Here is a 56,168-nt window from a genome sequence, read left to right as displayed (position 1 = left end):
GGGCGAGCAGTTCGGAGACCGTCGCGAAGACATAGCCGCGCTTCTTCAGCTCCTTGACGATCCGGGGGACCGCCTTCACGCTCTCCCGCTTGATGTCGTGCAGCAGGACGATTTCGCCCGGCTGCACCTGCTTGAGCACCTTCGCGGCGACCGCGTCGCGGCCCATCCCGCGCCAGTCCTGCGGGTCGATCGTCCAGGTGACCTCGGGCAGCCCGAGGCCCTCGAGCTCCTTGGCGACCTTCCGGTCGCTCGCCCCGTACGGCGGACGCATCAGCGCGGGCCGTACCCCGGCGACCTTCCGCACGAGGTCGGCGGTCCTGGTGAGCTGCGACCTGACGCCCGCCGCGTCAAGGCCGGTGAGGTCGCGGTGGTCCCAGGTGTGGTTGCCGATCTGGTGGCCGGCCGCGACCGTCGCGCGCAGCACGTCGGGATGCTCGGCGACCTTCTCGCCGAGCACGAAGAACGTCGCCCGCACCTTCTCGGCCGCGAGCGTCTTCAGCAGCTCGGCCGTGTACGGGCCAGGGCCGTCGTCGAACGTCAGCGCGACGCACTTGGCCACCGCGCAGTCGTGCGGGTAGGCGTCGACGGGCAGGCCACGGCGCGCCTCGGCGTCGGCGGCGATCACCGGCACCCACGGCCGCCCCTTGACGCCCGGCGGCGGGCCCTCCGGCAGCAGGTGGACGTCGCCGACGACGGCGACGACGCCGAGCCCCGCCATCCCGATGGCCAGGCCCGACCCGACCGCGAGCACCGTGACCAGCGCGAGCGCGGCCATCAGCGCCACCGCGAGCTTCCTCATCGACCGTCCCCCGAGCGCCCTCATGAAGATCGTTTGCACCCGGACACTGCCCGATGGCCGCCCCGGAAAACCAGGCGGCGCGCGCTCGACGGCCGGGTGTCCGCAAAGCCGGGAAACTGGGATGATCGGCTGATGTCGCAGTGGTGGCGGGGGTACCGCCGGAATTGGCTGCGGGGGGACGCCGCGGCCGGGGTGACCGTCGCCGCCTACCTCGTTCCGCAGGTGATGGCGTACGCCGCGGTCGCCGGGCTGCCGCCCGTCGCGGGCCTGTGGGCGATGCTGCCCGCGCTCGTCGCCTACGCGCTGTTCGGGTCGTCGGAGCGGCTGTCGGTCGGCCCCGAGGCCACGACCGCGCTCATGACCGCCGTCGTCATCGGCCCGCTCGCCGACGGCGACCCCGCGCGCTACGCGGCGCTCGCGGCCGGGCTCGCGTTCTTCACCGGCCTCCTCGCGTTCGGCGCGCGGCTGCTGCGGCTCGGGTTCGTCGCCGACCTGCTGTCCCACCCGATCCTCGTCGGCTACCTCGCGGGCGTCGCCGTCGTCATGGTCTGCGGCCAGCTGTCCCGCGTCACCGGCGTGCCCGTCGAGGGGCGCGGCGTCGTCGCCGAGGTCGCCTCCTTCGCCGAGAACATCGCGCAGGTCCACGCGGGCACGCTCGCGCTGTCCCTCACCTGCCTGGCGTTCCTGTTCGCGGCGCAGCGGTGGCTGCCGCGCTGGCCCGGCCCGCTGCTCGTGGTCCTGCTCGCCACCTGCGCCGTCGCCGTCTTCGCCCTCGACGGCCGGGGCATCGACGTGGTCGGCGCGGTCCCGGCCGGGCTGCCCGCGCCCGCCCTGCCCGACCTCTCCGACGCCGCGGTGCTGCTGCCCGCCGCGCTCGGCGTCCTGCTCGTGTCGTTCACCGACACCATGCTCACCGCGCGCGCCTTCGAGACGCGCGAGGGCGCGCGCGCCGACGGCAACGCGGAACTCGTCGCGCTCGGCGCGGCCAACGTCGGCGCTGGGCTGTTCCAGGGCTTCCCGGTGAGCAGCAGCGGCAGCCGCACCGCGCTCGCGGCCGCCGCCGGGGCGCGCACCCAGGCGTTCTCGGTGGTCGCGCTCGGCTGCGTCGTCGCCGTCCTGCTCGTGCTGAGCCCGCTGCTCGCGGCGTTCCCGAGCGCCGCGCTCGGCGCGCTCGTCGTCTACGCGGCCGTCCGGCTCGTGGACCTCGCCGGGTTCCGCAAGCTCGCGGAGTTCCGGCGCAGCGAACTCGTCCTCGCGCTCTCAGCTGTCGCGGGCGTGCTCTTCCTCGACGTGCTCTACGGCATCCTCTTCGCGATCGGCCTGTCGGTCCTCGACCTGCTGCGCCGCGTCGCGCGGCCGCGTGACGCCGTCCTCGGGCTCGTCCCCGGGCTCGCCGGGATGCACGACGTGGACGACTACCCCGAGGCCGCGACGGTCCCCGGCCTCGTCGTCTACCGGTACGACTCGCCGCTGTTCTTCGCCAACGCCGAGGACTTCCGCCGCCGCGCGCTGGCCGCCGCCGAAGCGCCCGAGGAGCCGCCGGAATGGTTCCTGCTCAACGCCGAGGCGATCATCGAGGTCGACAGCACCGCGCTGACCGCGCTCGGCGAGCTCAACGCCGAGCTCGGGCGGCGCGGGATCGCCCTCGCGCTCGCCCACGTCAAACAGGACCTCCTGGCCGACCTGCGCGGGTTCGGCCTGCTGGCGGACATCCCCGAGGAGCGGATCTTCCCGACCCTGCCGACGGCCGTCGCCGCCTTCACCCTCCGCAAGCAGAGCGCCTGACGGCTAGGCCATCTTGCCCGTGACGTCCGGAATCACCGTGGTCTCCCGGGGCGGCCGGACGTACCCGCTCGGCGCGGGCCGCTTGGGCAGCTCGAGGGTGGGCTGCGGCACCTCGTAGTAGGGGATCGTGGACAGCAGATGCGCGATCATGTTGATCCGCGCCCGCCGCTTGTCATCGCTCTCCACCTCGAACCAGGGCGCCTCGGGAATGTCGGTGTAGACCATCATCTGGTCCTTGGCCTGGGAGTAGTCCTCCCACCTGGTGATCGACTCGAGGTCCATCGGCGACAGCTTCCAGCGCCGCATCGGGTCGTCGAGCCGCTTCTCGAACCGCTTCTGCTGCTCGGCGTCGCTCACCGAGAACCAGTACTTGCGCAGCAGGATTCCGTCCTCGACCAGCAGCCGCTCGAAGATCGGGCACTGGTGCAGGAACCGCGAGTACTCCTCGTGCGTGCAGAACCCCATGACGTGCTCGACGCCCGCCCGGTTGTACCAGCTCCGGTCGAACAGGACGATCTCCCCGGCGGCGGGCAGCTCGGCCGCGTAACGCTGGAAGTACCACTCGGTCCGCTGCCGGTCGGTCGGCTTCGGCAGCGCCGCGATCCGCGCGACGCGCGGGCTCAGGTACTCCGTGACGCGTTTGATCGCGCCGCCCTTGCCCGCGGCGTCACGGCCCTCGAAGACGACGACGACACGCTGCCCCTCGGCCTTCACCCACTCCTGGAGCTTCACCAGCTCGGCCTGGAGCCGGAGGATCTCGCGTTCGTAGGTCTCGCGCTGGAGCTTCTTCGCCATGATCCTCACACTATCCGGGCGGACGCCGATGAAACGGGCGTGCGGCAGCCCGTTTCCCGGGGCCTTTGTGGCGCTTTGGTGGATCATCGCGCCACATTTGGTGTTCGCCTGACTACGCTTTGCTGAACGGCGGTCGGGGGGAGGACCATGCGCGGCATACGGTTGGCGGGGAGCCTCGCCGCCCTCGCCGGGGGCCTCGAGGTGCTCATCTACTGCATCGGCTTCGTCGTCGTGCCCATGGAGGAGGTCACCCGCCAGCCGATCCCGGGCTACGGCCTCGACCTCGGGTCCGCCGTGCTCGCCTACCTCCTGCTGATCACCTGGGGCACGCTCAACGCCGCGGTCCTCGTCCTGGCCGCCGCGCGCGGCCTCCTGGTGCACCGCGACCTCGAACGGTGGCGGCACGCCCAACGGCGCGTCCTACAGGCGTGCGCGGGCGGGTTCGTCATCTGCGTCCTCGCGGCCATCGCCGCCTACACGGACTCGACGGCGATCCCCGGCGACGCCGTCAGGCCGTCGCTCATCCACTTCCTCGTCTACTGCGCGGTCGCCCTCGTCGTCGTCCTGTGCCTGCTGCCCAACGGCGGCGTCCGCGACCTCGCCGCCCCGCGCGGCGGCCGCCCCTGACCCGTCCCGCGCGCCCTTTCCGACAGACGGTTTGACGGCCCGGTGAATGTGAAGTGCGTCATACCTGCCATCATCGGCACGCTGGAGCGATCCAGTCAGGGGGCCGCGATCAACCGCCCGGTAAGGTCGGTTCAGGAGGTGGGACGTCTTGGTAGAGACGAGGGACCGGATTCTCACGGTGCCGAACGCGCTGAGTCTCACCCGCCTTCTCGGAGTTCCGCTCTTCTTCTGGCTCGTCCTCGCAGAGCACGACGGGTGGGCCATCGGCCTGCTCGTGCTGGCGGGCCTCTCGGACTGGGCGGACGGCAAACTCGCCAGGGCACTCAACCAGACGAGCCGGATCGGGACCCTGCTCGACCCCGCCGCCGACCGGCTCTACATCCTCGCCACGCTCGTCGGCCTCACCGTCCGGGAGATCATCCCCTGGTGGCTGACCGCCGGGCTCGCCGCACGTGAGGTCTACATGGCCCTCGTCCTCGCCGTCGTCAAACGGCACGGCTGGACGGGCCTGCCGGTGCACCTCGTCGGCAAGGCCGCGACCATGTGCCTCCTGTACGCCTTCCCCCTGCTCCTGTGGGGGGCCCATGACGGATCCGCCGCGTCCGCCGCCCGCGTCGTCGGGTGGGCGTTCGCCCTCTGGGGCACCGCCCTGTACTGGTGGGCCGCGGTCCTCTACACCCGACAGGCACGACAACTCATCCGAGCGCTGCCCCCCCGAGCGGGCGCCGAGAACGAGGGAGTCGCACCAGCGCCATGAAGGCCGTAGTGATGGCCGGAGGCGAGGGGACGCGTCTGCGTCCCATGACCGCCAACCAGCCCAAGCCTCTGCTGCCCGTCATCAACCGACCGATCATGGAGCACGTGCTCCGGCTGCTCAAGAGACACGGCTTCACCGAGACGGTCGTCACCGTCCAGTTCCTCGCCGCGCTGATCCGCAACTACTTCGGCGACGGTGAAGAACTTGGCATGAGCCTCCAGTACGCGACCGAGGAGGTGCCGCTGGGCACCGCCGGGAGCGTCAAGAACGCCGAGGACGCCCTCAAGGACGACCGCTTCCTGGTCATCTCCGGCGACGCCCTCACCGACATCGACCTCACCGACATGGTGAAGTTCCACAAGGAGAACGGCGCGCTGGTGACCATCGGGCTCAAGCGGGTGCCCAACCCGCTGGAGTTCGGCATCATCATCGTGGACGACGAGGGCCGCATCCAGCGGTTCCTGGAGAAGCCCACGTGGGGCCAGGTGTTCTCCGACACCGTCAACACCGGCATCTACGTCATGGAACCCGAGGTCCTGGAACGCGTCGCCCCCGGCGAGAGCGTCGACTGGTCCTCCGACGTGTTCCCCCAGCTCCTCGCCGAAGGCGCGCCCCTGTTCGGGTACGTCGCCGACTGCTACTGGGAGGACGTCGGCACCCACGAGAGCTACCTCAAGGCCCAGGCCGACATGCTCTCGGGCAAGGTCGACGTCGAGATCCCCGGCTTCGAGGTGTCTCCCGGCGTCTGGGTCGCCGAAGGCGCGGAGGTCGATCCCGGCGCGATCCTCAAGGGCCCCCTGTACGTCGGGGACTACGCCAAGGTCGAGGCGGGCGCGGAGCTGCGCGAGTACACCGTGCTCGGCAGCAACGTCGTGGTCAAGGAGGGCGCGTTCCTGCACCGCGCCGTCGTCCACGACAACGTGTTCGTCGGCCCGTCCACGAACCTGCGCGGCTGCGTCATCGGCAAGAACACCGACGTCATGGCCGGGGCGCGGGTCGAGGAGAACGGGATCGTCGGCGACGAGTGCGTCATCGAGTCCGAGGCTTATCTCGCGCACGGCGTGAAGGTCTACCCGTTCAAGACCGTCGAGGCGGGGGCCGTGGTGAACACCTCGGTCATCTGGGAGTCGCGCGGCCAGCGCAACCTGTTCGGGCCGCGCGGCGTCTCCGGCCTCATCAACGTCGAGATCACGCCCGAGCTCGCCGTCCGCCTCACCAGCGCCTACGCCACGACCCTCAAGAAGGGCGCCACGGTCATCACCGCGCGTGACGCCTCACGTGCCGCGCGGACCCTGAAGCGGGCCGTCATCGCCGCGCTGACGGCCGGCGCGATCAACGTCGAGGACCTCGAGGCGTGCGCGCTGCCCCTCGCCCGCTTCGAGACCGCGCGCGAGGACTGCGCGGGCGGCATCGTCATCCGCACCACGCCCGGCGACCCGCAGAGCGTGGACATCCTGTTCCTTGACGACACCGGCGCCGACCTGTCCCAGGGCGCGCAGCGCAAGCTCGAGCGCGTCTTCGGCCGCCAGGAGTTCCGCCGCGCCTTCCCCGGCGAGATCGCCGAGCTCAGCTACCCGACCCGCACAGTCGAGAGCTACAGCCGCGACCTCGTCCGCCAGATGGACATGGCGGGCATCGACGAGGCGGGGCTCAAGATCGTCGTGGACTGCGCGGGCGGCGTCACCTCCAACGTCCTGCCGATCCTGCTCACCAAGGTCGGCGTCGACGTCCTCACCCTCAACAACCGCCTTGACGAGGTCCACCCGACCGAGACCCCGCAGACCCGCGAGAAGGGCCTCGCGGCGATGGGCGCGATCGTGTCGTCGTCGGGGGCGGCGTTCGGCGTCAGGTTCGACCCCGTCGGCGAACGGATCTCCCTGGTGGACGAGAAGGGCGACCCGATCTCCGACGACCGCGCCCTGCTCGTCCTGCTCGACCTCGTGGCGGCCGAGCGGCGCGGCGGGGTCGTCGCCCTGCCCGTCACCACCACGCGGGTCGCCGAACGCGTCTGCCAGGCGCACGGCGTCGCGGTGCGGTGGACCTCCACCCACCAGGACGTCCTCACCAAGGCCGCCGCCGACCCCGAGGTGATCTTCGCGGGCGACGGCCGCGGCGGGTTCGTCTTCCCCGAGTTCAGCCACACCGTCGACGGCGTCGCGGCGTTCGTCAGGCTCGTCGGGCTCGTCGCGCGCACCCGCATGACGCTGTCCCAGATAGACGAGCGCATCCCCGACGCGCACCTGCTGCGCGCCTCGGTGCCCACCCCATGGGCCGCCAAGGGCAGCGTCATGCGCCACGTCGTGGAGGCCGCGGGCGACCGCACGGTGGACACCACCGACGGCGTGCGCGTGGTCGAGAAGGACGGCAGGTGGGCGCTCGTGCTGCCCGACCCGGCAGAAGCCGTCACCCATCTGTGGGCCGAAGGACCCGACGACGCCGCCGCGCGCGACCTCCTCCAGGAGTGGGTCGCGGTCGTGGAGGCCGCCGGAACCTGAAATTCGCGCCCCCGGGACCGGTAATTCGATCACCGGGGGCTCCGCGACCGCCGTCCGCGCGGTACGGTCTTCCTGACAGGCTTTTCCGGAGGGGCCCTACCGCGCGGCGGCGTAGACCGCCGATCATGGCGGCGGGTAGCGTTCGCCGGTAAGTGTTCTTGGTAAGGCGGTGTCCAGGGGGACCCGCCGCGGGTAGGAGGCCGAGCCGATAGATGCCGAGCGTCTACTGCACCCAGTGCGGTCACGCCAATCCCGATGGCGCCCGCTTCTGCTCCAACTGCGGCACCCCGCTGGTGCGCAGCGTGCACCCGGCTCCGGAGACCCCCGGCGAGTCGACCTCGACGATCTCGATCAGCGGGCTGACCGACGGGCTTGAGATCCCCGAGGCCCCTGCCAGCGAGGAAAGCGGCTCCGACCAGCTCAACGTCGACGCCCTGCCCTTCGGCACGGCGCTGCTCGTGGTGCGGCGCGGCCCGAACGCCGGCAGCCGCTTCCTGCTGGACAAGGAGCGCACCTCAGCCGGACGCCACCCCGAGAGCGACATCTTCCTTGACGACGTGACGGTCTCGCGCCGCCACGCGGAGTTCAGCCGGCACGGCGGGGGCTTCTCCGTCCGCGACGTCGGCAGCCTGAACGGCACGTACGTCAACCGCGAGCGGATCGACAGCGTGGCGCTGCACGGCGGGGACGAGGTGCAGATCGGCAAGTTCCGGCTCGTGTTCCTCACCAACCCCCAGCACGGGTGAGCAGCAGCGCCGCCAGGGCGTACATGACCATCGGGGACGTCCTGGCGCGCCTTCAGGGCGAGTTCCCCGACATCACCCCCTCGAAGATCCGCTTTCTGGAGTCCGAGGGGCTGATCGAGCCGGACCGGACCCCCGCGGGGTACCGCAAGTTCACCCACGCCGACGTGGAGCGGCTGCGGTTCATCCTCGCCGCCCAGCGCGACAGTTATCTGCCGCTGCGGGTGATCAAGGAGCAGCTGGAGTCACGGCCGCCGCGCACGCTCGTGGCGGCCGACTCCCAGCCGTCGGCCGAGGTCGCGCTGACCCGCCGCCAGCTGCTCGACGCCGCGGGGATCACCGAGGCCCTGCTGGAGGAGCTCGAGGCTTACGGGCTGATCCGGCGCGCGGGCGGCCACTTCGGCTCCGAGGCGCTGCTGGTGGCCCGTACCGCGGCCCGGCTCGCGCCCTTCGGTCTTGAGGCAAGGCACCTGCGGGTGATCAAGGCGGCCGCCGAACGCGAGCTCGACCTCGTCGAGCAGATGATCGCCCCGCTGCTGAAACGCCGTGCGCCGGGCGCGCACGAGGAGGCGGGCAGGACCGCCGACGAGCTGTCCGCGCTCGTGCTCGAGCTGCACACCGCCCTCGTCACCGCGGGCCTGCGCGACAGCCTCGGCAGGTGACGGCGGGCCGGAGCCGCTGACGCGGTTCCGGAAGGTGTAGTTTGTGACTAGGACCGCCTGACGCAGGGAGCCGCCGTGAAGCAGATGGAGGTCGTCGGCGTACGGGTCGAAGTGCCCACCAACCAGCCGATCGTTCTGCTCAAGGAGGTCGGCGGGGACCGCTACCTCCCCATCTGGATCGGGGCTGTGGAGGCCACCGCCATCGCCGTCGCGCAGGCCGAGGGTCAGCCGCCGCCCCGGCCGCTCACGCACGACCTGTTCAAGAACGTGATCGAGGCGCTGGGCGTCGCCCTGACCACGGTCAACATCACTGCCCTGCGGGACGGGATCTTCTTCGCCGACCTCGTGTTCTCCAACGGCACCGAGGTCAGCGCCCGTCCGTCCGACTCCATCGCGCTCGCGCTGCGCACCGGATCGGCGATCTTCGCCAGCGAGGACGTGCTGGAGAGCGCGGGTGTGTCCATGCCCGACGAGCAGGAGGACGAGGTGGAGAAGTTCCGGGAGTTCCTGGACAACATCTCTCCCGAGGACTTCGAGAAGGGCGACGCCTAGGCGCCGCCCGAGCTCCGTGACCTTTCACCGGACGTGACAGGAGTCATGGCCGTTTCCCACACCCGCGCGCGAGGGTAGGGGAGGAGAGGGAGCGGAGACCGAGCCGTTTGTGCACGTGAAGGCGATACATCCGCCTTGCGACGCGCCGACGGCGAACGTTGACCATGCCCTGACCGGCACCTACCGTGCTGGTGGAGCACCCTTGGTGAATTTCCGGCAAACCCCCTTGCCGGGACTACCGAGGGATGACAGAAGCCGGAGGTCCGCGTGGCGGTGAGCAGCGGCGAGGACAAGGTGGACCGCGAACGTCAGCTCGCCTCCCGGGAGGCCGGGGAGCAGGGTTTGCTGTTCGATGGAGGCGCACCGATGCCTTCCCGGCTCTCCGACGACGTGGGTTTCCGCGGCCCCGCGGCCTGCGCGGCGGCCGGGATCACCTACCGCCAGCTCGACTACTGGGCCCGCACCGGCCTTGTCGAGCCGAGCGTTCGGCCCGCGCACGGCTCGGGCAGCCAGCGGCTGTACGGCTTCCGCGACATCCTCGTGCTGAAGGTCGTCAAGCGGCTCCTGGACACCGGTGTGTCACTCCAGCAGATCCGCGCGGCCGTCGGCCACCTGCGCGATCGCGGGGTCGAGCACCTCGCCCAGATCACGCTCATGAGCGACGGCGTCAGCGTGTACGAGTGCACGAGCCCGGACGAGGTCGTGGATCTGCTCCAGGGCGGCCAGGGCGTCTTCGGGATCGCGCTCGGCAGGGTCTGGCAGGAGGTCGAGGGCAGCCTCGCCGCGCTGCCCGCCGAGAACGCGGCCCCCGGATCGGCGGCCGACGAGCTGTCTCGGCGCAGGGCCCGCAAGACCGGCTGAGCACCCACCGGGCACACCCACGGGCCACCCACCGGGCACACCCACCGGGCAAGGCCCTGAGCGGCCGTCTGGCGGCTACAGCGAGTCGTTGCGTTGCAGGTGGTGGAAGGCGGCCCAGCCGGGCAGCACGGGCAGCCAGAACGTCAGCAGCCGGTACAGCAGCACCGCCGAGGTCGCGGTCTCCACCGGAAGGCCGGCGACCGTCAGACCGAAGATCAGGGCGGTCTCGACCGCGCCAAGGCCGCCGGGGGTCGGCGCGGCCGAGCCGAGCGCGTTGCCGGTGAGGAAGACCACCGCGACGGCCGTCCAGCTCAGCGAGCCGCCGAACGCCCTGATCGAGGCGTCGAGGCAGACCACGAACGCGACGGTGAGCAGCAGCGTGCCGCCGAGGGCCGTGGCGACCTTGCCCGGGTCCTGGAGCACGTCGACCAGGCGCGGCACGACCCCGGAGAACATCCGGCGCATCCGGCGCGCGACGAGCCTGCGCACCGGCCCCACGGCCGCGCCGAGGCCGAGGAAGGCCGCGACGGCGAGCAGCACGAGCATCAGAGTCTTGGACGGCGCGAACTCCGCGTCGGGGCGGCTTGAGCCGGTGAGGAAGCCCATCAGCAGCAGCAGCATGATGTGGATCACCAGGCCGACGAGCTGGGACGCCCCGACGCTCGCCACCGCGGGCCCGGGCCGGACGCCCATCTTCTGCAGATACCTGGTGTTGATCGCGATGCCGCTGACGGCGGCGGGCGCGACCAGCTTCACGAACGAGGCGGCGAACTGGACGGCGACGGTCCGCCACAGCGGCAGCCGCTCGGGCACGAACCCCATGACCATCATCGCCGCCGCGACGAACGACACCCCGGCGGCGACGAGCCCGAGCAGCGCCCAGCGCCAGTCGGCCGAGGCGAACAGCTTGCCCAGGTCCTGCCCGCCGAGCTGGGACAGCAGCACGTACGCGGCGATCGCCGCGCCGACGATGCTGAAGATCGTGCGCGGCCGGAACCGCTCGAGCTTGACCTGCTCGACCTCGATCTCCGGGTAGGAGCGCAGGATCTCCTCGCGCAGCGCGGCGAGCAGCTTGCCGTCGCGGCGCAGCGCCGCGCGGGTCTCCCGGGTGAGCGCGACCTTCTGCAGCAGGGGGACGAGGCCGCCCAGCGCGTCGGCCCCGAGCATCGCCGACGCCGTGCGCACCGCGCGCTCGGCCCCGACCCGCAGGCCGAGGGTGGCGAGCAGCTGGGCCTGGTCGATGCGCAGCAGGAGGTCGCCCGCGGCGATCTCGCCGCCGCCCAGCCCGACGAGCCACGGCCGCCCCTCGGTGACGAGGATCGCCGAGCCGTCGAGGCCCCGGTGCGCGACGCGCTGGCGGTGCAGCAGGTTCAGCTGCCGCCAGATGCCCATGAGGAGGTCGTCGGTGAGGCCCTCGTCGGGCAGGTCCGGCAGCGGGACGCCCTCGACGTGCGGGTAGGCGAGCAGGGCGGCTTCGGTGCCCACCTCGGAGGTCGCCACCAGCCTCGGCGTGCGCACGCCCGCCGCCGTCGCCGCGTAGGACAGCAGCGACTCCTGCTCAAGGGACCTGCGCAGTGAGCGGACCGCGCGGCGCGGCTGGTTCGCGCGCAGCCGCAGGCCACGCCAGGCCCGGTAGAACAGGCCGGAGGTCTGCTGGTCGCGGTCGAGGACGTACACGTCGAGGTCGCGGGCCCGGGTGCGGACCAGGTAGCTGCGCCGCGCGGGGGTGCCGTCGTCGGTGCGGGTGAGCTTGAGCGGGTGCAGGCCGAGCCGGTCGAGCGCGGCGAGGACCGCGGTGCCCGGCGGGCGCGGGTTCGGCGTGCCGAGCGCGTAGAGGGTGAGGTAGCCGGCGAGGCGGCCGATCAGGTAGGTCGCGACGAGGCCGAGCGCCGTGGTGTTGCCCGCGACGAGCGAGGCGAGCCCGCCCAGCGCGATCGCGCCCCACATGACGGCCTGCCAGCGGGGACGTCCGGCGAGCCGGATCGCGGTCACATAGGCGATCACCGGCGTCAGGTCGGCGGGGACCGGGGTCTGCCCGGTCTTGGTCCAGCCGAGCGCGTTGGTGATGATCGCGGGGGAGGCGCTCTCGATCCAGGAGTCCAGTGCCACGACCGCGCCGAGCGCGGCGATCGCCGCCGCCAGGCCGACCACGATCCGCATGCCGTCGCGGCGGACCACCCGGTCGGCGGCGAAGACCAGCGGGACGAGCAGGACGCCGAAGCCCGCGGTGAGCCCGGCGAGGGTGAGCAGGAAGTGCGGTGCCTGCTCGGTGCCGCGGGTGACGTCGCTTTCCAGGCCCGTCGTCGTCTGGGTGGCGAAGGAGGGGAGCAGCAGGAGCAGCCCGAGGCCGACGAGGCACGCGACCGCGCGGAAGAGGTCGGCCTGGTTGCGGATACGCGACGGAAAGGGAGGTTCGTCCACCTCTGTACCTTCGGGAAGGCTGAGGGGCGGCTCCAGGGCTGTCGCGCCCTGCGTTCTCACCACGTCGCCACCGTCCTCCCGTTTCCCCGCACCGCCCAAGGTTAGTGGGCCCTCCGTCCACGAGTGATCACACCTTCGGGTGAGTTCGCCCGGCTCGTCGCCGCCGGTTCTCCTACCCGCGCACGCTGATCTTCCGCGCCGGGCCGCCGACGAGGACGAGATCGTGGACAAGGTACACTGGCCGCGCTGTCGACCCCTGGCGGGAGAGACTTCGCGCAAGCCGGCGCGGAGCGCCGAAGGAGCAACGTCCCCGGAACCTCTCAGGCAAACGGACCGTTCGGGTGAGGCGCCTCTGGAAAGCGGGCATGTGCCCCACCGAAGGTGAAAACCGAGCACGAAAGTGTGAGGTGAAACTCTCAGGTTCCAAAACAGAGGGGGAGCGCGGGTCCCGCCGACTCAACTTTTCCAAGGCGTGGCCCGATCACCTCTGTACCGCGCCTTCGGGAGGCCCCGGGATGACCGCCCAGACGAACTTCGCAGACCGCCACATCGGGCCGTCGCCCGCCGACCAGGCCAAGATGCTGGCCGCCGTCGGGTTCGCCGACCTCGGGGCGCTCGCCGACGCCGCCGTCCCGGCCTCGATCCGCACCACGCGCGCGCTCGACCTTCCCGCGCCGCTCGGCGAGACCGAGGCCCTGGCGCGGCTGCGCGAGATCGCGTCGCGCAACCGGGTCCTCACCTCCTACATCGGCCTCGGCTACTACGGGACCACCACCCCCGGCGTCATCCTGCGCAACGTCCTGGAGAACCCGGGCTGGTACACCGCCTACACCCCGTACCAGCCGGAGATCTCCCAGGGACGCCTTGAGGCCCTGCTGAACTTCCAGACCGTGGTGTCCGATCTCACCGGCGTGGCCGTCGCGAACGCGTCGATGCTCGACGAGGGCACCGCGGCCGCCGAGGCGATGGCGCTGGCGCTGCGCGCGACCCGGCGCAAGGAGGCCGGCGCCTTCGTGGTGGACGCCGACGCGCTGCCCCAGACCGTCGAGGTGATCCGGGCGCGGGCACTGCCGCTCGGCATCCCCGTCGTGGCCGCCGACCTTTCCCAGCCGCTGCCCGAGGGCGAGATCTTCGGCGTCCTCGCGCAGTACCCGGGGGCGTCGGGGGAGATCCGCGACCTCGGACCGCTCGCCGAGGCCGTCCATGCGCGCGGCGCGCAGCTCGTCGTGGCCGCCGACCTCCTCGCGCTGACCCTGCTGAAGTCGCCGGGCTCACTCGGCGCGGACATCGTCGTCGGCTCGGCGCAGCGGTTCGGCGTCCCGTTCGGGTTCGGCGGACCGCACGCGGGCTACATGGCGGTCCGCGAGGAGCTCCAGCGGCAGCTGCCGGGACGGCTCGTCGGCGTGTCCGTCGACTCAGGGGGGCGCTCGGCCTACCGGCTCGCGCTCCAGACGCGCGAGCAGCACATCCGGCGCGAGAAGGCCACCTCGAACATCTGCACCGCGCAGGTGCTGCTGGCCGTCATGGCCTCCATGTACGCCGTCTACCACGGGCCCGAGGGGCTTACGGAGATCGCCAAGCGGGTGCACCGGCGTGCGGCGACGTTCGCCGCGTCGATCACCGCGCAGAAGGTCGACGGGTTCGAGGTCGTCACCGGGGACTACTTCGACACCCTCACGATCCGCGTCCCGTCGCCCGCCGACCTCACCGTCGCCGCCGCCAGGCGCGCGGGCTACAACATCCGCCAGGTCGACGCGCACACCATCGCCGTCTCCTTCGACGAGACCACCACCGAGAACGACCTCCAGAACCTGCTCGAGGCGATCGAGCAGCGCGGGTTCCGGCGCGCGGTCGCGCTGGTCGACCCGTCCGGCGACGCGCTGCCCGCGCACCTGCGCCGCGACGACGAGTTCCTCACCCACCCGGTCTTCCACAGCCACCGCTCCGAGACGGCCATGCTGCGCTACCTGCGCCGCCTCCAGGACAAGGACATCGCCCTCGACAGGTCGATGATCCCGCTCGGCTCCTGCACGATGAAGCTGAACGCCACCACGGAGATGGAGCCCATCACCTGGCCGGAGTTCGCGAACCTCCACCCGTTCGCGCCGATCGAGCAGGCCGCCGGGTATGTCGAGCTGATCGGTGAGCTCGAGGAGTGGCTGGCGGAGATCACCGGGTACGCCAAGGTGTCGGTCCAGCCGAACGCGGGGTCGCAGGGCGAGCTGGCCGGGCTGCTCGCGGTCCGGGCCTACCACGCCTCGCGCGGCGAGGGCCACCGGGACGTGTGCCTGATCCCGTCGTCGGCGCATGGGACGAACGCGGCCAGCGCCGTCATGGCGGGGATGCGCGTGGTCGTCGTCAGGTGCGACGACGCGGGCAACGTCGACCTCGACGACCTGCGCGGCAAGCTCGACAAGCACGCCGAGAACCTCTCGGTGATCATGGTGACGTACCCGTCGACGCACGGCGTCTACGAGGAGGGCATCACCGAGATCTGCGCGGCCGTGCACGCCGCGGGGGGCCAGGTCTACGTGGACGGGGCCAACCTGAACGCGCTGGTCGGCCTCGCCCGCCCCGGCGAGTTCGGCGCGGACGTCTCGCACCTGAACCTGCACAAGACCTTCTGCATCCCGCACGGCGGCGGCGGCCCCGGCGTCGGCCCGGTCGCGGTCGGCGCGCACCTCGCGCCGTTCCTGCCCAGCCACCCGCTGCGGCCCGAGGCCGGCCCGGAGACCGGCGTCGGCCCGATCTCGGCGGCCCCGTGGGGGTCGGCGGGCATCCTGCCGATCCCGTGGACCTACATCGCGATGATGGGGCCCGAGGGCCTGCGCCGCGCGACCGAGGTCGCCGTGCTCGCCGCGAACTACGTCGCGCGCCGCCTCGCCCCGCACTACCCGATCCTCTACACCGGCCAGGGCGGGCTCGTCGCGCACGAGTGCATCGCCGACCTGCGCAGGATCACCAAGGAGACGGGCGTCACCGCCGAGGACGTCGCCAAGCGGCTCATCGACTACGGCTTCCACGCGCCGACCCTGTCGTTCCCCGTCGCCGGGACCCTCATGATCGAGCCGACGGAATCCGAGGACCTCGCCGAGCTCGACCGCTTCTGCGACGCGATGATCGCGATCCGCGCCGAGATCGACAAGGTCGGCTCCGGCGAATGGGACGCCGCCGACAACCCGCTGCGCAACGCCCCCCACACCGCCGACACCCTCCTCACCGACGAGTGGAAGCACTCCTACACCCGCGCCGAAGCCGCCTACCCCCTCCCCTCCCTCCGCACCCACAAGTACTGGCCCCCCGTCGGCCGCATCGACCAGGCATACGGCGACCGCAACCTCATCTGCTCCTGCCCACCCCCCGAAGCCTTCGAAGACTGAGTTTTATTGCCGGGTGCGTGCCTCGTCCGCCTGGCGGCTCCCGAGGCGCGCACGCGGCTGGTTCGGGCGCTTCGCGATCCTGGCGCCCCTACAGGCTTTATGGCCGCATGCGCGCCTCGTCCGCCTGGCGGCTCCCGAGGCGCGCATGCGGCTGGTTCGGGCGCTTTGCGATCCTGGCGCCCCTCCCTCCGGCCCTGGGGGCCTACGGGAGGGACACCAGGGCGCCCTCATAAACCCGCGGTGGGCTGGGGTGAAACCCGCCGTGGGGCTGAGGCCGAATTCGCGGTGGGTGGGGCTGAAAGGTGCGGGGGTTGGCGCGGGGGAAAGGCGGGTGTGGAGGGCGTTGAAGCACTAGGGTTTTTGCGTCGATGCCGCGTGAGGAGGCCCGGGTTGAGCTTGGCGCAGGCACATCGCATGGCGGAGACCGGTGATCTGACCGGGGCGGCGACGCTGTTCACCGCGGCGCTCGAGGGGTCTCCCGCCGTCGCCGACCGGGCGCAGGCCGCGCTGGGGCTCGCCGTGGTGCTCGACGACCTCGGCGACACCGAGGGGGCGAGGCGCGCTGACTGGGCGGCGATCGAGACCGGCGACCCGGACTACGCGCCGCGCGCCGCCTACCACCTCGCGCTGTCGCACGAGCGCGCGGGCGATCCCGGCGGCGCGGCCGAGGCGTGGCGGATCGTCGTGGCGTCCGAGCACCCCGCCTACCTGCCCGCCGCGTGCCTCGCGCTCGCGCAGCTCGCCGACGACGCGGGCGACGCCGACACCGCCGTCGGCTGGTGGGAGCGGGTCATCGACACCGGCGACGCCGAATACGCGCCCGTCGCCGCGCACGACCTCGCCCAGCGGCTCCTTGAGGACGGCAAGCCGGCCCGCGCCCAGCGCGTCCTCGCCGACGCCCTGCGCGGCGTCGACCCCGGCGGCTACGCCTACGCCAGGCTCGCCGTCCTCATCGGCCTGACCCACCTAGACCAGGCGATCGGCGCGTTCACCGCCGCCGTCGAGTCCACCGACGCGCCCGACGTCGCGCCGCTGGCCGTCGAGCTCCTCGCCCGCACGCTGCGGCTGCGCGCCCGCGACGCCGAGGCCGACTCCGTCTGGCGCGCGGGCCTCGCCGACCCCGCGCTCGCCGACCAGGTCGCCGCCCGCCTCCAGCGCGACACCCCGCCCGCCTGACCCGCGCGCCCGGCGGGGCGGGGGAGGGGCAGCCCGTTGATCATGGGAGCATGGGCGGGTGCGGATCGAGACAGTGGCGGGCACCGCCGAGATCGCGCTGGAGGGCCCTGAGGACGCCAGGCTGCTCGTGCTGCTGACCCACGGGTCCAACGGGACGGTCGACGCGCCCGACCTCACCGCCGTGCGCGAGGCCGCCCTCGCCCTCGACGCGGCGGTCGCGCGGATCACCCAGCCGTTCCGGCTCGCGGGCAGAAGGGCCCCGGGAAGCCCGGCCAAACAGGACGCCGCGTGGCTTGAGGCGGTGGCCGAGGTCCGTGCGCGGGTCCCGTCGGCCCCGCTCGTCCAGTGCGGCCGCAGCAACGGCGCGCGGGTCGCGTGCCGGACGGCGGCGGAGGCCGGAGCCGTGGGAGTGCTGGCGCTCGCCTTCCCGCTGCATCCGCCCGGTAAGCCGGAAAAGAGCAGGGCCGGGGAACTACGCGAGGCGGGAGTACCCGTGGTGGTCGTCAACGGCGACCGCGACCCGTTCGGCGTGCCCGACCCCGTGGACGCCGCCGAGGTCGTCGTCCTGGCGGGCGAGCGGCACGATCTGAACAGGGACCCCGCCCGGGTGGGCGCGGCCGTCGCTCCGTGGCTCCGGCGCTGGAGGAGCCGATGACGGCCGCTGGCGGGGTCGGAAGGCTGCGCTTCGAGGGACGCTCCCCCCGAAGCCGGTGATCACCCGATAGGACTAGTCCCCTGCGGCTAGGCCGCGGTGGGGGCGTGCAGGTCGGTGGGCCGGTGCGGCGCCACGATCCCCCCGTCGGGCAGCAGCTCACCGGTGTCTTCGAACAGCACGACGCCGTTGCACAGCAGGCTCCACCCCTGTTCTGGGTGGCTGGCCAGGGTCCGCGCGGCGTCGCGGGTCGGTCCGTCGGAAGAGGGACAAGGCGGCTGGTGCGGGCACATCGGCGTGCCTCCGGTTCTCACTCTCGAATGGGTGTGTGTGATCTGTCACGTTGGACGCGTACCAGTCTGCAACGGTTCGCGTTCCCCGGGACATAGCCCAATGGGACTGTTGTGGCATCGACACCTCGACCGTCGCCCCGTCGCGACGGCCCCAGCTGATCGACGTGGCCGAATACTTCCCCCACCTATCCCGGAGGAAACGGGCAGCTCCCCACCGTGGCCAGAAGATCATCCCCTCTTGGCAACACCCAGGCCGAGAACCCCGGCAGCCCATCGCGAACGGGGTCCCTCAGCCATGCGAAGCCGGGGCGAGGAGCGCGGTCAGCACCGCGGCGAACGCCCGCTCGACGACGTCGGCCGTGACGGTCTCGGGATCGGCGAGGTGCTCGTTGACCAGGCCGTTGGTCAGGCAGTGCAAGATCAGCCCGGCGAGCTCCGCGGGAACCGCCGGGCCCGCGCCGGTCCGCTCGGCCACCTCGGCGACGGCCCGGGCCGCGGCGTCGCGCTGCGCGCGGCGCATCGGGGCGAGCACCGCCCTGGTCTGCTCATCACGGGCGGCGCGGGCGGCGAACTCGAGGCCCAGCTGGCCGTGCCCGGTGTCGGTGGCGATCCGGGCGGCCATCAGCCCGGCCACCCGTTCGATCACGGCCCCGGCGTCGTCGGCGCCGTCCATCCCGGCGGTCACGGCGGCCAACTCGTCCTGTGCCCCCTGGCCGAGTACCGCGCCGAACAGCTCATGCTTGCCGCCGAAGTTGGAGTAGACGGCGCCCTTGGTGAATCCGGCGGCGTGGGCGATGTCCTCGATCCGGGCGTCGGCGTAGCCGCGTTCGGTGAACACCCGCACCGCCTCGGCCAACAGCCGCCGCCGCACCTCCGCGCGGGGGACCCGCCTCGACGGTCCTGGGTTGTCGGTCATGGCCCGACCGTAGCATACTCAAAGTATTCAATACTTTCGGTATCGAACGGGGAGCTCCCTTGACCGCCTCACTTCGCAGCCCACTGTCGTCGGCCATGGGAGGTCTGCTTCTGCTCGCGCTCCTCACCGGCTGCGGCGCGTCGGCCGACAGCGCGTCACCCGAGCGGCGTGACTTCGGGGCCGTCGGCGCACGCCTCGCCATCAGCAAGGACCAGGGCGACCTGGACGTCCGGCCCGCCGATGTCGAGAGTGTGCGGGTGACCCGCAGGTTCGACCGGTGGGCGCTGATCGGCGGTGAGCCGACCGCGACCTGGGCGCTCGCCGGCGGCCGGCTCACCCTGGCCACGGACTGCGGCGGGGTGATCGCGGGATGCGCGGTGCGTTACGAGGTCGTGGTCCCGCGCGACGTCGCGGTCGACATCGAGGGGGAGAACGGGACGATCTCGGCCACCGGGTTCAGTGCGGCGCTGCGCGTCCGCAGCAGCAACGGTGCGATCGCGGTCAGCGGCGCGACGGGTCCGCTCGACCTGCGCAGCGAGAACGGTGAGCTGCGCTCCGCCGAGACCGGGTCGGCCCAGGTCTCGGCGACCTCCCAGAGCGGGGACGTCGATCTGGCGTTCACCGCGGTGCCGCGACAGGTCGCCGTGACCACGGAGAACGGCGAGGTGAGGGTGACGGTCCCGCGCGCCGCCTACGACGTCACCACCACGACCGACAGCGGGGACGTCAGCACCGACCTCGCCGCGGACGCCTCCGCGCCGCGCTCGATCACCGCCCGCACCGGCAGCGGAGCGATCACCTTGACGGGCCGCTGACGACGGCGGCCCCGACCACCTCCGGGCAGGGCTCAGGCGAGGGTCACAGGAGGGCGGTGAGCATTCCCGACAGGAGGACTTCGAGGCTTTCTTCGAACTGGCGGTCCCAGTCGACGGGTTCGGGGGTGGGGAGTTCGCGGCCGCGGACCTCGAGGGCGGCGTGGCCGATGAGGAAGGCCAGGAGGGTGCGGGCGGCGGTGTGGGCGGCGGACTCGAGGAATCCGGCGAGGCGCAGCACCTCGGCGACCGAGCGGGTGGTGGACGCCAGCGCGGCGGGGTTGCGGCGGGTCACCAGCAGCGGCAGGACGCCCGCGTGGTCGACGAGCAGGGCGCGGTACGCCTCGGCCCATGACCTGATGCGGTCGCGCCAGTCGTCCTGGCCCAGGGGGCGGGTGTCGGCGTGCAGGACGCCGACGTGGGAGACGAGCCCGTCGAGGAGTTCTTCCTTGCCGCGCGGCAGATGGTGGTAGATCGCCATCGCCTCGACCTCGAGGGCGTCGCCGAGGCGGCGCATCGTGAGGCGGCCGAGCCCCTGCCCGTCGACGATGTGCAGGGCCGCCTCGATGATGCGGTCGCGGGTCAGCGGCTCACGCGGGCTCAACTGTGCTCCTCGGCGGATCAGCGTGGGCGACGGGAAGTCGATCACGGCGGGACGATCACCAGTGACCTTACTGCGTAAAGGCCCCCGCCGGGGCGCATGACGTGGAAAATCGACGCGGGAGGTTGTGCCGGTCGTCACGCGGCGGCGTAGGCTGCCGCGAGTACCTGTGCGGAAAGGAACGACCCATGGTCTTCAGACGTCGCTACAGCGCCGACGACGCGGCCCACTACGCCGACGACAAGCAGCTCGCCAAGGAGCACGCCTCGCGTCTGGCGAAGGTCGAGGAGGCGCGTGCGGCACTGGCCGCGGGCGCGCCCGATACCGCCGGACGCCGTGAGCTCGCCGGGGCCCTCGAGGCCGCCTACGTCGACGCGATCGCCTCGGCGGCCGCCGCCGAGCGCGTCGCGATGGGCCTCAAGACCTACGGGACGACCAGGCCCGCCGAGATCGCCCGCCGCAAGGCGAGGGCGAAGGCGTCGGTCCGCCCCTACAGTGAGGAGCTGGACCGGCTGCGGACCGCCCGAGAGGCGCACAAGCTCTCCTACCGGGCCCTGGAAAGGGTCTAACGGGAGAATGGCGGGGTTTTCCGGCGCGCTGGTCACTCAAGGTGGCACAGCGGCCGGAACTCTGAGAACCTTGCCTGCGCATTCGCGGCGGGGGCGCCGCGAGTCGGGAAGGAACCGGGCAGGATGACGGGCGCCCTGGCGGAGCCGGGCTCGCCGAGCGCCCGCGTTTCGGCCAATGAGTACGGGCCGTGGCAGGTCCGGCGGGGGAATCGTGGGGGTTGTGAGTTGGATCGCAGGCCGCCTGACCGGCACCGCTTGCTTGAGTCCTACCGCGCGGGAGTGGCCGCCATACGGCAGTTCGCGGCACGCTGTGACGACTGGGACGCGCCGACTCCGTGTTCGGAGTGGCTGGCGATCGACCTTGCCGGGCACCTGCGCTGCGTGGCGGAGAACCACCTCGAATACCTCCAGGACGCGCCCGACAGCCGGCTGGCGAAGCTGTTCGCCCAGGACATCGCGACGGCGGTGCTGATCCGTCAGCAGGCCAGGCAGAACGCGGCCGAGCTCGCGGTGCTGCCGCCGGAGTCGGGGCGCGAGCGGATCATGTCGTTCACGGTGTCGGCCGACGCCTACCTCGACCTGATGGCCGACGCGTGGGAGAAGACCCACCTGATCCACCGGGGGACCAAGTACACGGTCGGCGACCACGTCGGCTCGGCCTGTGTGGAATGGCACCTGCACGCCTGGGACCTCGCCCGCGCGATCGGCGAGGACTACCGGCCCGCCGACCCCGAGCTGCTCGTCGCGGCCTGGGCGTGGGGGGTGCCGCATCTGCCGCTGAGCCGGGAGTCCGACCCGTGGATCAGGGTGCTGCGCTCGTCGGGCCGCTCCCAGGACTGGCGGCGCGACAGGCCCGTCAGAGCCCGCCGACGCCGTTGACGGCATACCCGGCGGCATGCCGGGTAGGTCAAGGTTCGTCCGGTCTCGGGGGAGGCCGCGCTCGGATCCCGGGGGAGATCACGATGGCCAAGTGCGAGGTTTGCGGCAACGACTACGATCTTGCGTTCGAAGTCCACACGCAGGGCGCGGTGCACGTGTTCGACAGCTTCGAGTGCGCGATCAGCAAACTCGCCCCCATCTGCGAACACTGCAAGTGCCGCGTCATCGGCCACGGCGTAGAGGTCGACCGCCACTGGTACTGCTGCGCCCACTGCGCCCGCGCCTCCCAGGGCGCCGCCGCCAGCCAAATCCGAGACCGAACCCCCGCCTAACCCCTGCTCCGCGCAGCCCCTCCGGGACCGCGCGGTCCGCCTCCTGCGGGCTACACGGCACTCCTTGCGCTAGGACGCGGTGCGCGCCCTTGTTTGAGCGGGCCCGAGGAAGCTCTGTGGTCCGGCTCCTGGGGCGCGGACCCGCTCCTCTCGCGCAGCCCCAAAGGGACCGCGCGGCTCGCCTCCTGGGGGTTGCCAGGGAGGCGCGGTGGCCGCTGCTCTTCCGTGTAGAGCGCGGTGACGCTCTTGTTCGTGCAGTTCCAAGGGGCTGCGCGGTCCGCCTCCCGCAGGCTGCTGGGGCGCGGGGACCGCTGCTCTCGTGCAGTCCCGAAGGGACCGCGCGGCTCGCCTCCTGGGGGTTGCCAGGGAGGCGCGGTGGCCGCTGCTCTTCCGTGCAGTCCCGAAGGGACTGCACGGCTTCCTTGCGCAGCCCGGTAGGGCGCGGTGACGCTCTTGTTCGTGCAGTCCTGGGGGCTGTGCGGTCCGCCCTCTGCGGCTGCTGGGGCGGGACCGCTTTCTCCTCGCGCAGTCCCGAAGGGACTGCGCGGGGTTTTGTGGTTAGCGGGGGTGGGGGGTTAGGGGGGTGGCGTGGGCTTCGGGGGGGACGCCGGCTTCGAGGTAGACGGGGTGGCCGGAGGCGGCGACGATGCCGGCTATGCGGCGGGCGATGTGTGGTGGGGTGAAGTCGCCGACCTCGTCGGGGGCGGCGAGGACGTGGTCGGAGAGTTCGTCGGGGGGGAGTTCGATGCGGGCGATCTCGTCGGGGGCGAGGCGTCCGGCGAAGACCCAGACGTTGGTCGCGTCGATCTCGCCTTCGGGCGGGACCCAGTCGTAGCAGACGAGGCCGTCGAGACGCGGTCGCAGCCCGAGTTCCTCCTGGCATTCGCGCAGGCACGCGGCGAGCGGCGACTCGCCCGCCTCGATGACGCCGCCGGGCAGCAGCCAGCCGGGACGGTAGGTCGGCTTCACCAGCAGGATGCGGCCGCCGTCGTCGGTGAGCAGCGCGGAGGCCGCTCCCCGGGTGCGCGGCAGCGTGGCGAGGTATGCGGCGTCGGCCATGCTTCGAGACTAAGCCCGGGAGCGGCGGAAGCGCCGTTTGTCGCGCGGAAAGCGCACCCTGCGCGCCGCGCGGAGTGAGCGCGTATTAACACCGGGGACACGCATGGGACGCGCACGCGAAACCGCGCCCGAACACGATCGGGACATGGCCGCAAGCGATGGGGGAGCCATGGCTCCCCGCTGCCCGTGCCGCTCGCCGCGGTGCGGTCTGGCAGGCGGACCGGACAGCACCCGAGTGATCCCCGACGGTTCCGCCGGAGTGTGCGGGCCGGGTCAGAAGGGCTGGTCGGCCGGCGAGATGCGCAGCGTACCGGACCGTGTGACGACTCCTCTCCTGCGGGTGCATCCCGGGGCCCCGCTGGAACCCGTGTCCTGGGACGCGGCGCTCGACGTGGTCGCCGCGCGGCTGCGCGCGGCGCGCGGCGGCTCGGCCGCGGTGTTCGGCGGGTGCGGGATGACCAACGAGCAGGCTTACCAGCTCGGCAAGTTCGCGCGGGTCGCGCTGCGGACTCCGCGGGTGGCCTTCGGCGACGGCCCCGGCCTGCCCGCGCCCGCCGCGGCTGCGTTGACCAGGGCGTTCGGGCTCGACCGCGCCTTTCCCGGTCCGCTCACCGACGTCGGTGAGGCCGACGCGCTGCTGCTGGTCGGCGGGGACTCGGCGGTGGCCGCGCCGTCGTTCCTGCGGCAGGTGCGGCGGATGCGCGAGGGCGGCGGCGCGCTCGTCGTGGTCGATCCGCGCGCGACGGAGCCGGCGCGCTCGGCCGACCTGCATCTCCAGCTCACGCCCGGCACGGAGTCCATCCTGGCGAACGGCCTGCTGTTCCTGGCGATAGCCGACGGCCTCATCGACGCCGCCTACGTCGCGGCGCGCACGTCGGGGTTCGACAGGCTGCGCACCGCGATCGGCGGCTACTGGCCGGAGCGCGTGGAGCGGCTGACCGGCGTGCCCGTCGCGCGGATGCGCGAGGCGGTGCGGCTGCTGGCGGCCGGGCGGCGCTCCCTCGTGGTGACCGAGCGGGAGCGCGGCGCGCAGACCGTCGCGGCGTATCTCAACCTCGCGCTCGCGCTCGGCCTGCCCGGCGTGGAGGGCTCGGGTTTCGGCTGTGTGGCCGACCCCGACGACGGACGCGGCCACGGCCAGAAGGCCGACCGGCTGCCCGGCGACCGCTCCCCGGACGACGTCGCGGCCCGCGAGCACGTCGCGCGGGTGTGGGGCGTGGCCCCCGCCGACCTTCCGGTGGGCGGCCCCCCGGTCGACGGTCTCCTCGGCGGCCCCGACGCGCCGCGCGCCCTGCTGGTGTTCGGCTCCGACCCGGTGGCGGCGTCGGCGCGCGCGAGCGTGGTCGAGCAGCGGCTGAGCGCGCTGGACCTGCTCGTGGTGGCCGACCACGAGCTGTCGCAGACCGCGCTGCGCGCCGACGTCGTGCTGCCGGTCGCGCGCTGGGCCGAGGTGTCGGGGACGGCGACGAACCTCGAAGGGCTCGTGCTGCGCCGACGGCGTGCCGTCGCGCCGCCCGAGGGGGTGCGCACCGGCCTCGAGGTGCTGCGCGACCTCGCGGCGCGGCTCGGCGCGCCGGGGGAGTGGAGCGCCGACCCCGCCGAGGTGTTCGCGGAGCTCGGCCGTGCTTCCGCGGGCGGTCCCGCCGACTGCGCCGGCATGTCGTACGCGCGGCTCGACGCCGAGGACGGCGTCTGCTGGCCGTGCCCGTCGCCGGAGCATCCGGGGACTCCGCGCGCGTTCCTCGAGTCCTTCGCCACCCGTGACGGGCGCGCCAGGTTCGTCGCGGTCGACCCGCAGGGCCCGGCCGAGGACGTCGACGCCCGCTACCCGCTGTACCTCACGACGAGCCGGAACACCGGCACCCCGAGGCCGTTCCGCAGGGCCCGGGGCGCGGAGGGCCGCGTCGGGGATCTCCGGCGCCCGGATTCCGGACCCCTCGACGCGTCCAGCGCACAGGCCATGGACACGGGCTGGACGGCGGAGGACGCCCCCGTCGTGGAGCTGCATCCGGATCTCGCCGAGCGGCTCGGCGTCACGCAGGGCGCGATCGTCCGGGTGTCGGGGCGGCGCGGTGTGGTGATCGGGCGCGTGCGGTTCTGCGCGGCGCTGCGCGAGGACACCGTGGCGATGTCGGCCCCGTGGGGCGGCGAGGGCGGCCAGCGGCCCGCTCCCGGCGCGGAGGGCGCGCCTTGGTCGGCGGTGTGGGCGGTGCGGATCGAGCCCGTCGGGCTGCCCGATCCCGTCGCGCCGCTGATGCTCGACGGCCCCTGAAACGGTTCAACGCCCGGAACCCGCTGTGACGACCGATCACAGCGGGTTCTGGCGTTTTGTTAATAAAGTAGAAAAAAGTCCGATTCTTGGTCACGCCATGACAACGACGATGTCTCGACGTGAGCGTGTTTTAACACAGGGGTGACAATGGGGACCCTGACGCGAAACGCGCCCTTCCGAATATCTCTGCATGGATCACGGAGGAGTCGTTTCCCCAAAGAGGCTTGTGGTCGTCGGGTACGGCCCCGCGGCGCACCGGCTCATCGACGCGCTGCGCGAACGGGACGGCGCCGGAACCTGGAAGATCACCGTCATCGGTGAGGAGACCAGGACCGCCTACGACCGGGTCGCGCTCACCACCTATCTGGAAGGCGCCGACCTCTCTTATCCCGGGCACGGCGACGGCGTCGAGGTGGTCTGCGGCGACCGCGTCAGCGCGCTGGACCGCGCGGCCAAGGAGGCGGTCACCGACTCCGGCCGGCGCTTCGGCTACGACGTGCTCGTCCTGGCGACCGGCTCCGCCCCCTTCGTCCCCCCGGTCGAGGGCAAGGACCTGCCCGGCGTCTTCGTCTACCGGACCATTGACGACCTCGACGCGATCCGCGACTACGCCGCGGGCCGCGCGTCCGGCGCGGTCATCGGCGGCGGCCTGCTCGGCCTCGAGGCGGCCCGCGCGCTCCAGGGACTCGGCCTCGCCAGCGGCGTCGTGGAGGTCGCGTCATGGCTGATGCCCCGTCAGCTGGACGAGGGCGGCGGTGCGATGCTGCGCCGCCACATCGAGGGGCTCGGCATGGCCGTGCACGCGGGCACCCCCATGGCCCGTCTCAGCCCCGGCCCCGACGGCTCGGTCGACCGCGTCGTCCTCCAGGACGGCGCGGAGATCCCCGCCGAGGTCGTCGTGTTCTCCGCGGGCATCAGACCGCGCGACGAACTCGCCAGGGCGGCCGGCCTGGCCGTCGGCGAGCGCGGCGGCATCGTCGTGGACTCCGCGTGCCGCACCGACGACCCCGCGATCTACGCGATCGGCGAGTGCGCCCTCATCGGCGGCATGGTCTACGGCCTCGTCGGGCCGTGCTTCTCCATGGCCGAGGTCGTCGCCGACCGCCTGGTCAACCCCGAGAGCACCGCGGCCTTCGAGGGCGCTGACCTGTCGACCAAGCTCAAGCTGATGGGCGTGGACGTCGCCAGCTTCGGCGACCCGTTCGCCGTCGACAACCAGCCGGGAGCCCTCGGCGTCACATACACCGACCCGGTAGCGGGCGTGTACAAGCGGCTGCTCGTCAGCGACGACGCCCAGACGCTGCTCGGCGGCGTCCTGGTCGGCGACGCCGAGTCGTACTCGACGCTGCGCGCCTACGTCGGCGCGAAGCTGCCAGGCGCACCCGAGCAGATGCTGTTCGGCGGCACCGAGGCCGCGGGCGGCGACCTGCCCGAGGGCACCGTCATCTGCTCGTGCAACAACGTGACGGCCGGGGACATCCGCTGCGACATCCGCGACCACGAACTGCGCGACGTGGCGGCCGTCAAGAGCTGCACCCGCGCCGGGACCAGCTGCGGAAGCTGCGTCCCGCTGGTCAAGAAGCTGCTCGACGCCGAGCTCGCGGCCGCCGGCATCGAGGTCAGCAGGGCGCTGTGCGAGCACTTCGCCTACTCGCGCGCCGAGCTGTTCGACATCATCCGGGTCCGTCAGATCAGCACGTTCAGCAGGCTCATCGCCGAGCACGGCACGGGGCGCGGCTGCGACATCTGCAAGCCGACGGTCGCCTCGATCCTCGCCTCGCTGGGCAACGGCCACATCCTCGACGGCGAGCAGGCCGCCCTGCAGGACACGAACGACCACTTCCTCGCCAACATGCAGAAGAACGGCACGTACTCGGTCGTTCCGCGCATCCCTGGCGGGGAGATCACCCCGGACAAGCTCATCGTGATCGGCGAGGTCGCCCGCGACTTCGGCCTCTACACCAAGATCACCGGCGGCCAGCGGATCGACCTGTTCGGCGCGCGCGTCGAACAGCTCCCGCAGATCTGGAAGCGCCTCGTCGACGCCGGATTCGAGTCCGGCCACGCCTACGGCAAGTCGCTGCGGACGGTGAAGTCCTGCGTCGGCTCGACCTGGTGCCGCTACGGCGTCCAGGACTCGGTCGGCATGGCCATCAAGCTCGAGCTGCGCTACCGGGGCCTGCGCGCCCCGCACAAGCTGAAGTCGGCGGTGTCGGGCTGCGCCCGCGAGTGCGCCGAGGCACAGTCCAAGGACTTCGGGATCATCGCCACCGAGAAGGGCTGGAACCTCTACCTGTCCGGCAATGGTGGCATGCGGCCCCGGCACGCCGACCTGTTCGCCAGCGACCTCACCGATGAGCAGCTGCTCACCTACATCGACCGCTTCCTGATGTTCTACATCAGGACCGCGGACCGGCTCCAGCGCACCTCGGTGTGGATGGAGTCCCTGGAAGGCGGCCTCGACTATCTGCGCGAGGTCATCATCGACGACCGCCTCGGCATCTGCGCCGAGCTCGACGCCGCGATGGCGCGGCACGTGGCGGCCTACGGCGACGAGTGGCGCGAGACGCTCGAGGACCCCGAGCGGCTCGCCAGGTTCGTCTCCTTCGTCAACGCCCCCGAGACGCCCGACCCGAGCATCTCCTTCGAGGTCGAGCGCGACCAGATCAAGCCGGTCCTGGTGACCGGCCCCCGCCTGGAGGTGATCAGCCAGTGACCGTGACCGCCCTCGCGACCTGGACGGACGTGTGCTCCGTCGACCGGCTCACCCCCGAGCGGGGCGTGTGCGCGCTGGTGAACGGCCTTCAGGTGGCCGTCTTCCGCACGTTCGAGGGCGACCTTTACGCCCTGTCCAACTACGACCCCTTCAGCAACGCGTACGTGCTGTCGAGGGGGATTCTCGGGAGCCGCGGCGGCGTGCCGACCGTGGCGTCCCCGATGTACAAGCAGGTCTTCGACCTGACCAGCGGAAGGTGCCTGGACGATCCGGACACCTCCGTGCCCACCTTTTCCATCAGGCTCAACGGCGACCGAGTGGAAGTGATGACGTGACTATTCAGGCGGGTGTGCTGACCAGTGAACCCCTATCGGGGTTCGCCGTCGGGGTGACGGCGGCCCGCCGCCATGAGGAACTCGCGGCGCTCCTGGAAAGAAGGGGCGCCAGGGTGGTCCACGCCCCGGCCATCCGGCTCGTGCCGCTCCAGGACGACGCCGAACTGCTCCAGGCCACCGAGGAGTGCATCAGCCGCCCGCTCGACTACGTGGTGGTCACCACCGGCATCGGCTTCCGCGCCTGGCTGGAGACCGCCGACGGCTGGGGGCTGCGCGACAGCCTGCTCGACCGGCTCGGCAGGGTGCCGATCCTCGCGCGCGGCCCCAAGGCGCGCGGCGCGATCCGGTCGGCGGGCATCACCGAGGCGTGGTCGCCGGAGTCCGAGAGCTGCGAGGAGGTGCTGAAGCACCTCCTCGAAGGCGATCTGCGCGGCACGCGTATAGCGGTGCAGCTGTACGGCGAGCCGCTTCCGGAGTTCACCGACGCGCTGCGCTCGCACGGCGCGGAGGTGATCGAGGTCCCGGTGTACCGCTGGTCGCGGACCGACGACTCCACGCCGCTGCGCCGCCTCGTCGGCCAGGCCGTCGCCGGGACCGTCGACGCGATCACCTTCACCAGCGCGCCCGCCGTCTCGGCGACCCTCGCGGTCGCCGCGGAGGACGGGCTCGAGGACGCGCTCATCGAGGCGCTGCGCACCCACGTGGTCGCCGCGTGCGTCGGGCCGGTGACCGCGTTCGCGCTCACCGAGCGCGGCGTGCCGACGATCCAGCCCGAGCGGGCGCGGATCGGGGCGCTGGTCCGCGCGATCGTCGAGGACCTGCCCGCGCGGCGGGCGCGGCGGCTCCAGGTGCGGGGCCACGCGCTCGAACTGCGCGGGCACGCCGTCGTCCTTGACGGCCAGCTCAGGCCGATCGCGCCCGCGCCGATGGCGATCCTGCGGGCGCTCGCGCGGCGGCCGGGACACGTCGTCTCGCGGGCCGAGCTGTGCGGGGTGCTGCCCTCCCGGGTCGTGGCCGCCGGGTCGAGCTGGACCAACCCGCGTGACGGACGGCCGCAGGCCGACGAGCACGCCGTGGAGATGGCCGTCGCACGGCTGCGCCGCGGCCTCGGCCGCACCGGGATCGTGGAGACCGTCGTCAAGCGCGGCTACCGGCTCGCGTGCGAGCCGGGGCGTGAGGCCCTCGCCTGATGGCGGTGCTGCTCGGCGTCGCGCACGGCACCCGCGACCCGTCCGGGGCCGCGACGGTCCGCGCGCTGCTCGCGCTGGTGCGGGCGGCGCGGCCGGAGCTCGCGGTCGCCGAGGCGTACGCCGAGAACGCGCGGCCCTCGGTGGCCGCCGCGGTCGGCGCGCTCGCGCCGGGCCCGCTCGTCGCCGTGCCCCTGCTGCTGGGGCGCGGCTTCCACGTCCACGTCGACATCCCCGCCCAGCTGACGGGGGCGGGCGCGCACGCCGTGGTCTCGCGGCCGCTCGGCCCGCACGCGGAACTCACCCGGGCGCTGGTCGACCGGCTCGGTGAGGGGGCGCGGGCCGACGCGGTGGTGCTCGGCGCAGCGGGGTCGACCGATCCGCGCGGCGTCGCCGACGTGCGCACCGCCGCCCGGATGCTGGGGCGGCGGCTGGGGCGTGAGGTGCCGTTCGGCTTTGTGGGCGGGCCGGGTCCGCGCCTTGACGACGTCGTCGCGGCGGCAAGAGCCGGAGGCGCCCGCAACGTCGCGGTCGCCTCCTACCTTCTCGCGCCCGGCTTCTTCCAGGGCCGCCTCGTGGCGACGGGGGCGGATCTCGTCGGGCCGCCTCTGGGCGCGCACCCGGCGATCGCGTCCCTGATCCTCCGCAGGTACGACGAGGCCCTCATCGCCTCCCAGGCCCTGACCCCCCGCTAGAACCCCGGACGGCCCGTTCGGTTCTCCTAGACCGCGAAGTCCAGGAGGGGCTGGGCGTTGCTCGGGTGGCGGAGCTTGGACAGGGACTCCTTCTCCAGCTGGCGGATGCGCTCCCGGGTGAGGCCGAGGTGCTTGCCGATCTCGTCGAGGGTGCGCGGGGTGCCGTCGTAGAGGCCGAAGCGCATGGACATGATCTTGGCCTCGCGCGGCGACAGCACGGACAGGGCCCGCCGCAGCTGGTCCGCCATGAGCTGCCGGTCGACCAGCTCGGACGCCTCGACGCTGTCGGTGTCCTCGATGAGGTCGCCGATGCGGGTCTCGCCGTCCTCGCCGATCGTGGAGTCGAGGCTGATCGGCTGGCGGCTCGTGCGCAGCAGCTCGCGGACCTGCTCGGGGCTCTTGCCCATCTCGACCGCGAGTTCCTCGGCGGTGGGCTCCCGGCCGAGCCGCTGGTGCATGTCGCGTTCGATGCGGCTGAGCTTGCTCAGTAGTTCAAGGACGTGGACGGGCAGCCGGATCGTGCGGGCGGAGTCGGCGAAGCCGCGCTGGATCGCCTGACGGATCCACCACATCGCGTAGGTCGAGAACTTGTAGCCCTTGGAGTAGTCGAACTTCTCCACCGCGCGGATCAGCCCGAGGTTGCCCTCCTGGACGACGTCGAGCAGCGACAGGCCGCGGTCGGAGTACTTCTTGGCGACCGACACCACGAGCCTGAGGTTGGCCTCAAGCATGTGCGCCTTGGCGCGGTTGCCGTCCTCGGCGATCCACTCGAGTTCGGCGCGCTCGGCCGACGACATGCGCGGCGGCGCGTTCTCCAGCTTGTACTCGGCGTACAAGCCGGCCTCGATCCGCTTGGCGAGGTCGACCTCCTGGTCGGCGGTGAGGAGCTGACGGCGGCCGATGGCCTTCAGGTACGTGTGGACGGAGTCGCCCATCACCGAGGTGTTGTCGTCGAGGTCGCGGGTGCCGACCTCCTCGGCCTCCTCCTCTTCGGCCGCGGCGGGGTCGAACTCCGAGTCGTCGTCGCCGAGTTCCGCCGCGCGCGTCGTGGTGGTCTCCTCGGCGCGGGCCGGCTCCGGCTTGCCGGTCTCGGTCTTCTTGGCGGCGCGCGCGGTCCGTCCGCCGGACGCCGACCTGCGGGTAGTCTTCGTCGTGGACCTGTTCGTCGTGGACCTTGTGGCGTCGCCGCCGCCGTCGTCACCGAGGCGCACACCGCTCTCGGTGAGCTCCTTCAGCAGGGAGCGCCCGCGCGTCGCGGAGACTCCGGCCTCCTCGAACGCCTGGCGGACCTCGGTGAGCGACAGATGTCCCCGAGACCTGCCCAGCGCGAGCAGATCCGCCAGGTGGGCGGCCGCGCCGTTCCCAGTCGCCGCCCCGTTGTCCGTGGTCGGGGCCGCTGTAGCCTTTCGAGGCATGGGGTCCGACCCTCCCTTCTCGAGGTCCGAATTCGGCCTTTTGGGCACGTATCCGAAACGAAGGACCGTGTCCAGGATGTTCCCGACCAGCGAAAACCTTGACTGAAGCGGCTTGTGGCCGGTGATAGTGCGGATCGCACGGATCTGGTCGGGTGCCCGGCTGTGTCAGGTGGAACGCACCGGTAATACGTATGATTCCTCGACCCCGCGCGGGGTTGGCCGTTGTGGCGGAATTCTCACCCGGCGGTGAGACCGCCCTCTCCCGACGGCCCCGCCCGCAGCGCCTCACGGTCGGGCTTCCCGGACGGCAGCAGCGGCAGTTCCGCCCGGATCTCAAGCTCGCGCGGCGCGGCGTGCGCGGGCAGCTCGGCCCTGACGAGATCGCGCAGCTCCGCCAGCGTGACGGGCCCGTCGGCGACGACCACGGCCGTCACCCGCGCCCCCCACTCGGGATCAGCCCTGCCGACCACGACGGCCTCGCGCACGGCCGGATGCCGCGAGACGATCTCCGCGACGGCCCCCGCGACGACCTTCTCGCCCCCGGTGTTGATCACGTCGTCCACCCTGCCGAGGACGCGCAGGCGGCCGTCCTCGAGCACGCCGAGGTCCTGGGTGGTGAACCACGGCCCGCTCCGGCGCGGCCCGAACCGGTACCCGGCGAACAGGACGGGCCCGGCGAGCGCGATCCGCCCGTCGGCGTCAAGGGCGACCTCGACGCCTTCCAGCGGGACGCCGTCGTAGACGCACCCTCCGCTCGTCTCGCTCATCCCGTAGGTGGTGAAGATCCTTGCGCCCCGCTCCTTGGCCTCCGCCAGCAGCGCCGAGGGGGCGGCGGCCCCGCCGAGCAGGATCGAGGCGTAGGACGACAGGTCGGCTCCGACGTCGAGCAGCCGCCGCAGCTGGGTCGGCACGAGTGAGACGTGCACCTCACCGGCCTTGGCGACCTCCATCAGGTCGAACCCCGGATGGATCACCGGGGGAGTGCCCGCGAGCAGCGCCCGCACGAGCACCTGGACGCCCGCGATGTGCGAGGTCGGCAGGCAGCACAGCCACGGCGCGTCCTGCGCCCCCACCCTGGCCAGCGTCGCGCGCGCCGACGACTCGAGCGCCCCGGCCGTCAGCTCCACGACCTTCGGCCGCCCGGTGGACCCCGAGGTGGCGATGAGCACCGCGGCCTCGGTCGGCTCCCCGCCGTCCAGCGGATGGACCCCCGACTCGTCCACCAGGGCCGCGGGTCGCGCGGCCTCCAGCAGGCCGCTCAACGCCGGTGCGGGCGTCCCCGGGGCCACCGGCAGCAGCGCGGGCCCGCTCCCGTCGAGCGCCGCCGTCAGCGCCTCGAGGAGGCGGGGCCCCGGCGGCAGTGCGACGGCGTGGAGAGCTCTCATGATGCGATCAGGCTACCTGTGGCCTGATACGCCTTGGAAAGGCGATGTAATAGGGGCCATGGTCTCCGAGATATTCGACGCCACAGCCTGGAAGGAAGTCGACGGGTTCGACTTCACGGACATCACCTACCACCGCGCGGTGGACCAGGGGACGGTACGGATCGCGTTCAACCGGCCCGAGGTGCGCAACGCGTTCCGGCCGCACACCGTTGACGAGCTGTACCGGGCGTTCGACCATGCCCGTCTGTCGCCCGACGTCGGCGTGATCCTGCTGACCGGCAACGGGCCGTCGCCCAAGGACGGCGTCTGGTCGTTCTGCTCGGGCGGCGACCAGCGCATCCGGGGCAAGGACGGCTACAAGTACTCCGAGAGCGAGACCGCCGCGGGCATCGACCCCGCGCGCGCGGGCCGGCTGCACATCCTCGAGGTGCAGCGCCTCATCCGCTTCATGGGCAAGGTCGTCATCTGCGTGGTGCCGGGCTGGGCGGCGGGCGGCGGCCACAGCCTGCACGTGGTGTCCGACCTCACCCTCGCCTCCCGCGAGCACGCGCGGTTCAAGCAGACCGACGCCGACGTGGCGAGCTTCGACGGCGGGTTCGGCTCGGCGTACCTGGCCCGTCAGGTCGGCCAGAAGTTCGCGCGGGAGATCTTCTTCCTCGGCGACACCTACTCGGCCGAGGACGCCCACCGCATGGGCATGGTCAACGCGGTCGTCCCGCACGCCGAGCTGGAGAAGACGGCGCTGGAGTGGGCCGCCAAGATCAACGCCAAGTCCCCCACGGCGCAGCGGATGCTGAAGTTCGCCTTCAACCTCATCGACGACGGCCTGGTCGGCCAGCAGGTCTTCGCGGGCGAGGCCACCCGCCTCGCCTACGGCACGAATGAGGCGGCCGAGGGGCGCGACTCCTTCCTTGAGAAGCGCGACCCGGACTGGTCGCCCTACCCCTGGCACGGCTGATGCGGGCCTTCTCCATCCCGATGCGCACCCGGTTCCGGGGTCTGACGCGCAGGGAAGGCGCGCTGATCCACGGTCCGGCGGGATGGGGGGAGTTCTCCCCGTTCGCCGAGTACGGCCCCGCCGAGTCGGCCCGCTGGCTCGCGGCCGCGCGCGAGGCGGCCTTCACCGGGTTCCCCGCGCCGCTGCGCGCCAGGATTCCGGTGAACGTGACGGTCCCGGCCGTCGCTCCTGAGGACGCCTGGAAGATCACCGCAGAGGGCGGGTGCCGCACGGCCAAGGTGAAGGTCGCCGAGCGCGGCCAGACCGACGCCGACGACCTCGCCCGCGTTGAGGCCGTCCGCGACGCCATCGGCCCGCAAGGCAAGGTCCGCATCGACGTGAACGGCGGCTGGGACGTCGACCGCGCGGTGCGGATGATCGGGCTGCTCGACAGGTTCGGCCTTGAATACGTCGAACAGCCCTGTATGACCGTCGAGGAGCTGGCCGAGGTGCGCAGGCGGGTCGAGGTGCCCGTCGCCGCCGACGAGTCGATCCGCCGCGCCGACGACCCGTTCCGCGTCGTGGCGGCCGAGGCCGCCGACATCGCGGTGCTCAAGGTCCAGCCGCTCGGCGGCGTCGCGCCCGCGCTGGAGATCGCCGAGGCGATCGGCCTGCCCGTCGTGGTGTCGAGCGCGGTCGAGACCTCGATCGGGCTCGCCGCTGGTCTCGCGCTGGCGGCCGCGCTGCCCGAGCTGCCGTACGCGTGCGGCCTGGCGACGCTGAGCCTCCTTGAAGGTGACGTGACCGGCGATCCGCTGGTCGTCGAGGACGGGTGCATCGCCGTCCGCAGGCCCGAGGTCGACCTGGCGGCGCTCACGCGCCACGCCGTCGACCCGGCGGCCTGGCGGCGGCGCGCGGAGGAAGCGGAGAGAGCATGAACCCGGCGACGGCGCTGGCCACTGTCCTGGTGGACGAGCTGGTCCGGGGCGGGATGACCGACGCGGTCCTCGCCCCCGGCTCCCGCTCGGCCCCCCTGGCCCTCGCCCTTGACGCCGCCGAGCGCGCTGGAAGGCTGCGCCTGCACGTCAGGGTGGACGAGCGGTCGGCGTCGTTCCTTGCGCTCGGCCTCGCCAAGCGGACGTCGCGGCCCGTCATCCTGGTGTGCACCTCGGGGACGGCCGCGGCGAACTTCCACCCCGCGGTCATCGAGGCGTCGGAGTCGGCGGTCCCGCTGCTCGTCGTCACCGCCGACCGGCCGCCCGAGCTGCGCGGCACCGGCGCGAACCAGACGATCGACCAGGTCAAGCTGTACGGCTCGGCCGTGCGCTGGTCGTGCGAGGTGGGGGTGCCCGAGGAGCGGCCGGGGATGGTCGGCTACTGGCGGTCGATGGCCAGCCGTGCCTACGCCGCCGCCCTGTACCCCGACGCCGGGCCCGTCCACCTGAACGTCTCCTTCCGCGAGCCGCTCATCCCCAACGGGGACGACACGTGGTGCGAGCCGCTGGACGGCGGCGGCTCCGGCGTGTGGACGCGGGTCCGCGAGAGCGCGCCCGGGTCGGTGCTGCACGTGCCGCCGACGCGCAGGGGAGTCCTCGTCGTCGGCGACGGGGCCACCAACGTCAAGCGTTACGTCGCGGCCGCCTCGATGGCCGGATGGCCCGTCCTGTCCGAGCCGATAGGCAACGGACGGTACGGCGACCACGCGATGTCGTCGTACCACTTCCTGCTGGGGACGCCGGAGTTCGTGGAGGCGCACCAGCCCGAGGTCGTGGTGACGCTCGGCAAGCCCGGCCTGTCCAAGCCGCTGCTGGCGATGCTGCGCCGCGCCCAGGAGCACATCGTGGTCACCCCGTCGCTGACGCGCTGGCCTGACCCGGTGCGCTCGGCCACCCAGGTCGCCCAGGAGGTGGAGATCCCCGTGGTCTCCGGCGACGACGGCTGGCTGAAGTCGTGGCGCGCGGTCGACCAGGCGGCGGCCGCGGCCGTCGACAAGGTGCTCGACGAGGACGAGGAGGTCACCGAGCCGCGCCTCGCCCGCGACCTCGTCGCCACGATCCCCGGCGGCTCGCTGCTGCTGACGTCGGCGAGCATGCCGGTGCGCGACCTCGACCAGACGATGCGGCCGCGCCGCGGCCTGCGGATCATGGCGAACCGTGGCGCGTCGGGCATCGACGGGCTCGTCTCGACCGCACTCGGCATGGCGCTCGGCCACAGCGGCCGCTCCTACGCGCTGCTGGGCGACCTCGCGTTCCTGCACGACCAGAACGGCCTCATCATCGGCCCCCGGGAGCAGCGCCCCGACCTCGCGCTCGTCGTGGTGAACAACGACGGCGGCGGGATCTTCTCGCTGCTGCCGCAGGCGTCGCTGCGCGACCCGTTCGAGCGGGTCTTCGGCACCCCCCACGGCGTCGACCTGGAGCGGATCGCCGCCGCCCACGGCATCCCGTACACGCGGCTGGACTCGGCGGGGCAGCTGTCGCGCGCGCTGGCGGGCGACGGCCTGCGCATCGTGGAGGCCAAGACCGACCGGGAGAAGAACGCGCTGCTGCACGCGCGGATGCGCCAGGCGGCCCACGAGGCGATCAAGACCGCGCTGTAAGACCGCGCTGTGACCGTGCGGTCGCCTTACTGTGTAAAAACGCGGGATCGCGCTGTGCCGTAAGGGTTTGCGGAGAATCAGCGAGGCCGGATCGGGCGAATCCCCGGAAACGCCCGGTGTTTCTTTACAGTCACCGTGCGTTATGGGCGAGCGGCCTGCGGTCGTCGTCGCGGTCATCGCGGCAGCGGCGTCCCGCGACGTACAGGGCGACCTCGCTTCCCGGGGTCCACTCCTGGCCGCCGGTGGGCTGCTGGTACAGGACGCGCTCGTCGCGGCCGCGCACGCACACCCGGGCGTAGCCGAACCCGGCCTGCGCGAGCGCCGCGGCCGCCTCGTCAAGGGACATGCCGACGACGTCGGGGACGGGCCGCGCGGTCGGGGGAGGCGGCGGCTCCTGCGTCGCCGGAGGCTGGGTCCCGGGCGGCTGCGGGTGAGGCTGCGACGGCGGCGCGGCGGGCGTGCTCTGCTGTGGCTTGGGGGCCGTGGAGGTCGGCGTGGCCGACGGGCTCGTCGGCGCGGAGACCGGCGAGGGCCGCGCGACGTGCGGGGTCGTGCTCGGCGTCACGCTCGAGCTCGCGGTGGCGGCGGTGGGCCGCTCTGGGACGAGGGCGAGGTCATCGGAGTCGTCGCCGAGCGCGGCCACCGCGACGCCCGCCACGACGGCGACGGCGGCGACGGGTACGGCGATCCGCCACAGCATCCGGCTCCGCGGATTGCGGGTGTGCGCTCCGATGGTGAATCCCCCCTTTCGCGGCGAGATCTTACGGCATTACGGATTAATCAAGACGGTGTATCGCCGAATCACCCGTCGCTCCCGCACCTCGATTCCCACCGGTTGATTACACAACGGGTGATGTTGGGTACATGCCGTAATTGAACCGGTGCATCGGGAGGCGGGGGCAATGACGACGGAACCGGCTGTGGCCGACGACGCCTTCGCGCCCCTACGCGCGCTAGCCGACGCGATCCTTTACGAGGGCTACCTCCTGTACCCCTACCGGCGTTCCTCGGCGAAGAACCGGGTCCGCTGGCAGTTCGGCGTGCTCACGCCGCGCGCGTGGACGCGGGCGCGCGGCCCCGACGACACCGGCGTCGCGGGCTCGGCCGAGGCTTGGTGGCAGCGGACCGAGTGCCTGGTGCGCCCGCGCGAGGGGACGCCGGACGGGCCAGTGGAGGTCGCGGGCGTCGTCCGTTTTCTGCAGCTGCAGCGCAAGACGGTCGAGGTGCTGCGGGACGGGCGCTGGCATCAGGCGGAGTCCCTTGAGGCGGGCGACCGGCACGAACTGCCCTTTGACGAGGCGGTCCCGCACGAGTTCGGCTTCCGCGCGCGCCTCGGCGCTGCCCGGAGCCTTGAGTTCACCGCTCGGGGTGGCCGTGAGGTTGAGGACGTCGCGGACGCGTCCGGGCGTGTCGTCGGGCGGGTCGTGCGTGAGCGGCTTCCGGTCACCGTCGCGGTGCGGGTCGACGGCGAGGCCGTCGGGGAGTCGCCGCGGCTGTACCGGCTCGGCGTCCGGGTGGAGAACACCGCGGAGGACGTCGACCCCATGGAGCCGCGTGACGCCGTCCTCAGGGTGTCGCCGCTGGCCTGTCATCTGCTGCTCGCCGTCTCGGAAGGCTCCTTCGTCTCGATGCTCGACCCGCCGGAGTGGGCCGAGGCCGCCGTGCGCGGCTGCGCGAACGTCCATGTCTTCCCGGTGCTCGCCTCGGACGACGGCACGCTCGTGCTGGCGTCGCCGATCCTGCTCTACGACAACCCGCGCGTCGCGCCCGAAAGCCCGGGAGATCTGCACGATTCCGGCGAGATAGACGAAATCCTCTCGCTGCGCACCCTCACCCTGACCGAGGCGGAGAAGCGCGAGGCCCGCGCCACCGACGCGCGCGCCGCCGCGATCCTCGACCGGGTCGAGACGATGCCGCCCGAGGTGTTCGAGCGGCTGCACGGGGCGGTCCGCTCGCTCGCGCCCGCCGACCCCGCCGACGCCTCAGTCGTGGTCGCGGGGGTGCGGCTGAGCGCGGGCAGCAGGGTCAGGCTGCGGCCGCGCAAGCACGGCACCGACCCGCAGGACCGCTTCCTTGAGGGGCGCACCGCGCGCGTCGAGAAGGTGCTCGCCGACATGGACGACGCCACGCACCTCGCCGTCACCGTCGAGGACGACCCGGCCGCCGAGCTCGACCGCTGGTACGGCAGGTTCCGGTACTTCGCGCCCGACGAGGTCGAGCCGTGTGAGTCCGCCGAGCCCCGCGAGCCGGGGGACGGCGGGTGAGCGCGCGCGTGCTCGTCGCGGGCATCGGCAACGTCTTCCTGGGCGACGACGGCTTCGGCGTCGAGGTGCTGCGGCGGCTCGACCCGGCCCTGCTGCCCGACGGCGTCCGCGCCGCCGACTACGGCATCCGCGGAGTCCACCTCGCCTACGAACTGCTGGACGGGACGGTCGACACGCTCGTCATGGTCGACGCCGTCCCGCTGGACGGCCGGCCCGGCGCGCTCGCCGTGCTCGAGGTGGGCCCCGACGACCTGGGCGACGACGACGGGACGACCGTCGACGCGCACGGCCTGCACCCGCTCGCCGTGCTGCACCTGCTGCGGCGGCTCGGCGGGTCGGTGGACCGCGTCTTTGTCGTCGGCTGCCGCCCCGAGTCCCTCGAGGAGGGCATGCGGCTCACCCCGGCCGTCGAGGCGGCCGTTGACGAGGCAGTGGGCCTCGTCGTGGACCTGGTGCGTGATCTCGTCGGCGTCCCGGGGGCGTCGACGGAACGAGAGGAGACGGCCGATGCATGAACTCGGACTCTGCGACGGGATCGTCGCCGCCGCGCTCAAGCGCGCGGGCGACCGGCGCATCCGTGCCGTGAAGGTGCGCGTCACCGGCCATCCGGTCGATCCCGCGGTCATCGAGCAGGGCTTCCGGCTCGCCGCCGCAGGCACCCTCGCCGCGGACGCGACTGTCGAGCTCGTGCAGGACCAGGCCGAGGTGCGCTGCCGCACCTGCGGCGCCGAGGAGCGGGCCGACGGGGCGCTCGGCCTCGCCGCGTGCGTCCGCTGCGGCGGCCTCGACGTCGAGGTGACCGGACGTGAGGAGGCGTTCCTGGAGGCCATCACCGTCGACCAGACCGACGGCCATGACGAGCCCGCCGCCACGGGCGGGTGAGGGGAGGCGTGCGATGAGCACCACGACAACGCGCAAGGGCGTCGAGGAGGTCCACATCCTCTGGATCTCCGAGGGCATGAGCTGCGACGGCGACACGGTGTCGATCACCGCGGCGTCGCAGCCCGCGATCGAGGACGTCGTCAGCGGCCTCATCCCTGGGCTGCCGAAGGTGCACCTGCACAACAAGGTGCTGTCGGCGACGCTCGGCGGTGAGGAGTTCCTCGGCCCGTTCCGTGCCGCCGCGACCGGCGAGCTCGACGCGCCGTTCGTCTTCGTCCTCGAGGGCTCGGTGCCCAACGAGAAGATCAACGGCGACGGCTACTGGACGTCGTTCGGCAACGACCTCATCACCGGCGAGCCGCTCACCCTCGACCGCTGGATCGACGCGCTCGCGCCGCGCGCGTTCGCCGTCGTCACGGCGGGGACGTGCGCGGCGTTCGGCGGCATCCACGCGATGGAGGGCAACCCGACCGGCTCGATGGGCCTCGCCGACTACCTCGGCGCGGACTTCCGCTCGGCGGGCGGGCTGCCGATCGTGAACATCCCGGGCTGCCCGGTCCAGCCGGACAACTTCATGGAGGCGCTGACCTGGCTGCTGTACTACGCGGCCGGCACCTCGCCCGCGCCCCCGCTTGACGACCTGGGCCGTCCGACGTGGCTGTTCGAGAAGACCGTCCACGACGGGTGCGACAGGGCGGCCGGGTACGAACAGGGCGACTTCGCGCACGACTACAACTCGCAGAAGTGCCTGGTGAAGGCCGGATGCTGGGGTCCCGTCGTCAACTGCAACGTGCCCAAGCGCGGCTGGATGGGCGGGATCGGCGGCTGCCCGAACGTCGGCGGCATCTGCATCGCCTGCACCATGCCGGGCTTCCCGGACAAGTTCATGCCCTTCATGGACATGCCTCCGGGCGCTGCCCTGTCATCGGCGATGATCAAGCCCTACGGGGCGTTCGTGCGGCGCATGCGCGGCATCACCATGCACACCGCGAACCGCGAGCCGAAGTGGCGGCACAACCGGGACAAGATCACCACGGGCTACAAGGCCCGGCGGCGCTGAGGCGCGCCGTCCGCGAGGCAGGGGGAGAAGCACCGATGGCCATCACCGATCCGAGAACGTCCGGGAAGACCAAGCCCAGCCAGCTTGTGGAGATGTCCTGGGACCCGATCACCCGCATCGTGGGCAACCTCGGCGTCTACACCAAGATCGACTTCGCGAACCGGAAGGTCGCCGAGTGCCACGCGACGTCGTCGATGTTCCGGGGCTACTCGGTCTTCATGAAGGGCAAGGACCCGCGCGACGCCGGATTCATCACGAGCCGGATCTGCGGGATCTGCGGCGACAACCACACGACGTGCTCGGTGTACGCGCAGAACATGGCCTACGGGATCAAGAACCCGCCGCTCGCGGAGTGGATCATCAACCTCGGCGAGGCCGCCGAGTACATGTTCGACCACACGATCTTCCAGGACAACCTCGTCTTCGTGGACTACTGCGAGGCGATGGTCAAGGACACCAACCCGAGCGTGCTGCGCAGGGCACGTGACACGCCGGCGCCCAACGCCGACATCCACGGGTTCCGTACCATCGCCGACATCATGGCCGCCTTCAACCCGTTCGAGGGCGAGGTCTACAAGGAGTCGCTGAAGATCTCCCGCGTGACGCGTGAGATGTTCTGCCTGATGGAGGGCAGGCACGTCCACCCGTCGACGGTCTATCCGGGCGGCGTCGGCACGGTGCCCGACCCGAACGTCTTCACCGACTACCTGACGCGGCTGATGCACTGCGTCGACTTCTTCAAGCGGTCCGTCGCGATGAACGACGACGTCTTCGACTTCTTCTACGAGGCGCTGCCGGGCTACGAGGAGGTCGGCCGCCGCCGCGTCATGCTGGGCTGCTGGGGCTCCTTCCAGGACCCGAACATCGTGGACTACCGCTACGAGAACATGGACGCCTGGGGCAAGGCCATGTACGTCACGCCGGGCGTCGTCGTAGACGGGCAGTTGCTCACGACCAACCTCGTGGACATCAACCTCGGCATTCGCATCCTGCTGGGCAGCTCGTATTACGACGACTGGACGAACTCGGAGAAGTTCGTGGACCGCGACCCGCTCGGCAACCCCGTCGACATGCGGCACCCGTGGAACCAGACGACGATGCCCGCACCGCAGAAACGCGACTTCGAGGACAAGTACAGCTGGGTGATGAGCCCGCGCTGGTTCGACAAGGCGAGCGGGCAGCACCTCGCGCTCGACACCGGCGGCGGCGCGTTCGCCAGGCTGTACACCACGGCCCTGGCCAACATGGTCGACACGCCGTACGTGCGGGCCACCGGCGACGGCGTCCAGATCAACCTGCCGCGCGGCCCCGAACTGCCCGAGACGACCCTTGAGTGGCGCATCCCGCGCTGGTCGAACGCGATCGAGCGCAACCGGGCCCGCACCTACTTCGTCGCCTACTCCGCCGCGATGGCGCTGTACTTCGTGGAAGAGGCGATGAAGCTGGTCGGCGCGGGCGAGACCAAGGTGTTCGAGCCGTTCGAGGTGCCCGACGACGCGATCGGCTGCGGGTTCCACGAGGCGGTGCGCGGGGTCCTGTCCCACCACCTCGTCGTCCGCGACGGCAAGATCGCCAACTACCACCCGTACCCGCCGACGCCGTGGAACGGCAGCCCGCGCGACAGCTACGGCACGCCTGGCCCGTACGAGGACGCCGTCCAGGACATGCCGATCTTCGAGGAGAACGGACAGGACGACTTCCGCGGCGTCGACATCATGCGCGCCGTGCGCAGCTTCGACCCTTGTCTGCCGTGCGGCGTCCACATGTACCTCGGCAAGGGCAAGACGCTGCAGAAGATGCACTCGCCGATGTTCGGGGCCACCCATGGATGAGCCCGCGCCACGCCTCGATGACGCCGCCGTCGGCGAGCGGATCGGCAGGATCGAGGCCGAGCTCGGCGCGCTGGAGAGCATGCCGGGCGCGACCGCCGCCCGCGCGCTTGACGCCGTCGCCCTCCTCACCCAGGTTTACGGGGAGGCGCTGGCCCGGGTGGTCGACCGGGTGGATGGGCCCGTCGCCGAGGCGCTGGCCGCCGACGAGCTCGTCGGGCACCTCCTCGTGCTGCACGGGGTGCATCCCGAGCCGCTGCCGCGCCGGATCGAGCTGGCCCTTGAGCGGCTGCGTCCGGTGCTCGGCGGGGGCGAGGCGCGGCTTGAGTCCGTCGCGGACGGGGTCGCGCGGGTGCGGCTGAGCGGCGCGCGCGGGCAGGGGTGCGGCGGGACGCGCCGGCTTGAGGACGCGGTGCGCGACGCCGTCGGGGCCATCGCGCCCGAACTCGACACCGTCGAGGTGCGCTCCGGCGATCCGGCGTTCGTCCCGGTGGACGCGCTGCTGACCAAGCCCGGTGTCACGCGATGAGGCCGCTGGAACGCCTGGTGAGACGCGCCGCGGCCCCGTCCGACGAGGCGTGCGGGCTGTGCGCGGCTCCGCTGGGCGAGCGGCACGACCATGTGCTGGATGACCGGGACGAGAGCCTGCTGTGCGCGTGCCGCGCGTGCGTGCTGCTGTTCGGCGAGGGCACCGGGCACTTCAGGCCGGTCCCGTCGCGCAGGCTCAGGCTCGACGGGGTGCGGCCGCAGGACCTCGGCGCGCCCGTCGGGCTCGCGTTCTTCACCGTCGCCGCAGACGGGACTGTCTCAGCGCGCTATCCGAGCCCGGCGGGCGCGGCCGGATGGACGGTCGATCCCGACGCGTGGGCGGGGGCAGTCGCCGCGTGCCCGCCGCTGGGCGAGCTGCGGCCGCACGTCGAGGCGCTGCTGGTCAACACGTTGAACGGCGCGGACGAACGCTGGCTCGTGCCCGTCACCGACTGCCACAGGCTCGTCGCGGCGGTCCGGATGTCGTGGAAGGGCCTGTCCGGGGGGACCCGGGTCAGGCCGGAGATCGAGGCGTTCTTCGCGCGCCTCGCCGAAGGGGGACAACCGTGAGGGGACCGTGGGTCTTCGCGCTGGCACTGATCGGACTTCTTGGGCTTTTTGTCTTTTGGAAGGAACTACCCGACCTGAAGCGCTACCTCCGCATGAGGCGGATGTGACCGGCGAGAGAGGCGGAAAAGCGGATGTGCCTGGGCATCCCCGGAGAGATCGTGGAAATACTGCCGGACCGGGACGACCTCGCGATGGTCGAGGTCGCCGGAGTGCGGCGGCCCATCAGCGTCGGCCTCGTCGGCGAGGTCACGCCCGGCGACTGGGTGCTCGTGCACGTCGGCTTCGCCATGTCGAAGATCGACCAGGCCGAGGCCGCGGCCACGCTCGCCCTGCTGGAGGGCCTCGGCCAAGCCTACGCCGACGAGCTCGAAGCGCTCGCCGCATCGGACATCACCTGAGGGAGGGCGGCCGGGCATGAGGTTCGTGGACGAGTACCGCGACGCGGAGAAGGCACGCGCGCTGTCGGCGCGGATAGCCGCGCTGTGCGAGCCGGGCAGGCACTACAAGTTCATGGAGGTCTGCGGCGGCCACACCCACACCATCTACAAGCACGGGCTCGAGGACCATCTGCCCGAGACCGTCGAGCTGGTGCACGGCCCGGGATGTCCGGTGTGCGTCATCCCGATGGGCAGGGTGGACGACGCCATCGCCGTAGCGCGCGAGCCGGACGTCATCCTCACCTCGTTCGGCGACATGCTGCGCGTGCCCGGAGGCACCGGCTCGTTCCTCGACGCCAAGGCCGAGGGCGCGGACATCCGCATGGTGTACTCGCCGTTGGACGCGCTCAAGATCGCCCGCGCGAACCCGGACCGGCGTGTGGTCTTCATGGCCATCGGGTTCGAGACGACCGCCCCGTCGACGGCGGTGACGGTGCTGCGTGCCGCGTCGGAGGGGATCGCCAACTTCTCCGTCTTCTGCAACCACGTCACCATCATTCCGGCGATCAAGGCGATTCTCGACTCGCCCGACCTGCGCCTCGACGGCTTCCTCGGGCCTGGCCACGTCTCGACCGTCATCGGGTGCCGGCCGTATGAGTTCATCGCGAGCGAGTATCAAAAACCGCTGGTCTGCGCGGGTTTTGAACCGCTCGACCTGCTCCAGTCCGTCGCGATGCTGCTGCGGCAGTACGACGAGGGGCGCTGCGAGGTCGAGAACCAGTACACCCGCGTCGTCCCGTGGGACGGCAACGTACGCGCGCTTGAAGCCATCGGTAAGACGATGGAGCTCCGGCCGCACTTCGAGTGGCGCGGCCTCGGGTTCATCTCGCACTCGGCGCTCGCCCTGCGCGAGGAGTACGCCGCGCATGACGCGGAGAAGGTCTTCGACATGCCGGGCGTGCGCGTCGCCGACCCGAAGGCGTGCCAGTGCGGCGAGGTGCTGAAGGGCGTCATCAAGCCGTGGGAGTGCAAGGTGTTCGGCACCGCGTGCACCCCGGAGACCCCGATCGGGACCTGCATGGTCTCCTCCGAGGGGGCCTGCGCGGCCTACTACAACTACGGAAGGTTCACCCGGGAGCGGGTGCGGGAGGCGACGCGCGCATGACCACCGAACAGCAGGTGCTCGACCGGATCGAACGTGCCCGTAGACGCGCTCCGAAGGTCCGTGAGGAGCGCGTCACCCTCGCGCACGGGGCGGGCGGCAAAGCGAGCCAGACCCTCATTGACGATGTGTTCGTCACGGCGTTCCGCAATCCGGCGCTTGAGGCCCTCGGGGACGGGGCGGTCGTCGGGGTCGGCGTCGACGGGCCCCGGGTGGTGATGACGACCGACTCGTTCGTCGTCTCGCCCGTCTTCTTTCCGGGCGGGGACATCGGGGACCTCGCGGTCAATGGGACGGTGAACGACCTCGCGGTGTCCGGGGCCAGGCCGCTGCATCTTTCCGCGGCGTTCATCCTTGAGGAGGGGTTCCCCGTCGCCGACCTGCGGCGGATCGCCGGGTCCATGGCCGCCGCCGCCGAGCGCGCTGGAGTCGCGGTCGTTACGGGGGACACCAAGGTCGTGCAGCGGGGAAAGGGCGACGGCTGCTACATCACCACGGCCGGGGTGGGCGTGCTGGAACGTCAGGACGCGCTCGGGCCCGCCGAGGTGCGGCCGGGGGACGCGGTGCTGGTGTCCGGGCCGATCGGGGAGCACGGCGTCACCGTCATGCTCGCGCGCGGTGAACTCGACCTGGCCGCCGACCTCGAATCCGACACCGCGCCCCTGCACGAGCCCATCGCGGGGCTGCTCGACGCGGTACCGGGCGGCGTACGGATGATGCGTGACGCGACGCGCGGGGGCGTCGCAACCGTGCTCAATGAGATCGCGGTGGGTGCGGGCGTCTCGATCGTCGTGGACGAGGCAGCGGTGCCGGTGCGCGGGCCCGTCGCGGGGGCGTGCGAGCTGCTGGGGATCGACCCGCTTTACGTGGCGTGTGAGGGGCGATTTGTCGCCGTCGTCGCCGGGGACCGCGCCGACGCCGCGCTCGCCGCGCTGCGCGCCCACCCGTCGGGCGCGGAGGCCGCGCTGGTCGGCCGGGTCGTCGCGGACCCGCCGGGCCTCGTCCTGCTGAAGACGGCGTTCGGCGGCACGCGGATCGTTGACCTGCTGGTGGGCGACCCGCTTCCGCGCATCTGTTGAGCCCGGGGGTGCCGCGCGGGCGCGGGCTTGCTTCAATCGGGAACATGGACGATCCCCTTGCCGAGGCGAACGACGCGGTCGCGCCGCTTGAGCTTGTGCTCGCGGCGGCGCGGCCCTATCTCGCCGGGCTTTCCGACCGCAAGGTGCACGACGGCTCGGCCGACGCGCTGCTCGCCAGGCTCGACGGGCCCCTTCCCGAACGGGGCGAGGGCGCGGCGGGCAGCGTCGAGCGGCTCCTCGACGTCGCGACGCGGGCCGCCACGCACTCGTCGGGGCCGCGGTTCTTCCACCTCGTCGTCGGCGGCTCCACCCCGGCCGCGATGGCCGGCGACTGGACCGCCTCGCTCATCGACCAGGTCGCCGGGCTGTGGGTCGCCTCGCCGCTCGCGGCGAAGGTCGAGACGATCGCGCTGCGCTGGCTCAAGGACCTCTTCGGCATCCCCGCCTCCTACGGCGGCGTCATCACCCCGAGCGCGACCCTCGCGCACGTGACCGGCCTCGCCTGCGCCCGCACCTGGTGGGCGGCGCGGCACGGCGTCGACGTCGCCGCACAGGGCCTCGCGGGGCTGCCGCCGATGCCGGTGTTCAGCAGCGGCCTCGTCCACCCCAGCACCCGCAAGGCGCTCCAGATCCTCGGCCACGGCCGCGACACCCTGCGCACGTTCTCCGGCGACGACACGGGCCGCGTCGACCTTGTCGCCCTCGAGTCGGCCCTCGCCGGGCTGGGCGGCGCGCCCGCGATCATCGTCGGCAACCTCGGCGAGGTCCACACCGGCGACAGCGACCCCCTCGACGCCATGGCCGACCTCGCCGAACGGTACGGCTCCTGGCTGCACGTGGACGGCGCATTCGGCATGTTCGCCGCCCTTTCCCCACGAACCGCGCACTACGCGGCGGGCGTCGAGCGCGCTGACTCGATCACCGCAGACGGGCACAAATGGCTGAACGTGCCCTATGACTGCGGTTTCTCCTTCGTCCGCGACCCCGCGCTCCAGACCCGCGCGTTCGGCGCGTGGGGCGTGTCCTACCTGCCCGAGGCCGACGCCGACCAGACCGACTACAACACCCTCGGCCCCGAGTCCTCCCGCCGCGCCCGCGCCCTCCCCGTCTGGGCGACCCTCGCCGCCTACGGCCGCGCCGGCCACCGCGCGATGGTCGAACGCCACCTCGACGTCGCCGCCCACCTTGGCGCGCTCGTCGAGCAGCACCCCGACCTCGAGCTGATGGCCCCCGTGCGCCTGTGCATCGTCTGCTTCCGCTACCGCCCCGCAGACGTCCCCGAACACCTCCTCGATGACCTCAACGCCCGCCTCGGCGAAGCCCTCCTCGCCGACGGCCGCGTCTACGCGGGCACCTCCCGCTACCGCGGCCACACCGTCTTCCGCCCCGCCCTCCTCAACTGGCGCACCACCCCCGCCGACGCCACCCACCTCATCAAAACCCTCACCACCCTCACCACCCTCCCACCCACCAACCAAACACCCCCCTAACAACACACCCATACCGTCCCCCAGCACCCTCCCTCCCACCCCACCAACCCCACCCCCGCCCTGCCCACCTCACGCCTCCACCCACGCCCCCTCCAGCCCTCCCCGACAGCACATCCGGCCAGACAGCCCCCCACGGCACCTACACGTCACAACCACTTCGCGTCCGCCCCAGTCCGCCACAAGGCCGGCCCCCGGGCGGTCCCCACAAGCCGCGAAGCCGAGCACGACAAGACACTTCGTCGCGCACGCAAAGAACATGCGCGGAAGACCACGCCGACGCGGCCCCGTCATCACGGCGCGCGTCCGCGCGCTGCCACGGCGCCGCGGCCCCGGCATCGTGGCGCAGGTTCGCGCGTTGTCACGGCGCCGCGGGCTTGGTATCGCGGCGCGGGTTCGCGCGCTGACGTGGGGACGCTGGTCCGTCATCGCGGCACGGGGCCGCGCGCTGTCACGGGCGCGGTCGGGTGGTTCGGGCGGCGGCGATGTGGGCCTGGCCCAGGGTGAGGCCGCCGTCGTTGGGTGGGAGGCGGGTGTGGCGGAGAGGGTTCGCACGCTGTCGCGGGGACGCTGGTCTGGCATCGCGGCGCGGGTCCGGGCGCTGTCGCGGCGAGGCGGGCCTGGTGTCACGGCGTGGGTCCGGGCGCTGTCGCGGGGACGCGAGCCTGACATCGCGGCACGGGGCCGGGCGCTGTCGCGGGCGGGGTCAGGTGGTTTGGGTGGTGGCGATGTGGGCTTGGCCGAGGGAGAGGCCGCCGTCGTTGGGTGGGACGCGGGTGTGGCGGAGGACGCGGAAGCGGGCGGCCTCCAGGGCGGCGGTGGTCTTCTCCAGGAGGAGGACGTTCTGGAAGACGCCGCCGGACAGGGCAGCGGTAGCGATGCCCGTACGCGCGCGCACGAGCGCGGCCGCGTCAACGACCGCGTAGGCGAGCGTGTTGTGGAAGCGGGCGGAGACCAGCGGAGGGGGCGTTCCGGCGCGGACGTCGTCGGCCACCGCGCGGACGAGATCGGGACAGGACATGACCAAAGGGTCGCCGTCGAGGATCGGAAAGGGGTAGCGGCCCAGCTCACCGGGGTCGGCGGCGCGTTCCAGCAGGATCGCCGCCTCGCCCTCGTAGCGGGCCGTGCCGCGCAGGCCGGTGAGTGCGGCGACCGCGTCGAAGAGCCTCCCGGCGCTCGACGTCAGCGGGGAGGCGAGCCCGGAGCGGGAGAGCGCGGTGACGGCGTCCCAACGGTCCGCGTAACGCTCCCGCAAGGGAAGGTCGGGAGGGGAGCCGTCGTAAGCGGCGTCAAGGTGCGCGGCCGCCATCCGCCACGGTTCACGGATCGCGGCGGCCCCTCCCGGCATCGGCACCGGCGACAGATGGGCGACGCGTTGATAGCGCGCTAGATCGGCCACCAAGACTTCGCCGCCCCAGAAGGTCCCGTCGGGTCCCTGGCCCAGGCCGTCGAACGCGACGCCGATCACCGGGCCGTCCTCACCGTTGTCGGCCAGGCACGCGGCGACGTGCGCGTGGTGGTGCTGGACCGCGACGAGCTCAAGCCCCTCGGATTCAGCAAGTTCCACCGCGAACTTGGTCGAAAGGTACTCCGGGTGCAGATCGTGCGCGACGACCTCGGGCTCGATCCCGAACAGCCGCCGATAGTGCGCCACGGTCTGCTCGTAGGCACGCAAGGTCGCGTAGTTCTCCAGATCGCCGATGTGCGGCGACACAAAAGCGCGCGAGCCCCTGGCCAGGCAGAACGTGGCCTTCAACTCGGGCCCGCACGCGAGGACCGGACGCGGGAACGCGCGGTGCGACCGCAGCGGAGCGGGGGCGTAGCCGCGCGAGCGGCGCAGCACCAGTTCGGCCCCGCGGAAGACGCGCACCACCGAGTCGTCGGCGCGCGCGTGGATCGGCCGGTCATGGGTGAGGAACGCGTCCGCGATCTTCGACAGGCGCGTCATCGCCCCGTCGTCGTCGTGCTCGATGGGTTCGTCGGACACGTTGCCGCTGGTCAGCACGGCGGGCGCGGCGAGTCGGTCGGCAAGCAGCCGGTGCAGGGGCGTGTAGGGGAGCAGCACGCCGAGTTCGCGCGCCCCGGGCGCGACCTCGTCGGCGATCGCGGCCCCCGGAAGACGGCGCAGCAGCACGATCGGGCGGCGCGGGCCCGTCAGGACGGCGGCCTCGGCCGCGTCGACCGCGACGAGCGCGCGGGCCGCGTCGAGATCGCCGACCAGCACCGCGAAGGGCTTGGCCGCGCGGTGCTTGCGCTCCCGCAGCCGCGCCACGGCCGCCGCGTCGTGGGCGAGCACGGCGAGGTGGTAGCCGCCGAGCCCCTTGACCGCGACGATCCCGCCGTCACGCAGCATCGAGACGGCGGCTTCTACGGGGTCGCCCGCGACGCGTGAGCCGTCGGCCAGCACGAAGCGCAAGGAGGGCCCGCAAGACGGGCAGCAGACAGGCTGGGCGTGGAAGCGCCGGTCAGCGGGGTCGGCGTACTCCTTCGCACACGCGACGCACAAGGCGAAGCCGCGCATCGTGGTGTTCGGCCGGTCATACGGGACGTCCTCGGTGATCGTGTAGCGCGGCCCGCAATTCGTGCAGTTGGTGAACGCGTAACCATGCCGTCTGTCCGACGGGTCGCTCATCTCCCGAAGGCAGTCCGCGCAGGTGGCGGTGTCGGGGGAGACCAGAGCCGACCGGCTGTCTCCCGGGACGCTCGCGACGATCTGGAAGCCCCGGTCCCCGAGCGGCGTCGCGGCCTCGTAGGTGACCTTCTCCACGACGGCCAAGGGCGGCGCGCAGAGGCCGAGGTCGGAGACGAAGGACTTGAGCGTCGAAGGATCGCCTTCGGCTTCGGCGAAGACCCCGTCGGCGTCATTCCCGACGAATCCATCGATTCCATACCGGGACGCGAGTTCATGGACGAAAGGCCGGAAACCCACGCCCTGCACGATGCCCTCGACCCTGACGCGGACGCGCTCCCGGCTCACCGCGTGTCCGGCTCGTCCATGCCCATGACCGCCGCCGAGGTCAGCTCCCCAAGGACGTGGTACAGCGTCGTCTGCGCCTCCTGGATGCGGTGCACCGAGTCCGACGGCACCACGAACAGATGCCTGACGAGCCCGGAGGCCGCCATCGCCCCGCCGTCGTATCCGGCGAACCCCACGGTGACGAGCCCGCGCCGGCCCGCCTCGTCAAGCCCGCGCAGCACGTTGGGCGAGCCGCCGCTTGTCGAGAACGCGACGGCGACGTCGCCGGGACGTCCCAGCGCGGCGACCTGCCGGGAGAACACGACCTCGTAGCCGACGTCGTTGGCGAGCGCCGTGAGCGCCGCGGTGTCCTGCGCGAGCGCGAGGGCGGGCAGCGCGCGTCCGCCGGGCGAGGCGAGCAGACCCGTGAAGGCGCGTGCGTCGGTGGCGCTGCCCCCGTTGCCGAAAGCCAACAGCCTGCCTCCGGCGGCGAACGAGGCGGCCAGATCCCGCGCGCACTCAGCGAGCGCTTGGGCGAACGCGTCGGCGAGCCCGCCGCGCAGCGCCGCGGCCTCGTCGGCCTTGCGTGCCGTGGACGTCTCGACGTCGGCGAGCAGCGCGGCGGCCCCGTCCTCGCCCGTCGCGTACAGGAACGGGTACAGCGCCTCAATCCCGCGCACGCCCGTCACGGCTCCTCCTCCACGAGCGCTATGGCCTCTTTGGCGTGGACGAGGACGAGGTCGCCGGGGGCCGCGTCGACAAGGGCGACGCTCACTTCCTCCGGGCCTGCTTCGGTGTCCACAAGGGCGAGGCCCCCGGGCCGGATTTCGCGCACGCGTACGGCCACCGCGCTGTCGGAGCAGGTGATACAGACCTCTCCATCGCAGTGCGTGGCCGCGTTCCGCTCGTTCATGGGACCTCCCTGCCTTCGGGGAGCGCGTCCGCAAGGGACCCCTCCGCGAGAAAGACATGCACCAGCTCCCACAGGACGTGGTAGGCGGTCACCTGGATCTCCCGGACCACGAGCGGGTCGGCGCAGTCGACGGCCAGGACGTGGTCGGCGGCCTCCCCGGCGCAGGAGCCGTCACCGCCGACGAGCGCGACGGTGAGCGCGCCGGCCTCCCTGGCCGTGGCCAGGCAGCGCAGGACGGCGGGGTCCTCCCCGTCGGCGGCGAGGCCGAGGGCGATGTCGTCGGGTCCGGCGAACGGGCGCAGGCGGGCGGCGAGCGCGTCGTGCGGGCCGTCGCCCTGGCCGTCGCAGGGCGCTCCCGCGCCGAGCGCGACGGCGGGCAGCGCGCGCTTGCCCACGATCACGGGATGGGTGAACTCGACGGCGACGTGCGCGGCGTCGGCCGCCGCGAGACCCGTGCCGAACGCGAACAGGACGCCGCCGCGCCGGAACCGTTCGGCGATCGCGCGGCAGGCGAGGGCGATGCGCGGCGCGTCACGGGCCAGGAGAGCGCCGGGTTCGGCGCGCGCGGCGAGCATGTCGCGGGCGAGCGCCTCGACCGCCGTCATCGCGCGCTCCCGCCGCTCAGCGAGCGCGGGCCGGGGGCCTGCGCCCAGCGCGCCAGGCAGCCCTCGAGCACCTGGCCGATCCCCGCGAGCCGGGGAATCCACGACTCAAGGGCGGCGACGCCCTCGGGCGTGAGCTCGTAGCGGCGGCCCGCGGGATCGTCGGGATCACCCGGGTTGTCTGAGATGTCCCCGGCCGAGGTGAGCAGCCGGGACGCCTCAAGGTCGCGCAGCGTGCGGTAGGCGTCGCTCGAATCGGCGTGGACGAGGCCGAGCCTGGCCAGCCGTTCGACGAGTTCGCGACCCGCCCCCGGCCGCTCGTAGACCAGCAGGAGCAGGAACGGGCGCAGCAGGCCGCGCACCACATCTGCGTCCACGGCGTTCCCCCTCTGCGGCGGCCCCGCGACTCCGGCGAAGCGGACTGATCACTTGCTGTAGTCGATGTCCTACCTGTCGGGGTCTCGGGTGAAACCTGGGGGCCGGGCCGTCAGGTCTGCTCGATGATCATCACCGCCGTGGTGTCGGGTTCCAGCGCCTCGAAGACATGCCTGGTGTCTCCGGGATAGACCACGTAGTCGCCCGGCGCGAGCTCGACCGCGGCGTCAAGCGGGCCGACCCGCGCCCGTCCGCTGGACAGGACGACGTGTTCGCGCACCCCCGCCTGGTGCGGCGTCGTGGTCAGCCGGGGCGCGCCGGGCTCGGCCACGACCCGGAAGAGGTCGCGCCGCGCGCCGGGCGGGCACGGCGACAGCAGGGCGACCTCGTAGGGGGCCTCCTCGGACCGGGTGTAAGGCCCCTCGCCCGCGCGGATCACGCGGACCGACGGCTGCGGCGGCTCGACAAGCCTGCTGAACGGGACCTCGAGGGCGAGGCTGAGCGCCCACAGCGTCTCCACGCTCGGGTTCCCGGTGCCCGACTCGAGTTGGGAGAGCGTGGACTTGGCGAGCCTGGCGCGGCGGGCCAGCTCGGTGAGCGACAGGCCCGCCCGCTCGCGCTCGCGGCGCAGCGAGAAGGCGATGGTCGTGATGATGTCCGGGGCGCTGATCGTTCGGCTCCTTCACTGGCTTGCCTTGTGCCTGGTCCCGCACATGGTTCCGCATGCGGTCGCACGTCTGGTCCGACCTGGTCTCGCGGCCGACCCGGCGTGTTCGCCAGATCGGTCCGAGTGTTCGATTTGACGAACGGCTCGACTTCGTTCATTCTATCGGTCATGTGTTCGTTGTGGCGAACGATGGATCGCGGCACGCTCCGCGACATCGGCCTGGTCTGCGTCGCCGACGCCCTCGTCGGCATCTCCTTCGGCGCGCTCGCGCTCGCGGGGGGCCTTCCCCTGTGGGTGCCGGTGGCGCTGTCGGTGCTCGTCTTCGCGGGCGGCGCGCAGTTCGCCGCGCTGGGCGTCGTGCTCGCCGGGGGAGGGGCGGTCACCGCCGTCGTCACCGCGCTCGTGCTCAACGCCAGGCTGCTCCCGTTCGGCCTCGCCGCCGCCGACGTCTTCACGGGCAGGCCGTGGCGCAGGCTGGTCGGCGCACACCTGCTCACCGACGAGTCGCTAGCGTTCACCCTGCGGCACGAGGACCCGCGCCAGCGCAGGATGGCCTTCTGGGTGTGCGGAATCGCCCTGTTCGTCGTGTGGAACCTCGCGGTGCTGGTCGGCGCGTACGCGGGCAGCGTGCTCGAGGACGTCAACGCGCTCGGGCTCGACGCGGCGTTCCCCGCCGTGCTGCTGGCGCTGGTGATGCCCGCCCTCACCGAGCGCGGCACCAGGAACCTTGCGCTTCTGGGGACCGCCGTCGCGCTCGCCGCCACGCCACTGCTGCCACCGGGGGTGCCGGTGCTGCTCGCACCGGCCGCCGTCGCCCCGCTCCTGCTGCTCAAGGCGCGCCGCGCCAGAACCCCCTGAGGAGACCGTCATGCCGCTACTTGCCGTGCTCGTCCTGGCCGCCGGAACCTACGCCTTCCGCATCGCTGGCCCTCTGGCAGCCCGCCACCTGGATCTGGAACGCCTGCGCGCCCCACTGGTGACGGCCGCCGTGGTCCTCCTGCTGGCCCTCGCCGTAACCTCCTCGGTCGCCGACGGCCAGGACTTCACCGGCTGGGCGCGTCCGGCGGGCGTCGCCGTCGCCGCGATCCTCGCCTTCCGCAAGGCGTCCTTCGTCATCGTGGTCCTCGCCGCGGCCGCCACCACCGCCGCCCTCCGCCTCATGGGCATCCCTTGACCCCACCCCCCACCACCACCCCGCCCGCAAGCGAGAGGCCCACCGCCACCCCGCCCACAAACGCGGGGCCCACCGCCACCCACCGCCGACGCGACCGCGAGCGCGGGCCCACCGCGACCGGCGTCTCGGGGTCGCGGATGGGCAGGAGGCGGGGCCGTGAGCGCGGGGCCCACCGTGACCGGCATGTCGGGGGTCGCGGAAGGGGCGGGAGACGCGGCCGCGAGCGCGGGGTCCGCCGCGACCGGCATGTCGGGGGTCGCGGAAGGGGCGGGAGACGCGGCCGCGAGCGCGGGGTCCGCCGCGACCGGCATGTCGGGGGTCGCGGAAGAACGGAGACGGGGCCGCGAGGGCGGGGCCTGCCGTGACCGGCGTGTCAGGGTTCGCGGAAGGGCAGGAGACGGGGCTGTGAGCGCGGGGACCGCCGAGCGGAAATTCAGCGCGGCATTTCGGCGGTGGAGAGGGAGCGATGTCGAGGGTTTTCGGAAGGGGGGATCAAAGAGATGGGTGAATCGGTGGTGAGTGCGAAGAGGGGATGCCTGAATGGGTTTGTTGTGCGGCTGGGGAGTGCGGGTGGTCCGCTTATTCGGTCGCGACCGATATTCGGGTGGTCGGGGTTTGCGAGCGTTGTGAGGTGGACTCCAGGGGTGTTCTTATGGGGGCATGAGCGCACTCAAGGGAAAGACCGCTCTGGTGACCGGAGGCTCCAGGGGAATCGGGCGGGCGATCGTTGAGCGACTGGCGCGGGACGGGGCCACCGTCCTGTTCAACTACGCGGCGCGCGACGACGCGGCGGAAGAGGTCGTCCGCAGCGTCGAACGGGAAGGAGGGAGCGCCCGCGCGGTGAAGGTCGACCTGACGGCGGCGGACGCCGGCGAGCGGCTCGCCGCCGCGGCGGCCGACCATCTCGACGGGCTCGACATCCTGGTCAACAACGCGGCGGTGCACACGCCGCCCGCGCTGCTCGCCGACACCACAGACGAGGACTTCCGCGTCGCCGTGCAGGCCAACCTGTTCACGGCCTTCACGCTGATGCGGCATGCCGCGCGGCACATGCGCGACGGCGGCCGCGTCATCAACATCTCGACGGCCAACACCGTGCGCCCGTCGCCGGGCAACGCACCCTACGCCGCGACCAAGGGCGCGCTCGAGCAGCTGACGCTGGTCGCCGCGCAGGAACTCGGCGCGCGCGGCATCACGGTCAACACGGTCTCGCCCGGCGCGACTGACACCGACCTGCTCCGCTCGGTCAACCCCGAGGAGGCCCTTAGCACCGTCGCGTCAATGACCCCCCTGGGCAGACTAGGCACCCCCGCCGACATCGCCGACGTAGTCGCCTTCCTAGCCTCCCCCGACGCCCGCTGGCTCACCGCCCAGAACCTCCGCGCCACCGGCGGCCTAGCCTAACCCCCACCCCGCCCCGCAAGGTGAGACCGCCGTCACCTGCGCGGTGCCGGAGCCCGCGGCGTAAGGCTGTTGGCCCCTGCAGCGGTGCTGGAGGCCGCGGCGCGAGGTTGTGAGGGTCTGCGGCGGTGCCGG

General features: G+C 72.3%; 54 protein-coding genes and 1 riboswitch (1 of these 55 running past the window's edge). Of the genes, 38 read left to right on the top strand and 16 right to left on the bottom strand.

All coding sequences use genetic code 11. The features are described from left to right. Positions 1-799, bottom strand: partial view of a polysaccharide deacetylase family protein gene (locus R9X44_RS09425; RefSeq protein WP_319813643.1) — the 5' portion only. It extends 44 nt beyond the left edge of the window; 799 of the gene's 843 nt are visible here — the first part of the coding sequence; it begins with the start codon at positions 797-799; the stop codon falls past the left edge of the window. A 132-nt stretch (positions 800-931) separates the two neighbouring features. On the opposite strand from R9X44_RS09425, the gene sulP reads away from it, so the two are divergent. Beyond that, positions 932-2,584 carry a sulfate permease gene (gene sulP, locus R9X44_RS09420; protein ID WP_319813642.1) on the top strand — a complete coding sequence of 551 codons (1,653 nt, stop codon included), beginning with the start codon at positions 932-934 and terminating at the stop codon, positions 2,582-2,584. Positions 2,585-2,587: 3 nt separating this feature from the next. Here sulP and ppk2 read toward each other — a convergent pair whose 3' ends face one another. Then, a complete protein-coding gene (ppk2, locus tag R9X44_RS09415) occupies positions 2,588-3,379 on the bottom strand; it encodes a polyphosphate kinase 2 (RefSeq protein WP_319813641.1) in 792 nt (263 codons plus the stop codon). 147 nt (positions 3,380-3,526) lie between these two features. On the opposite strand from ppk2, the gene R9X44_RS09410 reads away from it, so the two are divergent. The 7 genes from R9X44_RS09410 to R9X44_RS09380 all read left to right on the top strand — a co-directional run bounded on the left by R9X44_RS09410 (position 3,527) and on the right by R9X44_RS09380 (position 10,076). Next, a complete protein-coding gene (locus R9X44_RS09410; RefSeq protein ID WP_319813640.1) occupies positions 3,527-4,006 on the top strand; it encodes a hypothetical protein in 480 nt (159 codons plus the stop codon). Positions 4,007-4,154: 148 nt separating this feature from the next. Further along, on the top strand, positions 4,155-4,763 hold the full coding sequence (locus R9X44_RS09405; protein ID WP_319813639.1) for a CDP-alcohol phosphatidyltransferase family protein: 609 nt from the start codon (positions 4,155-4,157) through the stop codon (positions 4,761-4,763). Beyond that, entirely contained in the window at positions 4,760-7,258 is a 2,499-nt protein-coding gene (locus R9X44_RS09400; protein ID WP_319813638.1) for a mannose-1-phosphate guanyltransferase, read from the top strand. Before R9X44_RS09405 ends, R9X44_RS09400 begins: the two co-directional genes overlap by 4 nt. Before the next feature lie 212 nt (positions 7,259-7,470). Then, a complete protein-coding gene (locus R9X44_RS09395) occupies positions 7,471-8,004 on the top strand; it encodes an FHA domain-containing protein (RefSeq protein WP_319813637.1) in 534 nt (177 codons plus the stop codon). Continuing rightward, positions 8,001-8,663: a MerR family transcriptional regulator gene (locus tag R9X44_RS09390; RefSeq protein ID WP_319813636.1), complete on the top strand. Its 663-nt coding sequence runs from the start codon at positions 8,001-8,003 to the stop codon at positions 8,661-8,663. The genes R9X44_RS09395 and R9X44_RS09390 overlap by 4 nt, the downstream gene beginning before the upstream one ends. Positions 8,664-8,738: 75 nt before the next feature. Then, complete coding sequence (locus R9X44_RS09385; RefSeq protein WP_319813635.1) at positions 8,739-9,215, top strand: bifunctional nuclease family protein; 477 nt, start codon at positions 8,739-8,741, stop codon at positions 9,213-9,215. A gap of 294 nt (positions 9,216-9,509) precedes the next feature. Next, positions 9,510-10,076 (top strand): MerR family transcriptional regulator, encoded by a 567-nt coding sequence (locus tag R9X44_RS09380; protein ID WP_413774934.1) that lies wholly within the window; start codon positions 9,510-9,512, stop codon positions 10,074-10,076. A 75-nt stretch (positions 10,077-10,151) separates the two neighbouring features. On the opposite strand, the gene R9X44_RS09375 is transcribed toward R9X44_RS09380, so the two are convergent. Continuing rightward, positions 10,152-12,497 carry a flippase-like domain-containing protein gene (locus R9X44_RS09375; protein WP_319813634.1) on the bottom strand — a complete coding sequence of 782 codons (2,346 nt, stop codon included), beginning with the start codon at positions 12,495-12,497 and terminating at the stop codon, positions 10,152-10,154. A gap of 250 nt (positions 12,498-12,747) precedes the next feature. Next, positions 12,748-12,843: riboswitch (glycine riboswitch) on the top strand. 169 nt (positions 12,844-13,012) lie between these two features. Here R9X44_RS09375 and gcvP point away from each other — a divergent pair. The 3 genes from gcvP (at position 13,013) to R9X44_RS09360 (ending at position 17,708) form a co-directional block, all read left to right on the top strand. Beyond that, positions 13,013-15,877, top strand: a complete 2,865-nt coding sequence (gcvP, locus tag R9X44_RS09370; protein ID WP_319813633.1) for an aminomethyl-transferring glycine dehydrogenase — start codon at positions 13,013-13,015, stop codon at positions 15,875-15,877. Between the two features lie 414 nt (positions 15,878-16,291). Further along, complete coding sequence (locus tag R9X44_RS09365) at positions 16,292-17,053, top strand: tetratricopeptide repeat protein (RefSeq protein WP_319813632.1); 762 nt, start codon at positions 16,292-16,294, stop codon at positions 17,051-17,053. A gap of 58 nt (positions 17,054-17,111) precedes the next feature. Further along, entirely contained in the window at positions 17,112-17,708 is a 597-nt protein-coding gene (locus R9X44_RS09360; RefSeq protein ID WP_413774927.1) for an alpha/beta family hydrolase, read from the top strand. Positions 17,709-17,794: 86 nt separating this feature from the next. Here the strand turns inward: R9X44_RS09360 and R9X44_RS09355 are convergent, their stop codons facing one another. Next, positions 17,795-17,998: a DUF5999 family protein gene (locus R9X44_RS09355; protein ID WP_319814217.1), complete on the bottom strand. Its 204-nt coding sequence runs from the start codon at positions 17,996-17,998 to the stop codon at positions 17,795-17,797. Between the two features lie 289 nt (positions 17,999-18,287). Next, a complete protein-coding gene (locus R9X44_RS09350; protein WP_319813631.1) occupies positions 18,288-18,914 on the bottom strand; it encodes a TetR/AcrR family transcriptional regulator in 627 nt (208 codons plus the stop codon). A 95-nt stretch (positions 18,915-19,009) separates the two neighbouring features. Here R9X44_RS09350 and R9X44_RS09345 point away from each other — a divergent pair, with 95 nt between their 5' ends. Next, positions 19,010-19,729, top strand: a complete 720-nt coding sequence (locus R9X44_RS09345) for a DUF4097 family beta strand repeat-containing protein (RefSeq protein WP_319813630.1) — start codon at positions 19,010-19,012, stop codon at positions 19,727-19,729. 43 nt (positions 19,730-19,772) lie between these two features. Here R9X44_RS09345 and R9X44_RS09340 read toward each other — a convergent pair whose 3' ends face one another. Beyond that, positions 19,773-20,330 (bottom strand): TetR/AcrR family transcriptional regulator, encoded by a 558-nt coding sequence (locus R9X44_RS09340; protein WP_319813629.1) that lies wholly within the window; start codon positions 20,328-20,330, stop codon positions 19,773-19,775. 185 nt (positions 20,331-20,515) lie between these two features. Here R9X44_RS09340 and R9X44_RS09335 point away from each other — a divergent pair, with 185 nt between their 5' ends. The 3 genes from R9X44_RS09335 (at position 20,516) to R9X44_RS09325 (ending at position 22,107) form a co-directional block, all read left to right on the top strand. Beyond that, positions 20,516-20,896 carry a plectin gene (locus tag R9X44_RS09335; RefSeq protein WP_319813628.1) on the top strand — a complete coding sequence of 127 codons (381 nt, stop codon included), beginning with the start codon at positions 20,516-20,518 and terminating at the stop codon, positions 20,894-20,896. A 279-nt stretch (positions 20,897-21,175) separates the two neighbouring features. After that, positions 21,176-21,775: a maleylpyruvate isomerase N-terminal domain-containing protein gene (locus tag R9X44_RS09330; RefSeq protein ID WP_319813627.1), complete on the top strand. Its 600-nt coding sequence runs from the start codon at positions 21,176-21,178 to the stop codon at positions 21,773-21,775. An 83-nt stretch (positions 21,776-21,858) separates the two neighbouring features. After that, a complete protein-coding gene (locus tag R9X44_RS09325) occupies positions 21,859-22,107 on the top strand; it encodes a hypothetical protein (protein ID WP_319813626.1) in 249 nt (82 codons plus the stop codon). A gap of 558 nt (positions 22,108-22,665) precedes the next feature. Here R9X44_RS09325 and R9X44_RS09320 read toward each other — a convergent pair. Further along, positions 22,666-23,166 carry an NUDIX hydrolase gene (locus R9X44_RS09320; protein WP_319813625.1) on the bottom strand — a complete coding sequence of 167 codons (501 nt, stop codon included), beginning with the start codon at positions 23,164-23,166 and terminating at the stop codon, positions 22,666-22,668. A gap of 319 nt (positions 23,167-23,485) precedes the next feature. On the opposite strand from R9X44_RS09320, the gene R9X44_RS09315 reads away from it, so the two are divergent. The 5 genes from R9X44_RS09315 (at position 23,486) to R9X44_RS09295 (ending at position 30,371) form a co-directional block, all read left to right on the top strand. Next, positions 23,486-25,438: a molybdopterin oxidoreductase family protein gene (locus tag R9X44_RS09315; RefSeq protein WP_319813624.1), complete on the top strand. Its 1,953-nt coding sequence runs from the start codon at positions 23,486-23,488 to the stop codon at positions 25,436-25,438. Between the two features lie 190 nt (positions 25,439-25,628). Next, a complete protein-coding gene (nirB, locus tag R9X44_RS09310) occupies positions 25,629-28,154 on the top strand; it encodes a nitrite reductase large subunit NirB (RefSeq protein WP_319813623.1) in 2,526 nt (841 codons plus the stop codon). Next, positions 28,151-28,489 (top strand): nitrite reductase small subunit NirD, encoded by a 339-nt coding sequence (gene nirD, locus R9X44_RS09305; RefSeq protein WP_319813622.1) that lies wholly within the window; start codon positions 28,151-28,153, stop codon positions 28,487-28,489. The genes nirB and nirD overlap by 4 nt, the downstream gene beginning before the upstream one ends. A 14-nt stretch (positions 28,490-28,503) precedes the next feature. Next, positions 28,504-29,679, top strand: a complete 1,176-nt coding sequence (locus tag R9X44_RS09300; RefSeq protein ID WP_319813621.1) for a uroporphyrinogen-III synthase — start codon at positions 28,504-28,506, stop codon at positions 29,677-29,679. Then, entirely contained in the window at positions 29,679-30,371 is a 693-nt protein-coding gene (locus R9X44_RS09295; protein ID WP_319813620.1) for a sirohydrochlorin chelatase, read from the top strand. Before R9X44_RS09300 ends, R9X44_RS09295 begins: the two co-directional genes overlap by 1 nt. A gap of 26 nt (positions 30,372-30,397) precedes the next feature. On the opposite strand, the gene R9X44_RS09290 is transcribed toward R9X44_RS09295, so the two are convergent. Then, positions 30,398-31,786: an RNA polymerase sigma factor gene (locus R9X44_RS09290; RefSeq protein WP_319813619.1), complete on the bottom strand. Its 1,389-nt coding sequence runs from the start codon at positions 31,784-31,786 to the stop codon at positions 30,398-30,400. 236 nt (positions 31,787-32,022) lie between these two features. Beyond that, positions 32,023-33,171, bottom strand: a complete 1,149-nt coding sequence (locus tag R9X44_RS09285; RefSeq protein ID WP_319813618.1) for an AMP-binding protein — start codon at positions 33,169-33,171, stop codon at positions 32,023-32,025. Between the two features lie 58 nt (positions 33,172-33,229). Here R9X44_RS09285 and R9X44_RS09280 point away from each other — a divergent pair, with 58 nt between their 5' ends. From R9X44_RS09280 to menD, 3 genes are read left to right on the top strand one after another with little or no spacing between them, the layout of a single operon-like run. Then, positions 33,230-34,129, top strand: coding sequence for a 1,4-dihydroxy-2-naphthoyl-CoA synthase (locus R9X44_RS09280; RefSeq protein ID WP_319813617.1), 900 nt, complete (start codon positions 33,230-33,232; stop codon positions 34,127-34,129). After that, a complete protein-coding gene (locus tag R9X44_RS09275; RefSeq protein WP_319813616.1) occupies positions 34,129-35,046 on the top strand; it encodes an o-succinylbenzoate synthase in 918 nt (305 codons plus the stop codon). The genes R9X44_RS09280 and R9X44_RS09275 overlap by 1 nt, the downstream gene beginning before the upstream one ends. Continuing rightward, a complete protein-coding gene (gene menD / locus R9X44_RS09270) occupies positions 35,043-36,707 on the top strand; it encodes a 2-succinyl-5-enolpyruvyl-6-hydroxy-3-cyclohexene-1-carboxylic-acid synthase (protein ID WP_319813615.1) in 1,665 nt (554 codons plus the stop codon). Before R9X44_RS09275 ends, menD begins: the two co-directional genes overlap by 4 nt. 130 nt (positions 36,708-36,837) lie before the next feature. Here menD and R9X44_RS09265 read toward each other — a convergent pair whose 3' ends face one another. Continuing rightward, entirely contained in the window at positions 36,838-37,407 is a 570-nt protein-coding gene (locus R9X44_RS09265) for a PASTA domain-containing protein (protein ID WP_319813614.1), read from the bottom strand. A 202-nt stretch (positions 37,408-37,609) separates the two neighbouring features. On the opposite strand from R9X44_RS09265, the gene R9X44_RS09260 reads away from it, so the two are divergent. Genes R9X44_RS09260 through R9X44_RS09210 form a run of 12 tightly spaced genes read left to right on the top strand, consistent with a single transcriptional unit; the run spans position 37,610 to position 47,948 of the window. Continuing rightward, positions 37,610-38,971 carry a hypothetical protein gene (locus tag R9X44_RS09260; protein ID WP_319813613.1) on the top strand — a complete coding sequence of 454 codons (1,362 nt, stop codon included), beginning with the start codon at positions 37,610-37,612 and terminating at the stop codon, positions 38,969-38,971. Further along, positions 38,968-39,486: a hydrogenase maturation protease gene (locus R9X44_RS09255; RefSeq protein WP_319813612.1), complete on the top strand. Its 519-nt coding sequence runs from the start codon at positions 38,968-38,970 to the stop codon at positions 39,484-39,486. The genes R9X44_RS09260 and R9X44_RS09255 overlap by 4 nt, the downstream gene beginning before the upstream one ends. Continuing rightward, positions 39,479-39,853 carry a hydrogenase/urease maturation nickel metallochaperone HypA gene (locus R9X44_RS09250; protein WP_319813611.1) on the top strand — a complete coding sequence of 125 codons (375 nt, stop codon included), beginning with the start codon at positions 39,479-39,481 and terminating at the stop codon, positions 39,851-39,853. Before R9X44_RS09255 ends, R9X44_RS09250 begins: the two co-directional genes overlap by 8 nt. Positions 39,854-39,866: 13 nt before the next feature. Further along, positions 39,867-40,913, top strand: coding sequence for a hydrogenase expression protein HypE (locus R9X44_RS09245; protein WP_319813610.1), 1,047 nt, complete (start codon positions 39,867-39,869; stop codon positions 40,911-40,913). 35 nt (positions 40,914-40,948) lie between these two features. Then, a complete protein-coding gene (locus R9X44_RS09240) occupies positions 40,949-42,745 on the top strand; it encodes a nickel-dependent hydrogenase large subunit (protein ID WP_319813609.1) in 1,797 nt (598 codons plus the stop codon). Then, a complete protein-coding gene (locus R9X44_RS09235; RefSeq protein WP_319813608.1) occupies positions 42,738-43,271 on the top strand; it encodes a NifU family protein in 534 nt (177 codons plus the stop codon). Before R9X44_RS09240 ends, R9X44_RS09235 begins: the two co-directional genes overlap by 8 nt. A 17-nt stretch (positions 43,272-43,288) precedes the next feature. Further along, complete coding sequence (locus R9X44_RS09230; protein ID WP_319813607.1) at positions 43,289-43,840, top strand: DUF5947 family protein; 552 nt, start codon at positions 43,289-43,291, stop codon at positions 43,838-43,840. Continuing rightward, a complete protein-coding gene (locus tag R9X44_RS35720) occupies positions 43,756-43,947 on the top strand; it encodes a DUF6893 family small protein (RefSeq protein WP_413774926.1) in 192 nt (63 codons plus the stop codon). The genes R9X44_RS09230 and R9X44_RS35720 overlap by 85 nt, the downstream gene beginning before the upstream one ends. Before the next feature lie 24 nt (positions 43,948-43,971). Continuing rightward, a complete protein-coding gene (locus R9X44_RS09225; RefSeq protein WP_319813606.1) occupies positions 43,972-44,238 on the top strand; it encodes a HypC/HybG/HupF family hydrogenase formation chaperone in 267 nt (88 codons plus the stop codon). 16 nt (positions 44,239-44,254) lie between these two features. Next, positions 44,255-45,382, top strand: coding sequence for a hydrogenase formation protein HypD (gene hypD / locus R9X44_RS09220; protein WP_319813605.1), 1,128 nt, complete (start codon positions 44,255-44,257; stop codon positions 45,380-45,382). Further along, positions 45,379-46,458, top strand: a complete 1,080-nt coding sequence (gene hypE, locus R9X44_RS09215; protein ID WP_319813604.1) for a hydrogenase expression/formation protein HypE — start codon at positions 45,379-45,381, stop codon at positions 46,456-46,458. Before hypD ends, hypE begins: the two co-directional genes overlap by 4 nt. A 44-nt stretch (positions 46,459-46,502) precedes the next feature. Then, positions 46,503-47,948, top strand: coding sequence for a pyridoxal phosphate-dependent decarboxylase family protein (locus tag R9X44_RS09210; RefSeq protein WP_319813603.1), 1,446 nt, complete (start codon positions 46,503-46,505; stop codon positions 47,946-47,948). Positions 47,949-48,651: 703 nt separating this feature from the next. On the opposite strand, the gene hypF is transcribed toward R9X44_RS09210, so the two are convergent. The 6 genes from hypF to R9X44_RS09180 form a co-directional block, all read right to left on the bottom strand. After that, positions 48,652-50,922, bottom strand: a complete 2,271-nt coding sequence (gene hypF / locus R9X44_RS09205) for a carbamoyltransferase HypF (protein ID WP_319813602.1) — start codon at positions 50,920-50,922, stop codon at positions 48,652-48,654. Beyond that, positions 50,919-51,581, bottom strand: coding sequence for an SIS domain-containing protein (locus R9X44_RS09200; RefSeq protein ID WP_319813601.1), 663 nt, complete (start codon positions 51,579-51,581; stop codon positions 50,919-50,921). The genes hypF and R9X44_RS09200 overlap by 4 nt, the downstream gene beginning before the upstream one ends. 5 nt (positions 51,582-51,586) lie before the next feature. Continuing rightward, complete coding sequence (locus R9X44_RS09195) at positions 51,587-51,814, bottom strand: HypC/HybG/HupF family hydrogenase formation chaperone (protein ID WP_319813600.1); 228 nt, start codon at positions 51,812-51,814, stop codon at positions 51,587-51,589. Next, entirely contained in the window at positions 51,811-52,419 is a 609-nt protein-coding gene (locus R9X44_RS09190; RefSeq protein ID WP_319813599.1) for an SIS domain-containing protein, read from the bottom strand. Before R9X44_RS09190 ends, R9X44_RS09195 begins: the two co-directional genes overlap by 4 nt. After that, positions 52,416-52,793 carry a helix-turn-helix transcriptional regulator gene (locus tag R9X44_RS09185; RefSeq protein ID WP_319813598.1) on the bottom strand — a complete coding sequence of 126 codons (378 nt, stop codon included), beginning with the start codon at positions 52,791-52,793 and terminating at the stop codon, positions 52,416-52,418. Before R9X44_RS09185 ends, R9X44_RS09190 begins: the two co-directional genes overlap by 4 nt. Positions 52,794-52,903: 110 nt before the next feature. After that, the gene (locus tag R9X44_RS09180; RefSeq protein ID WP_319814216.1) at positions 52,904-53,422 is read right to left on the bottom strand and encodes an XRE family transcriptional regulator; all 519 of its coding nucleotides are present in this window, start codon (positions 53,420-53,422) and stop codon (positions 52,904-52,906) included. A 225-nt stretch (positions 53,423-53,647) separates the two neighbouring features. Here R9X44_RS09180 and R9X44_RS09175 point away from each other — a divergent pair, with 225 nt between their 5' ends. The 3 genes from R9X44_RS09175 to R9X44_RS09165 all read left to right on the top strand — a co-directional run bounded on the left by R9X44_RS09175 (position 53,648) and on the right by R9X44_RS09165 (position 56,036). Continuing rightward, the gene (locus R9X44_RS09175; RefSeq protein ID WP_319813597.1) at positions 53,648-54,316 is read left to right on the top strand and encodes an AzlC family ABC transporter permease; all 669 of its coding nucleotides are present in this window, start codon (positions 53,648-53,650) and stop codon (positions 54,314-54,316) included. A 10-nt stretch (positions 54,317-54,326) separates the two neighbouring features. Beyond that, the gene (locus R9X44_RS09170) at positions 54,327-54,632 is read left to right on the top strand and encodes an AzlD domain-containing protein (RefSeq protein WP_319813596.1); all 306 of its coding nucleotides are present in this window, start codon (positions 54,327-54,329) and stop codon (positions 54,630-54,632) included. A gap of 660 nt (positions 54,633-55,292) precedes the next feature. Then, positions 55,293-56,036 (top strand): SDR family oxidoreductase, encoded by a 744-nt coding sequence (locus tag R9X44_RS09165; protein ID WP_319813595.1) that lies wholly within the window; start codon positions 55,293-55,295, stop codon positions 56,034-56,036. Positions 56,037-56,168 lie beyond the last annotated feature (132 nt).

It is taken from the genome of Actinocorallia sp. A-T 12471 (assembly GCF_033875155.1).
Taxonomy (GTDB): domain Bacteria; phylum Actinomycetota; class Actinomycetes; order Streptosporangiales; family Streptosporangiaceae; genus Actinocorallia.
Note: the sequence above shows the minus strand (reverse complement) of the source record. Positions and strands in the feature narration are given on the sequence as shown.

What these genes read in the sequence shown, in the direction of transcription:
- sulP (WP_319813642.1), top strand. Translation starts at nt 932, where the DNA reads ATGTCGCAGTGGTGGCGGGGGTACCGCCGGAATTGGCTGCGGGGGGAC.
- ppk2 (WP_319813641.1), bottom strand. Translation starts at nt 3,379, where the DNA reads ATGGCGAAGAAGCTCCAGCGCGAGACCTACGAACGCGAGATCCTCCGG.
- R9X44_RS09410 (WP_319813640.1), top strand. Translation starts at nt 3,527, where the DNA reads ATGCGCGGCATACGGTTGGCGGGGAGCCTCGCCGCCCTCGCCGGGGGC.
- R9X44_RS09400 (WP_319813638.1), top strand. Translation starts at nt 4,760, where the DNA reads ATGAAGGCCGTAGTGATGGCCGGAGGCGAGGGGACGCGTCTGCGTCCC.
- R9X44_RS09395 (WP_319813637.1), top strand. Translation starts at nt 7,471, where the DNA reads ATGCCGAGCGTCTACTGCACCCAGTGCGGTCACGCCAATCCCGATGGC.
- gcvP (WP_319813633.1), top strand. Translation starts at nt 13,013, where the DNA reads ATGACCGCCCAGACGAACTTCGCAGACCGCCACATCGGGCCGTCGCCC.
- R9X44_RS09365 (WP_319813632.1), top strand. Translation starts at nt 16,292, where the DNA reads ATGGCGGAGACCGGTGATCTGACCGGGGCGGCGACGCTGTTCACCGCG.
- R9X44_RS09355 (WP_319814217.1), bottom strand. Translation starts at nt 17,998, where the DNA reads ATGTGCCCGCACCAGCCGCCTTGTCCCTCTTCCGACGGACCGACCCGC.
- R9X44_RS09350 (WP_319813631.1), bottom strand. Translation starts at nt 18,914, where the DNA reads ATGACCGACAACCCAGGACCGTCGAGGCGGGTCCCCCGCGCGGAGGTG.
- R9X44_RS09345 (WP_319813630.1), top strand. Translation starts at nt 19,010, where the DNA reads ATGGGAGGTCTGCTTCTGCTCGCGCTCCTCACCGGCTGCGGCGCGTCG.
- R9X44_RS09335 (WP_319813628.1), top strand. Translation starts at nt 20,516, where the DNA reads ATGGTCTTCAGACGTCGCTACAGCGCCGACGACGCGGCCCACTACGCC.
- R9X44_RS09325 (WP_319813626.1), top strand. Translation starts at nt 21,859, where the DNA reads ATGGCCAAGTGCGAGGTTTGCGGCAACGACTACGATCTTGCGTTCGAA.
- R9X44_RS09320 (WP_319813625.1), bottom strand. Translation starts at nt 23,166, where the DNA reads ATGGCCGACGCCGCATACCTCGCCACGCTGCCGCGCACCCGGGGAGCG.
- nirB (WP_319813623.1), top strand. Translation starts at nt 25,629, where the DNA reads ATGGATCACGGAGGAGTCGTTTCCCCAAAGAGGCTTGTGGTCGTCGGG.
- R9X44_RS09295 (WP_319813620.1), top strand. Translation starts at nt 29,679, where the DNA reads ATGGCGGTGCTGCTCGGCGTCGCGCACGGCACCCGCGACCCGTCCGGG.
- R9X44_RS09290 (WP_319813619.1), bottom strand. Translation starts at nt 31,786, where the DNA reads ATGCCTCGAAAGGCTACAGCGGCCCCGACCACGGACAACGGGGCGGCG.
- R9X44_RS09285 (WP_319813618.1), bottom strand. Translation starts at nt 33,171, where the DNA reads ATGAGAGCTCTCCACGCCGTCGCACTGCCGCCGGGGCCCCGCCTCCTC.
- R9X44_RS09280 (WP_319813617.1), top strand. Translation starts at nt 33,230, where the DNA reads ATGGTCTCCGAGATATTCGACGCCACAGCCTGGAAGGAAGTCGACGGG.
- R9X44_RS09275 (WP_319813616.1), top strand. Translation starts at nt 34,129, where the DNA reads ATGCGGGCCTTCTCCATCCCGATGCGCACCCGGTTCCGGGGTCTGACG.
- menD (WP_319813615.1), top strand. Translation starts at nt 35,043, where the DNA reads ATGAACCCGGCGACGGCGCTGGCCACTGTCCTGGTGGACGAGCTGGTC.
- R9X44_RS09265 (WP_319813614.1), bottom strand. Translation starts at nt 37,407, where the DNA reads ATGCTGTGGCGGATCGCCGTACCCGTCGCCGCCGTCGCCGTCGTGGCG.
- R9X44_RS09260 (WP_319813613.1), top strand. Translation starts at nt 37,610, where the DNA reads ATGACGACGGAACCGGCTGTGGCCGACGACGCCTTCGCGCCCCTACGC.
- R9X44_RS09250 (WP_319813611.1), top strand. Translation starts at nt 39,479, where the DNA reads ATGCATGAACTCGGACTCTGCGACGGGATCGTCGCCGCCGCGCTCAAG.
- R9X44_RS09245 (WP_319813610.1), top strand. Translation starts at nt 39,867, where the DNA reads ATGAGCACCACGACAACGCGCAAGGGCGTCGAGGAGGTCCACATCCTC.
- R9X44_RS09240 (WP_319813609.1), top strand. Translation starts at nt 40,949, where the DNA reads ATGGCCATCACCGATCCGAGAACGTCCGGGAAGACCAAGCCCAGCCAG.
- R9X44_RS09235 (WP_319813608.1), top strand. Translation starts at nt 42,738, where the DNA reads ATGGATGAGCCCGCGCCACGCCTCGATGACGCCGCCGTCGGCGAGCGG.
- R9X44_RS09225 (WP_319813606.1), top strand. Translation starts at nt 43,972, where the DNA reads ATGTGCCTGGGCATCCCCGGAGAGATCGTGGAAATACTGCCGGACCGG.
- hypD (WP_319813605.1), top strand. Translation starts at nt 44,255, where the DNA reads ATGAGGTTCGTGGACGAGTACCGCGACGCGGAGAAGGCACGCGCGCTG.
- hypE (WP_319813604.1), top strand. Translation starts at nt 45,379, where the DNA reads ATGACCACCGAACAGCAGGTGCTCGACCGGATCGAACGTGCCCGTAGA.
- R9X44_RS09210 (WP_319813603.1), top strand. Translation starts at nt 46,503, where the DNA reads ATGGACGATCCCCTTGCCGAGGCGAACGACGCGGTCGCGCCGCTTGAG.
- R9X44_RS09195 (WP_319813600.1), bottom strand. Translation starts at nt 51,814, where the DNA reads ATGAACGAGCGGAACGCGGCCACGCACTGCGATGGAGAGGTCTGTATC.
- R9X44_RS09190 (WP_319813599.1), bottom strand. Translation starts at nt 52,419, where the DNA reads ATGACGGCGGTCGAGGCGCTCGCCCGCGACATGCTCGCCGCGCGCGCC.
- R9X44_RS09175 (WP_319813597.1), top strand. Translation starts at nt 53,648, where the DNA reads ATGGATCGCGGCACGCTCCGCGACATCGGCCTGGTCTGCGTCGCCGAC.
- R9X44_RS09170 (WP_319813596.1), top strand. Translation starts at nt 54,327, where the DNA reads ATGCCGCTACTTGCCGTGCTCGTCCTGGCCGCCGGAACCTACGCCTTC.
- R9X44_RS09165 (WP_319813595.1), top strand. Translation starts at nt 55,293, where the DNA reads ATGAGCGCACTCAAGGGAAAGACCGCTCTGGTGACCGGAGGCTCCAGG.